This is a genomic window from Leifsonia sp. NPDC058194, from assembly GCF_042883605.1.
Classification (GTDB): Bacteria; Actinomycetota; Actinomycetes; order Actinomycetales; family Microbacteriaceae; genus Leifsonia.
The window spans coordinates 56,169-113,839 of sequence record NZ_JBHVVL010000004.1; the positions used below are offsets into that span (position 1 = coordinate 56,169).

Annotated in this window: 44 protein-coding genes (2 of these 44 cut by a window edge); 16 read left to right on the plus strand and 28 right to left on the minus strand. The window is 71.8% G+C overall.

The window, feature by feature from the left end:
- On the plus strand, nt 1-841 hold the 3' portion of the coding sequence (locus ACFVU2_RS15200; protein WP_387875894.1) for a cation diffusion facilitator family transporter. The gene continues 191 nt to the left of window position 1, outside the view; only the last 841 of its 1,032 coding nucleotides appear in the window; its start codon lies off the left edge, out of view; it ends in the stop codon at nt 839-841.
- Nucleotides 842-881: 40 nt separating this feature from the next.
- Here the strand turns inward: ACFVU2_RS15200 and ACFVU2_RS15205 are convergent, their stop codons facing one another.
- Nucleotides 882-1,346 (minus strand): GyrI-like domain-containing protein, encoded by a 465-nt coding sequence (locus ACFVU2_RS15205; protein ID WP_387875896.1) that lies wholly within the window; start codon nt 1,344-1,346, stop codon nt 882-884.
- 218 nt (nt 1,347-1,564) lie between these two features.
- On the opposite strand from ACFVU2_RS15205, the gene ACFVU2_RS15210 reads away from it, so the two are divergent.
- From ACFVU2_RS15210 to ACFVU2_RS15220, 3 genes are all read left to right on the plus strand, one after another.
- Nucleotides 1,565-7,750: an OmpL47-type beta-barrel domain-containing protein gene (locus ACFVU2_RS15210; RefSeq protein WP_387875898.1), complete on the plus strand. Its 6,186-nt coding sequence runs from the start codon at nt 1,565-1,567 to the stop codon at nt 7,748-7,750.
- 99 nt (nt 7,751-7,849) lie between these two features.
- The gene (locus ACFVU2_RS15215; RefSeq protein ID WP_387875900.1) at nt 7,850-11,593 is read left to right on the plus strand and encodes an OmpL47-type beta-barrel domain-containing protein; all 3,744 of its coding nucleotides are present in this window, start codon (nt 7,850-7,852) and stop codon (nt 11,591-11,593) included.
- 110 nt (nt 11,594-11,703) lie between these two features.
- Nucleotides 11,704-12,378 carry a hypothetical protein gene (locus ACFVU2_RS15220; RefSeq protein WP_387875902.1) on the plus strand — a complete coding sequence of 225 codons (675 nt, stop codon included), beginning with the start codon at nt 11,704-11,706 and terminating at the stop codon, nt 12,376-12,378.
- Nucleotides 12,379-12,397: 19 nt separating this feature from the next.
- Here ACFVU2_RS15220 and ACFVU2_RS15225 read toward each other — a convergent pair whose 3' ends face one another.
- From ACFVU2_RS15225 to ACFVU2_RS15240, 4 genes are all read right to left on the minus strand, one after another.
- Complete coding sequence (locus tag ACFVU2_RS15225; protein WP_387875904.1) at nt 12,398-13,462, minus strand: LacI family DNA-binding transcriptional regulator; 1,065 nt, start codon at nt 13,460-13,462, stop codon at nt 12,398-12,400.
- A 67-nt stretch (nt 13,463-13,529) separates the two neighbouring features.
- Nucleotides 13,530-13,841 (minus strand): hypothetical protein, encoded by a 312-nt coding sequence (locus ACFVU2_RS15230; protein WP_387875906.1) that lies wholly within the window; start codon nt 13,839-13,841, stop codon nt 13,530-13,532.
- On the minus strand, nt 13,838-14,152 hold the full coding sequence (locus ACFVU2_RS15235; protein WP_387875908.1) for an AbrB/MazE/SpoVT family DNA-binding domain-containing protein: 315 nt from the start codon (nt 14,150-14,152) through the stop codon (nt 13,838-13,840). Before ACFVU2_RS15235 ends, ACFVU2_RS15230 begins: the two co-directional genes overlap by 4 nt.
- Nucleotides 14,153-14,226: 74 nt before the next feature.
- Nucleotides 14,227-14,901, minus strand: coding sequence for a BMP family ABC transporter substrate-binding protein (locus ACFVU2_RS15240; RefSeq protein WP_387875910.1), 675 nt, complete (start codon nt 14,899-14,901; stop codon nt 14,227-14,229).
- Nucleotides 14,902-15,067: 166 nt separating this feature from the next.
- Between ACFVU2_RS15240 and ACFVU2_RS15245 the strand changes: the two genes are divergently transcribed.
- From ACFVU2_RS15245 to ACFVU2_RS15255, 3 genes are all read left to right on the plus strand, one after another.
- Nucleotides 15,068-16,372, plus strand: a complete 1,305-nt coding sequence (locus ACFVU2_RS15245) for a HupE/UreJ family protein (RefSeq protein ID WP_387875913.1) — start codon at nt 15,068-15,070, stop codon at nt 16,370-16,372.
- A gap of 121 nt (nt 16,373-16,493) precedes the next feature.
- On the plus strand, nt 16,494-18,323 hold the full coding sequence (locus ACFVU2_RS15250) for a fibronectin type III domain-containing protein (RefSeq protein ID WP_387875916.1): 1,830 nt from the start codon (nt 16,494-16,496) through the stop codon (nt 18,321-18,323).
- A gap of 117 nt (nt 18,324-18,440) precedes the next feature.
- Complete coding sequence (locus ACFVU2_RS15255) at nt 18,441-19,493, plus strand: WxL protein peptidoglycan domain-containing protein (RefSeq protein WP_387875918.1); 1,053 nt, start codon at nt 18,441-18,443, stop codon at nt 19,491-19,493.
- Between the two features lie 84 nt (nt 19,494-19,577).
- Here the strand turns inward: ACFVU2_RS15255 and ACFVU2_RS15260 are convergent, their stop codons facing one another.
- The gene (locus ACFVU2_RS15260) at nt 19,578-21,107 is read right to left on the minus strand and encodes an MFS transporter (RefSeq protein ID WP_387875921.1); all 1,530 of its coding nucleotides are present in this window, start codon (nt 21,105-21,107) and stop codon (nt 19,578-19,580) included.
- A 71-nt stretch (nt 21,108-21,178) separates the two neighbouring features.
- Between ACFVU2_RS15260 and ACFVU2_RS15265 the strand changes: the two genes are divergently transcribed.
- Complete coding sequence (locus tag ACFVU2_RS15265) at nt 21,179-21,808, plus strand: TetR/AcrR family transcriptional regulator (protein ID WP_387875924.1); 630 nt, start codon at nt 21,179-21,181, stop codon at nt 21,806-21,808.
- Here ACFVU2_RS15265 and ACFVU2_RS15270 read toward each other — a convergent pair.
- The 6 genes from ACFVU2_RS15270 to ACFVU2_RS15295 form a co-directional block, all read right to left on the minus strand.
- A complete protein-coding gene (locus ACFVU2_RS15270) occupies nt 21,783-22,262 on the minus strand; it encodes a hypothetical protein (RefSeq protein WP_387875925.1) in 480 nt (159 codons plus the stop codon). The genes ACFVU2_RS15265 and ACFVU2_RS15270 overlap by 26 nt on opposite strands.
- Nucleotides 22,259-23,605 carry a signal peptidase I gene (locus ACFVU2_RS15275; RefSeq protein ID WP_387875928.1) on the minus strand — a complete coding sequence of 449 codons (1,347 nt, stop codon included), beginning with the start codon at nt 23,603-23,605 and terminating at the stop codon, nt 22,259-22,261. Before ACFVU2_RS15275 ends, ACFVU2_RS15270 begins: the two co-directional genes overlap by 4 nt.
- A gap of 25 nt (nt 23,606-23,630) precedes the next feature.
- Nucleotides 23,631-24,269: a SipW-dependent-type signal peptide-containing protein gene (locus tag ACFVU2_RS15280; RefSeq protein WP_387875930.1), complete on the minus strand. Its 639-nt coding sequence runs from the start codon at nt 24,267-24,269 to the stop codon at nt 23,631-23,633.
- A 4-nt stretch (nt 24,270-24,273) separates the two neighbouring features.
- Nucleotides 24,274-24,882 (minus strand): SipW-dependent-type signal peptide-containing protein, encoded by a 609-nt coding sequence (locus ACFVU2_RS15285; RefSeq protein ID WP_387875933.1) that lies wholly within the window; start codon nt 24,880-24,882, stop codon nt 24,274-24,276.
- A 27-nt stretch (nt 24,883-24,909) separates the two neighbouring features.
- Entirely contained in the window at nt 24,910-31,101 is a 6,192-nt protein-coding gene (locus ACFVU2_RS15290) for an IPT/TIG domain-containing protein (protein ID WP_387875934.1), read from the minus strand.
- 116 nt (nt 31,102-31,217) lie between these two features.
- Nucleotides 31,218-33,716, minus strand: a complete 2,499-nt coding sequence (locus ACFVU2_RS15295) for a LuxR C-terminal-related transcriptional regulator (RefSeq protein WP_387875936.1) — start codon at nt 33,714-33,716, stop codon at nt 31,218-31,220.
- 224 nt (nt 33,717-33,940) lie between these two features.
- Here ACFVU2_RS15295 and ACFVU2_RS15300 point away from each other — a divergent pair, with 224 nt between their 5' ends.
- From ACFVU2_RS15300 to ACFVU2_RS15315, 4 genes are all read left to right on the plus strand, one after another.
- Nucleotides 33,941-34,777, plus strand: coding sequence for a siderophore-interacting protein (locus tag ACFVU2_RS15300; protein WP_387875937.1), 837 nt, complete (start codon nt 33,941-33,943; stop codon nt 34,775-34,777).
- A gap of 318 nt (nt 34,778-35,095) precedes the next feature.
- A complete protein-coding gene (locus tag ACFVU2_RS15305; protein ID WP_387875939.1) occupies nt 35,096-35,830 on the plus strand; it encodes a cohesin domain-containing protein in 735 nt (244 codons plus the stop codon).
- A gap of 35 nt (nt 35,831-35,865) precedes the next feature.
- Nucleotides 35,866-37,722: an amidase family protein gene (locus tag ACFVU2_RS15310; RefSeq protein WP_387875941.1), complete on the plus strand. Its 1,857-nt coding sequence runs from the start codon at nt 35,866-35,868 to the stop codon at nt 37,720-37,722.
- A 137-nt stretch (nt 37,723-37,859) separates the two neighbouring features.
- Nucleotides 37,860-38,333, plus strand: a complete 474-nt coding sequence (locus ACFVU2_RS15315; RefSeq protein WP_387875943.1) for a hypothetical protein — start codon at nt 37,860-37,862, stop codon at nt 38,331-38,333.
- 11 nt (nt 38,334-38,344) lie between these two features.
- Here ACFVU2_RS15315 and ACFVU2_RS15320 read toward each other — a convergent pair whose 3' ends face one another.
- Nucleotides 38,345-38,833, minus strand: a complete 489-nt coding sequence (locus tag ACFVU2_RS15320) for a DUF805 domain-containing protein (RefSeq protein ID WP_387875945.1) — start codon at nt 38,831-38,833, stop codon at nt 38,345-38,347.
- 214 nt (nt 38,834-39,047) lie between these two features.
- Here ACFVU2_RS15320 and ACFVU2_RS15325 point away from each other — a divergent pair, with 214 nt between their 5' ends.
- On the plus strand, nt 39,048-39,617 hold the full coding sequence (locus tag ACFVU2_RS15325; RefSeq protein WP_387875947.1) for a ScbR family autoregulator-binding transcription factor: 570 nt from the start codon (nt 39,048-39,050) through the stop codon (nt 39,615-39,617).
- A gap of 27 nt (nt 39,618-39,644) precedes the next feature.
- Here ACFVU2_RS15325 and ACFVU2_RS15330 read toward each other — a convergent pair whose 3' ends face one another.
- The 3 genes from ACFVU2_RS15330 to ACFVU2_RS15340 form a co-directional block, all read right to left on the minus strand.
- Nucleotides 39,645-40,967 carry an MFS transporter gene (locus tag ACFVU2_RS15330; protein ID WP_387875949.1) on the minus strand — a complete coding sequence of 441 codons (1,323 nt, stop codon included), beginning with the start codon at nt 40,965-40,967 and terminating at the stop codon, nt 39,645-39,647.
- A complete protein-coding gene (locus ACFVU2_RS15335; protein ID WP_387875951.1) occupies nt 40,964-41,473 on the minus strand; it encodes a MarR family winged helix-turn-helix transcriptional regulator in 510 nt (169 codons plus the stop codon). Before ACFVU2_RS15335 ends, ACFVU2_RS15330 begins: the two co-directional genes overlap by 4 nt.
- Nucleotides 41,474-41,536: 63 nt before the next feature.
- Nucleotides 41,537-42,412, minus strand: a complete 876-nt coding sequence (locus ACFVU2_RS15340) for a LysR substrate-binding domain-containing protein (RefSeq protein ID WP_387875953.1) — start codon at nt 42,410-42,412, stop codon at nt 41,537-41,539.
- A gap of 224 nt (nt 42,413-42,636) precedes the next feature.
- On the opposite strand from ACFVU2_RS15340, the gene ACFVU2_RS15345 reads away from it, so the two are divergent.
- Complete coding sequence (locus ACFVU2_RS15345; RefSeq protein WP_387875956.1) at nt 42,637-47,430, plus strand: ExeM/NucH family extracellular endonuclease; 4,794 nt, start codon at nt 42,637-42,639, stop codon at nt 47,428-47,430.
- Nucleotides 47,431-47,562: 132 nt separating this feature from the next.
- Here ACFVU2_RS15345 and ACFVU2_RS15350 read toward each other — a convergent pair whose 3' ends face one another.
- The 10 genes from ACFVU2_RS15350 to ACFVU2_RS15395 form a co-directional block, all read right to left on the minus strand.
- A complete protein-coding gene (locus ACFVU2_RS15350) occupies nt 47,563-47,850 on the minus strand; it encodes a DUF2470 domain-containing protein (RefSeq protein ID WP_387875959.1) in 288 nt (95 codons plus the stop codon).
- A gap of 28 nt (nt 47,851-47,878) precedes the next feature.
- Nucleotides 47,879-48,826 (minus strand): NAD(P)-dependent alcohol dehydrogenase, encoded by a 948-nt coding sequence (locus ACFVU2_RS15355; RefSeq protein WP_387875961.1) that lies wholly within the window; start codon nt 48,824-48,826, stop codon nt 47,879-47,881.
- 13 nt (nt 48,827-48,839) lie between these two features.
- On the minus strand, nt 48,840-49,058 hold the full coding sequence (locus ACFVU2_RS15360) for a helix-turn-helix transcriptional regulator (protein ID WP_387875962.1): 219 nt from the start codon (nt 49,056-49,058) through the stop codon (nt 48,840-48,842).
- On the minus strand, nt 49,052-49,462 hold the full coding sequence (locus ACFVU2_RS15365; protein WP_387875965.1) for a hypothetical protein: 411 nt from the start codon (nt 49,460-49,462) through the stop codon (nt 49,052-49,054). The genes ACFVU2_RS15360 and ACFVU2_RS15365 overlap by 7 nt, the downstream gene beginning before the upstream one ends.
- 176 nt (nt 49,463-49,638) lie before the next feature.
- Entirely contained in the window at nt 49,639-49,953 is a 315-nt protein-coding gene (locus ACFVU2_RS15370) for a CHY zinc finger protein (protein WP_387875966.1), read from the minus strand.
- Nucleotides 49,950-50,546 carry an energy-coupling factor transporter transmembrane component T gene (locus ACFVU2_RS15375; protein WP_387875969.1) on the minus strand — a complete coding sequence of 199 codons (597 nt, stop codon included), beginning with the start codon at nt 50,544-50,546 and terminating at the stop codon, nt 49,950-49,952. Before ACFVU2_RS15375 ends, ACFVU2_RS15370 begins: the two co-directional genes overlap by 4 nt.
- A 7-nt stretch (nt 50,547-50,553) precedes the next feature.
- On the minus strand, nt 50,554-51,243 hold the full coding sequence (locus tag ACFVU2_RS15380; protein WP_387875971.1) for an energy-coupling factor ABC transporter ATP-binding protein: 690 nt from the start codon (nt 51,241-51,243) through the stop codon (nt 50,554-50,556).
- Nucleotides 51,240-52,370 carry a thiolase family protein gene (locus ACFVU2_RS15385; RefSeq protein WP_387875974.1) on the minus strand — a complete coding sequence of 377 codons (1,131 nt, stop codon included), beginning with the start codon at nt 52,368-52,370 and terminating at the stop codon, nt 51,240-51,242. The genes ACFVU2_RS15380 and ACFVU2_RS15385 overlap by 4 nt, the downstream gene beginning before the upstream one ends.
- Complete coding sequence (locus ACFVU2_RS15390) at nt 52,363-53,508, minus strand: class I adenylate-forming enzyme family protein (RefSeq protein ID WP_387875976.1); 1,146 nt, start codon at nt 53,506-53,508, stop codon at nt 52,363-52,365. Before ACFVU2_RS15390 ends, ACFVU2_RS15385 begins: the two co-directional genes overlap by 8 nt.
- Nucleotides 53,505-54,188, minus strand: coding sequence for a biotin transporter BioY (locus tag ACFVU2_RS15395; protein WP_387875978.1), 684 nt, complete (start codon nt 54,186-54,188; stop codon nt 53,505-53,507). Before ACFVU2_RS15395 ends, ACFVU2_RS15390 begins: the two co-directional genes overlap by 4 nt.
- A gap of 56 nt (nt 54,189-54,244) precedes the next feature.
- On the opposite strand from ACFVU2_RS15395, the gene ACFVU2_RS15400 reads away from it, so the two are divergent.
- Nucleotides 54,245-54,922, plus strand: coding sequence for a TetR/AcrR family transcriptional regulator C-terminal domain-containing protein (locus ACFVU2_RS15400; protein WP_387875981.1), 678 nt, complete (start codon nt 54,245-54,247; stop codon nt 54,920-54,922).
- Here ACFVU2_RS15400 and ACFVU2_RS15405 read toward each other — a convergent pair.
- On the minus strand, nt 54,903-55,280 hold the full coding sequence (locus ACFVU2_RS15405; protein WP_387875983.1) for a DUF3566 domain-containing protein: 378 nt from the start codon (nt 55,278-55,280) through the stop codon (nt 54,903-54,905). The two genes, ACFVU2_RS15400 and ACFVU2_RS15405, sit on opposite strands and share 20 nt — an antisense overlap.
- Before the next feature lie 184 nt (nt 55,281-55,464).
- On the opposite strand from ACFVU2_RS15405, the gene poxB reads away from it, so the two are divergent.
- A complete protein-coding gene (gene poxB / locus ACFVU2_RS15410) occupies nt 55,465-57,198 on the plus strand; it encodes a ubiquinone-dependent pyruvate dehydrogenase (protein WP_387875986.1) in 1,734 nt (577 codons plus the stop codon).
- Nucleotides 57,199-57,297: 99 nt separating this feature from the next.
- On the opposite strand, the gene ACFVU2_RS15415 is transcribed toward poxB, so the two are convergent.
- Nucleotides 57,298-57,671: the 3' portion of an LCP family protein gene (locus tag ACFVU2_RS15415; RefSeq protein ID WP_387875988.1), read on the minus strand. It continues 1,387 nt past the right edge of the window; the window shows 374 of its 1,761 coding nt (coding positions 1,388-1,761); the start codon falls outside the window, past its right edge — the gene reads right to left on this strand; its stop codon occupies nt 57,298-57,300.

Here is a 57,671-nt window from a genome sequence, read left to right on the forward strand (position 1 = left end):
CAGCCTCTTCCTGCTGCTCGGCACGACGGTCCTCCAGCTCGTCGTGGTGCTCATCAGCGGTTCGGTCGCACTCCTGGCCGACACGGTGCACAACTTCTCCGACGCCCTCACGGCCATCCCGCTCTGGGTCGCGTTCGTGCTGGGGAGGCGTGCGCCGACCCGTCGGTACACGTTCGGCTTCGGGCGCGCCGAGGATCTGGCCGGGCTCTTCATCATCGTCGTCGTCGCCGCGTCGGCCGTGATCGCCGCCTGGCAGTCGGTCGAGCGCTTCTTCAGTCCCCAGCCGTTGCACAACCTGGGATGGGTGATCGCGGCCGGCGTCATCGGATTCCTCGGCAACGAGGCGGTCGCGATCTACCGGATCCGGGTCGGCCAGCGCATCGGCTCGGCCGCGCTCGTCGCGGATGGGGTCCACGCGCGCATCGACGGCTTCACCTCCCTGGCCGTGGTGGTCGGGGCGATCGGAGTGCTGCTCGGATTCCCGCTCGCCGACCCGATCGTCGGCCTCCTGATCTCCGCTGCGATCGTCGTCCTGCTCGCGGGAACGGTCCGCAGCATCGGCCGGCGGCTCATGGACGGCATCGAACCCGAGCTCGCGCATCGTCTCGAGCACGCCATCGACGGGACGCCGGGTGTCGACGCCTCCGCGTCGCCCCGCTTGCGCTGGACGGGCCACCGGCTCCACGGCGCGGTGACGATCGCCGTCGGGGACGTGTCGCTGCCGCAGGCGCGGGCGATCGCCGACGATGCGCTGCGAAAGGCCCGAGCCGCATTGCCCCACCTCGACGATCTCGATGTCGTCGCGGTCCCGGAGCTGCCGTCCGCCCCGACCGGGCGGTGAAGCGGGATGGGAGGCCGCCCGGCGCGAGGAATCGGACCCGTCAGGCGGTCGGCACCCGCGTACCGGCGACGAAGACCGTCGCCGTGCCGTCCGGCCGGTGGACCTCGACATCGACGGTGAAGGTGCGGCGCAGCGTCCCGTCGGCGGACTGCTGCCAGACCGACCCCCAGGCCCCGATGAGGGCGGACGGCATCTCGCCGGCGGCCTCGAAGGCGACCCGGGCCTCCCCATCGACCGCCACCACGACCAGCCCGACGGGCACCTCGCGGGGATCGTCGATGCCGACGCCCACGACCTGGGTGTACGCGCCGTCCTGATCGGACTCGTAGTCGCAGAGCACGGCGTAGAGTTCGTCTCCGCGACGGCCGGGGAGCGCGAGGAGGCCGGCGTCGGCCCCCGTCCGCTGCCACACGCCGGGGATGAGACCCCCATCGGTCGCCTCGGCGGCATTGTTCGTGCGGATGGCGTGGCCCGCGACGAAGGCGGGAAGCGGTGAGGACGTCACATCGATCAGCCTAGGGCCGCCCGGTCGCCCGTACACCCCTCCCTCACGTTCGCGTTTAGCTCCAGCGAAAGAGGTTTCGAAAGTCTATCGAGCCCGGAAAGGCCTGAATCGGTGGATCGAGTGATCCATTTCCGAAACTTTCCGAAAAGCATTGCGTCGATGTTCGACGGCCCGCTAGCCTCCCAGAGAATCCGTTCCCCTCTGGAGAGGTCTGTGCAGTGACGCACCCACCTAAGCGTTCCCCTATCCGCGGCCTCGTCGCCGCCTCGACCGCCCTCGCGCTCTCGGTGGCCGGCCTGCTGTCGGCTCCCGCCGCCCAGGCCGCCAACAGCGACCTGGGCTACCCGACCTTCACCGGGTCGGCCAATCCCATGCCCGACACCGGGGTGACCTACGACCCGCACAACGAGCTCGGCGCGATCTTCGACGCCGACGTCGCAGCGGGAGCCGGCAGCTCGCCGTCCACCGACTTCTGGTTCGACAAGATCCTCGCGCGCACCGGCACGAGCGGATCCTTCGGCGACAACAACCAATGGCTCTTCTCACGCGGACGCGCCGCATTCATGAAGGAGCACGACCCCGCCGTGCTCGGCTTCGGCGGACAGGTCGCCTACTGGGAGACGATCGACAACCGCGGTGCGTACGCCATCACGGTGAACGTCGGCGGAAACCCGGTGACGCTCACCGAGAAGACGGCGCAGCGCAAGCAGACGCCGAGCTACTGGCGAAGCGTCTTCGGCACGAGCGACTCGTCGCTGACGGTGACCGAGACGAAGTTCATCACCGACGCCAACGTCGCCGTGACCGAGGTGGAGCTCAGCAGCACGGGCGGCGCGAAGAACGTCACGCTCACCGCGGCCTCCCCGTACGCGACGACCGCCGACGGCGGGGAGCTCACCGGCGTGGTCAGCGCCTTCAACAACCTCACCACGATCTACCCGCGCTTCTCGGGTGACGGGTTCGCCCCCACCGCGGATGGCAAGCTCAGCGCGACCGTCGCCGTTCCGGCCGGCGGCAGCGCCACCACCAAGGTGCAGCTCGGCTTCGTGACCCCGGAGATCGCGCAGTCGCGCCCCGACTACGACGCGTACCGGGCGGCCACCCCGCAGGCGGCGTACACAACACACGTCACCGCGTACAACAAGTGGTGGGCCGACAACGTGCCCTACCTCGACACCCCCGAGGACAACATCGACAAGACGCTGTTCTACCGCTGGTGGCTGATGAGGTTCAACTACCTCGACGCCAACATGCCGGGCAACACGTTCCAGTTCCCGACCTCCGTGGAGGGCGCTCTCGGCTACAACAACGCCATCGTGCTCACCGCCGGCATGTTCCTCGACGACCTCAAGTACCTCCGCGACCCGGCCTACTCGTACGGCACCTGGGTGTCGGCGGGCGAGACCGCGAAGAGCGCGAAGTACGTCGACAACCCCGGCGACCCGGCCAACTGGTCGAACAGCTACACGCAGTACATCTCGGAGGCCGCCTGGCGCTCCTACGAACTGCACGGCGGCCCGACCCCGATCGCCGAGAACCTCGGCACCTACGCCGCCAACGACGTCACCGGGCTCATCGCGGCGTACGACACGAACAAGGACGGCCTGATCGACTACAACTGGGCCGCCATGACGGGCAACGACGCGGACGCGGTGTCGTTCGACGAGCGCCCCGGCGCCTCCATGGACCGCACCGAGAACGCGTACCTCTACTCCAACGCGCTCGCCGCGGCCAACGCCTTCCGTCAGGCCGGCGACACGGCGAACGCGACCAAGATGGACACGTTCGCCGCGAACATCAAGGCCAAGGTCCTCGAGCTGCTGTGGGATCCGAACGACAAGCTGTTCAAGCACCGCTTCACCAGCGACGGCAAGCTGGCGAAGTGGAAGGAGACCAACAACTACTACCCGTTCACCGTCGGCCTCGTGCCCAAGCCGGGCGACGCCGACTACACGCAGGACTACACGGCGGCCCTCCGGCTCTTCGCCGATGACGCGCAGTACCCGATCTTCCCGTTCTTCACCGCCAACCAGGCGGACAAGAAGGAGGCGGCCGCGGCCGGCTTCCCGGGCAGCAACAACTTCTCCGTCATCAACTCGACCGTCCTGTTCCGGATGTTCTCGTCCGTGCTGCGCGACTACCCGACCGATGCCATCACGGCCGAGTCGTACAAGAAGCTCCTCTACTGGAACGCCTGGGCGCACTACCAGAACGGCGGCGACAACCGCCTGCCCGACCAGAACGAGTTCTGGGCGGACGGCTCGGCCGACCCGCAGAACATCGGCTACCGGTCGTGGATCCACCACACGATCCTGGGTGCGACGAACTTCACGATGATCGAGGACACCATGGGCCTCCGTCAGCGCGACGACGCGAAGATCGAACTCGACCCGATCGACATCCAGTGGGACCACTTCACCGCGAACAACATCCGGTACCGCGACAAGGACCTGACCATCACGTGGGACCAGCCCGGTGGCACGCGCCACTACGGTTCGGCGGTCCCCGAGGGGTACTCGGTGTTCCTCGACGGCAAGCTGGCCTTCACGGTCGACAAGCTCTCGCACGTCGTCTACGACCCGACCACCGGGAAGGTCACCGTCCCCAGCGGCGTGAACGTGCTCACCGCGAACACGGACTCGGTCAAGGCTCCGGCCGAGGTGGCGTTCGCCGCCACCGACCGCGTCGTGGACCTGTTCGCCAAGGCCGGCGCCAACATCGACCCGGCCAGCAAGAGCAACGTCAACCTCGCTGCGGGCGCCGCGGTCACCGCGTCGTTCTCGGCCACCGGCCGGGGTCCGGCGGGCGCCGTCGACGGCACGACCATCAACGAGCCCTTCTGGGGCACGGCCGGATCGCCGAACGCGTCCGACTGGATCGAGCTCGACCTCGGCTCGCAGAAGGCGATCGACGACGCGCGCGTGTACTTCTACCAGTCGTCGTCGTCCGCCACGGTCGCGGGATACTCCGAGCCGCAGTCGTTCACCGTGCAGTACCTCGACGGCGCGACGTGGAAACCAGTGCCCGCGCAGGCGCGTTCGCCCCAGTACCCGCAGGCGAACTACAACGACATCCAGTTCCCGTCCATCACCGCCCAGAAGATCCGCGTGCAGGTGAACCACGCCTCCGGCGCCAAGACCGGCGTCAAGGAGGTGCAGCTGTACGACACCGGCATCGCAGCCCCGCCCTCGACCAACGCGGCGCCGTTCGTGGACGCGTACCGTCAGCAGGGCGCCGTGATCCCCGGCCAGGCGACACTGGTCGGCACGGTCAAGGACGACGGCCTCCCCGGCACCGGGGTGACCTCGGCCTGGTCGGTCGTCAGCGCTCCGGAGGGTGGCCAGGCGATCTTCGAGAACCCGGCCGCCGCCACCACCAAGGTGCGGTTCACCGCGGCGGGCGACTATGTGCTGCGGCTCACGGCGAGCGACGGCGAGAAGTCGGCGTCCAAGGATCTGACGGTCACCGGCGACGTCGCCTCCGGCGGCGTCAACATCGCCCCGTCGGCCAAGCCGACGGCCTCGGCCACGGCCAGCTGGAACAACGTCAACGCCGTCAACGACGGCGACGTGCTCTACTCCGGCGGCGCGCAGACGCAGCTCTGGGGCACCTGGTCGGGCAACCGTCCGGCGACCCAGTGGCTGCAGTACGACTGGACCAGCCCGGTCCGCGTCGACAAGGCCTCGGTGGCCTTCTGGTACGACACCGCCTCGACGACGGCGGGCGACGGCGTCGCCGTGCCGAAGTCGTGGAAGGTGCAGTACTGGGACGGCTCCGCGTGGGTCGACGTGCCGAATCCCGACGCCTATCCGGTGAAGCGGGACGCCACCAACACGGTGAACTTCGACCCGGTGACGACGACGAAGCTGCGCGCGACCTTCACGGCCGTGTCGAACGGCTCGACCAACGCGGCGCTCGGCGTCAGCGAGTGGGAGGTGTACGCGGAGGCCCCGGTCTCGATCGATCCGATCGATGCGCGCACCAGCGTCGGCACCCTGCCGGCCCTGCCCGCCACGGTGCAGGCCGTCTACTCCGACGGTTCGCGCCAGGCGCTCCCGGTCAGCTGGTCGCCGGTGACGGCAGACCAGGTCGCGGCCGAGGGCAGCTTCCCCGTCGCGGGCATCGTCGACGGCTCGCCGATCCCGGCGACGGCGACGGTATGGGTCCGCGCCACCCCGCCCGGCCAGATCACGACCGTCAACCCGGTCGCGGTCAGCACGCGGGCCGGAGTGAAGCCCGTGCTCCCGGGCACCGTCACCGTCCAGTACAACGACGGCTCGAAGCAGAGCGGCATCGCGGTGACCTGGCCGGTCATCGACGCGTCGCAGTACGCGGCGGCGGGCACCTTCACGGTGTCCGGCACCGTCGCGGGCTCGCCGCAGGACGCCGTCGCGACGGTCACCGTCACCGCGGCTCCGACTGACGACAAGACCAAGCCGACGGTCGTCATCGCCACCGACCCGGCGGCTCCGGCCTCCGGCTGGTACACGGGCCCGGTCTCCGTCGCGGTCACCGCGAAGGACGACACCGACCCGAGCCCGACGGTGGAGGCGAACGTCGACGCCGCCGGGTGGAAGCCCTACACCGCTGCGATCGCCGTCTCGGGCGACGGCACGCACACGGTGCAGGCGCGGGCGACCGACGCCGCGGGCAACGTCTCGATCGTCGCCTCGGCGACTCTCAAGATCGACACCGCGGCGCCGGCCGTCACTCCGGTCGCGAACGCATCGGAGCGGACGGTCAAGGCCACGGCGAGCGATGCCGGATCCGGCGTGAAGGGCGTCGAGTACCGGGTCGGCGACACCGGCGCGTGGCAGCCGTACACCCGCACCGTCGTCGTCGGGCTGGACGCCGTGAGCGTCTCCGTCCGTGCGACCGACGTCGCGGGCAACGTCTCGGCCGAGGCGAAGGTCGACCTGCCGAAGGACGACGGCACGGCGCATCGCAACCTCGCGCTGACGGCCACGCCGACCGCCTCCTACACGGCCGCCTGGAACGCGGTCGGCGGGCTCAACGACGACGTCACTCCGACGAAGTCGGGCGACGTCACGCCGAGCGACAACGCCAACGTGTGGGGCGCGTGGCCGCAGGTCACCGCTCAGTGGGTCCAGTACGACTGGAGCGCTCCCGTCACCGTCGGGGAGGCCCGTGCCTACTTCGTGTCCAACATGGATGCGAACGGCATCGGCATCGACCTCCCGAAGGCGTGGAACCTGCAGTACTGGGACGAGACGGCGGGCGCCTGGGCGGACGTCGTCGACGCCTCCTCCTACGGTGCGAAGGCCGACCAGTTCAACGTCGTCACCTTCACGCCGGTCACCACGACCAAGCTGCGGATGAACCTCACCCCGGTGGGCACGACCGAGAGCAACGGGAGCGTCGGCGTCAAGGAGCTGCAGGTGTGGGAGGCGACCGCCGAGGTCCCCGACACGCAGGCCCCGGTGGTCACGACGGGCGTCGCCCCCGCGACTCCGGTCTCCGGCTGGCACACGGGCGACGTCACGGTCACCGCGACCGCGCTGGACGACCACGACGGCGCCCCGGCGCTCGAGTACCGTGTCGGCGACGGTGCGTGGGCGGCCTACACCGCGCCCGTCGTGGTGAAGACGGACGGCGTCTCCACCGTGTCGTTCCGTGCGAAGGACGCAGCGGGCAACCAGTCCGAGCCGGTCTCCGTCGAGGTCAAGCGCGACACGGATGGGCCGCAGGTCACGGCGAAGGCCGACGCGACAGCCCGCACGGCGACCCTCTCGGCGACGGATGCCGCCTCCGGTGTCGCCTCGATCGAGTACCGCCTCGACGGGGGAGCGTGGACGCCCTACACGGCGGCCATCGCGTTCGGCGCCTCCGCGGTGACGATCGACTACCGCGCGACCGACATCGCCGGCAACGTGAGCACGGTGGGCACGACCGCGGTCGGGGCCGCCCCGACCACACCGCCGACCACCCCGCCGACGGACGGGCCGGGCACCGGCACGGTCACCGGCAAGGAGGTCGTCCACCTCGGCTCGACACGCGTGGCACCGGGCGGTCAGCTGGCCGTCACCGTCACCGGCGGGGCCGCGGGAGCGGTGTTCCAGGTGGAGCTGCACTCCGACCCGATCGTGCTCGGCACGCTGACGATCGGACAGGACGGCACCGGGACCGCGCTGTTCACCATCCCGGCGTACGTGCCCTCGGGAACCCACGAGGTGTGGGTCACTCTGAATGGCACCACCTACCGGGCGACGGTGATCGTCGCGGCGCCCGGCGCCACGGTGGACGAGGCACTCGCCTCGACCGGCAGCACGACCGACCCGACGGCGCCCGGCGCTCTCGGTGCGGCCGCCATCCTGCTCGGTGTGCTGGCCCTGGCCGCGACGGTGATCATCCGCCGCCGCCGTCTCGGAGCCGACCGGCACTGAGCGCAGCAGGGGAGGTGCGGTCCGGCGACGGCCCGCACCTCCCCTCGCCCTGCCTCCCGCGGTCGCGGCGGGCACCACGGAACGCAAGGAGGCCTCCCGTTGAACCGCCGTCTCACCGCCGCTGCGCTCGTCGTCGCACTGGCCGGCTCCGCACTCGTCGCGCTGGCCGGGGTCTCGCCCGCCGCCGCCGTCACGAAGAATCCCATCCTGGGCGACGGGAGCTCCTACTCCGCCGACCCCGCCACGTTGGTGGACGGCGACACCCTCTACATCTACGCGGGCCGCGATGAGGCCGGCCCGACGCAGAACGATTTCGTGATGAACGAATGGCAGGCGTTCTCGACGACCGACCCGGACGCCGGCGCCTGGCAGCACTATCCGAGCCTGATGCGCCCCGAAGACGTGTTCGCCTGGGCGACGCCCGGCCGGGCCTACGCCGGGCAGGTCGTCATCGGAGCCGACGGACGCTACTACTGGTACGTCCCGGTCGCGCAGAAGACTCCCGGCTCGGCCGACGCGTTCGCGATCGGCGTGGCCGTCTCCGACACCGCGCTGGGGCCGTGGACCGACTACGTCGGGGCGCCGATCGCGTCGCAGGCGTTGCTCGGCAACGACATACAGAACATCGACCCGACCGTCTTCACCGACGACGACGGACGGGTGTACATGTACTGGGGCACATTCGGGCAGCTCCGCGCCATCGAGCTGAAGCCCGACATGAAGACCCTCGTGGGCGCGCCGAAGACGATCGCGGGTCTGCCGGGGTTCTTCGAGGCGCCCTGGCTGTTCAAGCGCGGCGCCACCTACTACCTGGCGTACGCCGGCAACAACGTGGGCTCGACCTGCACCCCCGCGGTCTATCACGCGTGCATCGAGTACGCGACGAGCTCCAGCCCGCTGGGCCCGTGGACGTTCGGGGGCACGGTGCTGCCGCCGGTGTCCTCGACCACCAGCCACCCGGCGATCACCGAGTTCAAGGGCCGGTGGTACATCGTCTACCACACGGCCGATGCGGCAGGCGGGAACCACTTCCGCCGCTCCGTCGCCATCGACGAGGTCACCTGGGACGACTCCGTCAGCCCGGCGCGGATGAACCTCGTGACGCCGACGCCGGTGAAGGGGGCCGACCTCACACCGCGCGCGAACGTCGCCCCCTGGGCCGCCGCGAGCTCGTCGAACCAGCCCGTCCCGTCGCAGTACTGGATCAAGGCCCTGAACGACGAGATCGTCCGCCCGAACCCCCTGCCGCCGGACATGTGGGGCAACTGGACCGGCACCCGTCCGGCCTCCGAATGGGTCCAGTACACCTGGCCGCAGCCCGTGACGGTGAGCAGCGCGGAGATCAAGTTCTGGCGTGACACCGCTCCGGGCACCGGCAACGGAGTCTCCGACCCTGCGTCATGGCTGCTGCAGTACTGGGACGATGCGAGCTCGTCCTGGCTGCCCGTCGTGCACCCGAGCGGGTACGCGACCGGCACGGCGCAGCTGCAGAAGACGACGTTCGACGCCGTCACGACGACCAGGATGCGCGCCGTGATCAACGCCGCCCCGGGCACGGCGACGCCGACGACCTACTCGGGCGTCGCCGTCGAGGAGTGGAAGGTGAACGCCGTCCAGCCCACGGGATACGCACCGATCGCCGTGAGCGCGACCGTGGGTCAGCTGCCGACGCTTCCCGCCTCGGTGACCTTCGTGCTGCCCGGCGGCGGGTCGACCAGCTCGCCCGTGACCTGGGACGCGATCGATGCGGTGGAGGTGTCGCGGCCCGGTTCCTTCACGGTGACCGGGTTCGCCCCCGGCTACGCGGCCGGCCGGGTGAGCGCCCAGGTGACCGTGGTCGGCGACGGTCCGACCGGCCCGGACACGGCGGCGCCGACCGTCGCGCTCACGGTCACCGGCGACGGCGGCACGGACGGCTGGTACCGTTCGGCGGCGACCGTGCGTGCCTCCGCAATCGACGACGTCGACCTGCGGACCCGCATCGAGGTGCAGATCGGCGACGGCGCGTGGACGGCGACGGACAACGTCCGCTTCGTCGACGTGCCGATCGCCGCGGAGGGGACGACCGCACTGCGGGCTCGAGCGACCGACGCCGCAGGCAACGTCTCGGCGGTGGCCTCCACCTCCGTGCGGATCGATGCGACGCCGCCGGTCGTGACACCCGCCCTGAACGTGGCGGCACGCACCGTCGCGCTGTCGGCGTCGGACGCCGGCTCGGGAGTGGCTTCGGTCGAGTACTCGCTCGAGAACCGCGTCTCGTGGAAGCCCTATACGGCTCCGGTGCCGCTCGACCGCGGCGCGCACGTCGTGAACTACCGCGCGACGGATGCGGCGGGCAACGTCTCGGGCATCGGTTCCGTCACCCTCCCGGCCGACGACGCCACGCCGCTCAGCGGGAACATCGCACCGCTCGCGACCGCGACCGCGTCGTACAGTTCGCCGTGGACCTCCGTCGGCGCGATCAACGACGGCTCCGACACCGCGGCGAACTGGGGCACCTGGCCCGAGGTCGGCCGGCAATGGGTGCAGCTCCAGTGGAAGCGCATCGTCACGATCGACCAGATCGGCGCCCTGTTCTTCGCCGACTCGGCGGACTCCGCCAACGGCGGTGTCATCCCCCCGAAGTCCTGGACGGTGCAGTACTACGACCTCGCGACCGGCGCCTGGGTCGACGTGGACGCGGACGCCGCCGCGTACATGCGTGTGCGCGACGCTTACAACACGGTCGGCTTCACCGCGGTCTCGACCGACCGCGTGCGGCTCGTGATGGATGCGTGGGGAACGGCCTCCGCCGGCGGGTCGTCGGGCCTGTGGGAAGTGTCGGCCCGTGCGGCCGAACCGCCCGCGGACACGGTTGCGCCGACCGTCGACGTGCAGGTCGCGCCGTCGGCGCCCGCGTCCGGCTGGTACGCGACGCCGGTCGTCCTCACCGCGTCCGCGGCGGACGACCGCGATGCCTCGCCGTCGATCGAGAAGATGGTCGCGGGTTCGGACGCGGCCGCCGGGTGGACCGCCTACGACGGACCGGTCACCGTGAGCGCCGACGGCGTCGCGACGGTCTCGTTCCGTGCGACCGATGCGGCCGGGAACGTGTCCGCGACCTCCTCCTCCACGGTGCGGGTGGACCGGACCGCGCCGGTGACGACGGCCACGGTGTCCTCATCGGCCGACGGATCGGCGACCGCCGCGTTCACCGCGGTGGACGCGTCCAGCGGCGTCGCCCGCACCGAGTACGCCGACGGCGGCGACTGGGCGGCCGTTCCGGCCGGCGGGGTCGTCGTGACCGGGCCGGGCATCCACACGCTCGCCTACCGGTCGGTGGACGTGGCAGGCAACGTGGAGGCGCAGCGCACCATCGCCGTCGACATCCCGGTCGCGGCCGGGCCGGCCGTGACCGCCGGGAGCATGACCGCCATAGCGGGAGGGTCGCTCGCGCTGAGCGGCACCGGTTTCGCTCCGCGCTCGGAGGTCGTCGTGGCCATCCACTCCGACCCGATCGAGCTGGCACGCGCCACGACGGACGCCGCCGGCGCGTTCGCCGTCACCGTGGTGATCCCCGCCGACCTCGCCCCGGGGGCGCATACGATCACCGCGGACGGCGCCGGCCTGCACGCCGAGTTCGCGCTCACCGTGGCTCCGGCCGTCGTCGTCGGCGACGGAGGCGGTGTCGGGGGCGGCACCGGTGGCCCGGTCGCGGCAGCAGCGGCCGGCGACCCGGCCGCCCTGGCCCGGACCGGCGTCGACGCGACGGTGCCGATCGGCCTCGCCCTGCTGCTTCTCGTCGCGGGTGCGGCCCTGCGGCTGCGACGGGCAGGCTCGGGAAGGAGCACCGGCCGAACGTAATCGCCCCGGTGCGCCGACGCACGAGGCGCCTCGACCGGGGCTTACATGTGAAATGCTATCAGGAAGTTCCGCTCGGCGCAGTCTCTTGTGTCGCTCCCCTGAGGTATTCGATGTTCATTCTGGGCACGTCCGTCCCCTTCGCTCTTCCACACCTCGTGGGTCCGGAACGGTTCGCCGTCTACGTCGACGACTCGGAGCGGTCGGAGGCTTCCGCGTGGCGGCTCTACTGCTGGAACATCGAGGCCTCCGCCGCGGTGCTCGGCGCTTACGCGGCGCTCGAGGTCGGCGTGCGCAACGCGATGCATACCCAGCTGGGCGCGATGCACGGCAGGCCCGACTGGTGGCACGCGGCGGGATTGCGCTCCAACGAGCGGACTCATCTCGAGGAGGTGACAGTTCATCTCGACCGTCGAAAAGGCGCAGGCGGGTGGGGCACCGGACACGTTGTGGCGGAGTTGAGATCTGCCTTCTGGGAAGGCCTCCTCGTGAACCGATATCACGCTTCTCTCTGGGAGCGTGGGCTGCGACGTGCCTTCCCGCACTTCGACGGTCGACGCGGCGAGTTGCGCGCCCGTTTGGAGCGGCTTCGGCTTCTGCGGAATCGGGCCGCGCACCACGAGCCGATATATGCACGCGACCTCCAGGTGGATCATCGAGTCATGTGCGAGATCGCTGGATACGTCGATCCCGGACTCCGCGTGTGGATCGCTTCGCACTCCCGACTTCCTCGGGTTGTCGAGAGTCGGGCACGCACCCTTGCAGGCCATCGGCCGACCCGCTTCTAGAACGTGCGATCGCTGCTTGCTACACCGCGCCCAGCGTCGATCCGCGCACCACGAGGCGGCAGGCGACCGTGTGGGTGCCGCCCGCCGGGCGTCCCTCGATCGCCTCGCCGAGAAGGCGGGCGGCGGTGCGGCCGAGCTCCTGGAGGTTGGAGTCGACCGTGGTGAGCTGCGGGCGCGACTGGGTGGCCAGCAGCTCCCAGTTGTCGTGGCCGATCACCGAGATGTCGTTCGGCACGTGCCGGCCGAGCTCGCGGAGGGCGTCGAGCGCGCCGCGGGCGACCTGATCGGACCCGCACACGATGCCGTCGATCTCGGGGAACCGGGCGAGCAGCGAGCGTGCGCCCGCGCGCCCCCAGATCTCGCTCCACGCGCCGTAGAGGGCGTCGCCGCCCAGCAGGTCCATTCCGTGGGCACGGAGCGCCTCGCGTGCGCCGGCCACCCGTTCGCCCGCCGCGGTGAAGGACGGGTCCCCCGAGAGGTACGCGATGCGGGTGCGGCCGCACGCGACCAGGTGCTCGACGGCCATCCGCCCGGCGCTGACGTTGTCGTTGACGACGGACATGTCGCGCGGGTCGCGGGACGGCGCGTACGCGTAGACGACCGGCACCGGGAGGTCGCCCAGGGACGCCCGTGGGTTCGTCGTGTCGCCGACGACGATCAGGCCGTCGACGCGGCGGGAGAGCAGGGCGCGGATGTGGTGCTGTTCGCGGATCGCGTCCCCGCGCGCGTCGCACAGGAACACCGACATGCTGCCGGCGCCGAACGCGTCCTCCGCGCCCATCAGCACCGGGATGGAGAAGCGGCCCTCGAGGTCGTTCGTGAGCAGCCCGACGGTGCCGGTGCGCCCCGCGAGCAGCCCCTGCGCGAGCGAGTTGGGGGTGAACTTCAGGCGTGCAGCGGCCTCCTGGACCCGCTCCCGGGTCTCTTTGCGCACGTCCGCGCGACCGTTCAACGCCTTGGAGACGGTCGGGATGGAGACGCCCGCCAGGGCGGCGATCTCCTTCAGGGTGGCCGGGCGGCCGGAGCGGCGGTCGGCATCTGCCTTGTACGCGTCGCCACCGGAGGGTGCGGAGTCGTCGAGCATCGCCCTCCCCGTCGCACGGATCCGTTCTGAGCAATGATAAGTCGCCGCGGGTACGCCCGGCCTCACCTCACGGCTTGCGATACACGCTGTGGTCGCCCACGCGCCGCCAGCGGCAGTGGAGTTCGCCATCGACGGTGACGAGCTCGAAGGTGGCGCGGCCGTCGGGAGAGGCGAAAGACCACGTCATCTCGTAGATCCCGGGAGCCCCGCGCATCGACTTCACTCGGAGAGCCGCGGGCCATCCACCGGCGGGGTTCGCTGCGAATGCGTCGCACGCGGGAGCGAAGCTCGTCCGGATCACGTCGCGGAACGTGTTCTGGTGCTCGGTCTTGAGACGCTTGAAATCGGTGTCGAACGAGGGGGTCCGCTGAAACTTCACTGAGCGGGGTGCTCTTCGCGGGCGAGCTGGTCGAGGGAGGCGAGGAAGTCGTCGGTCGACGCATCGGTGCTGATCGCTCCGGCAGCGACGTGCTCGTCGACCTCGCGCTCGCGCTGCTGCCAGCGATCCGTCCAGAACCACGCCTGGTCGGCGGGCACGGGAACCGTGGGCCGCAGTTCGATCACGCCGTCTTCACGTTCGGTGATCTCCATCTGGACACCGGCGCCGTCCAGACCGCGGCGACGACGCAGTTCAGCAGGAAGGGCGACGAGGCCGCGCCCCTGCATGGCAACGAATCCATGGAAGGTCATGCTGTCCATTTTACGGCAAAGCGGCAAAGCGGAAGAGATGTTTTGCTGAAATGCAGTAATACTGTCGCTGTTGGTCACCCCAAGTGGAGGACGATCCCCGTCAGCCCGTGCAGCACGCTCGCGACTCCGGCCGAGACGGCGTCGGCCGCGCGGGCCGGGGTGACGGACGACGGGACGCGGTCGTCGTCGGTGCTGATGCCCGTCCCGCGGAAGCTGGCGCCCTGCCAGACGACCGAGGTGGCGTTGCCGGTCGGCTCGGGGAGCTCGGCGCCCACCACGAGGAACTGCTGGTGGAGGCTCTGCGCCGTGATCAGGGAGAAGACGTCGACCACTCCGGCACCGGCCCCGACGATGAGGTCCGGGGACTTCTCGATCGCGCGCAGCAACTGCGTCTGCACCTCGTCGTCGCCGGTCGCCGTCAAGGTGGTCAAGACGACGTCGCGTCGGCCGGCCCACTGGGTCACCCCGCTCGCGAGGGTCTTCGTCGCGGCGTCGTCCCCCGCGGTGATCAGGACGACCTCGTAGCCCGCAGGGGGCTCCACGCCGTTCCACGATCCGGGCTTCGGGTCGATCGTCGCCTCGGGCGTCGGCGTCGTCACGCTGCCGAGGAACCCGGCACCCAGCGGATGCAACGACGCATCGCCCGTGCCGACGGGAGCCGGGGCGGCCGTCGCGCACCCCGAGAGCGTCAGGCCGGCGGCGACGCTCAATGCCGTGACGAGCAGGGGGAGGGGGCGGGACCTGGGCACGCTCCGACGCTCCCCGACCCGCGGGGCGACCCGATGACCCCGCAGCGCCGGGACGGTGAACGGGAGGGAAACAGTCGGTCGCGCACGGCGTCCGCGCGATCATCGCGTTCCTCGCCGTTCCCGTCCCCGTCCCATCGCGTTCACCCGCCTCGGACACGTTGACGGGGTGATCCGCAGCCACCTCCGCCACCAGACAGCCGCCCGTCCCGCCCGTCCCCGCCGCCCACGAGGCCGTTCCGGCGCGCTCGCCATCGCGCTCGCGGCGCTCGCCGCAGCCGTCGCGGGCGTGCTGCTGCCGGCCACGGCGGCCGGCGCGCACGGCTTCTCGTCGGTGGTCTATGTGGACGCGACGGCGGCCCCGGCGGGCGCCGACGGCACGGTGCGCACCACGCTCGACCTCGAGTACGACCTGCTCGTCGTCTCCGCTGCCGAGAAGCAGAAGGACCAGAGCCTGTTCGAGCAGGGCATGGACCTCTTCCAGACCGGGGAGGAGGCCACCGCGATGAACGACCACGCCGACACCGTTGTCGCGTACGTCACCGATCGGTTCACGGTCAGCGCGGGCGGCGAGCCGTGCACGGCCTCCCGCGTCGGCGACATCGCCGTGCACGAGCGCGACTCGGTGCCGTACGCCACGCTCGTGCTCGACCACTCGTGCGGCGAGGGCGGGCACACCGCGGGCCACGAGCTGCGAAGCGGGCTGTTCCCCGACTCCGAGGACTACGTCAAGGACACCAAGACGATCGTCACGTACGACCTCGACGGCAAGGACGGCAGTGCCGCGCTCGACGCCGCGCACCCGACGTTCTCGACCGAGCAGACCGGCGGCGAACGGTTCGGGGAGTTCTTCCTGCTGGGGGCCGAGCACCTCCTCGGCGGCATCGACCACATCCTGTTCCTGCTCGCGCTCATCGTCGGGTCCCGGAGGCTGCGCGACGTCGTGCTCGCCGCGACGACGTTCACGGTCGCGCACTCGATCACCTTCTTGCTCGCCGCCCTGGGCTTCGTCACGGTGCCCGCGGCGGTCGTCGAACCGGTCATCGCGCTCTCGATCGCCGTCGTCGCCGCCTGGTACCTGTGGTCGGTGCGGCGCCGGGTGACGATGACGCCGGCCGAGCTCGCGCTCGACCTGCGTCCGACGCCCACCGGTCCGCTCGGGCTCGACCGCGCCGACTGGCTGCGCCTCGGCGTGGTCTTCCTGTTCGGCCTCGTCCACGGTCTCGGCTTCGCCAGCGCGCTGGGCATCGACGAGCCGTGGTCGTGGACGCTGCTGTGGTCGCTCCTGATCTTCAACGTCGGGATCGAGGCGGTGCAGCTCGGGATCATCGCCGTGGTCTTCCCCCTGCTCGTGCTGCTCCGCAAGCGCGCCCCGCGCGTCGGTCTCTGGGTCGGCATCGCGGTCGCCGCGGTGGTGACCGCGGTCGCCCTGTTCTGGTTCGTCGGGCGGGTCCTGGGCCTCGAATGGGGGTGACCTTCCGCTGGCGTCCATTCGTTGAACTCTGTGAATTCACTCACAATTCACGAGTGGCCACGACGGTGGGACCCGCACCCGCGCATCCGCGGGCACCTCACCAAGAAAGGCATCGGACTCCATGTCGAGTGACGACACCAGACGGGCCGCCAAGCCCGGTCACCGCACCACCACACGCCTCGCCGCCGCAGCGGTCTGCTTCGGCGTGATGCTCGGAGGCGGCGCTCTCGCCGCCCCCGCCGCCTTCGCCGCCTCCGCCAACCAGACGGACATCGTCCTGGGCGTGGGCTCGAACGAATCGCAGCGCAACTTCTCCTGGTACTCCGCGGCCGACGTGGCCCAGGTCGTCCAGGTCGGCTACGCGTCCGACGTCGTCGGCGGTGCGTTCCCGCAGGTCGTGAAGAGCATCCCGGCGACGGGCGGCCTCACCACCAGCAACGAGTACAACCGCTTCGCCACCGTGACCGGCCTCAAGGAGAACACCTCCTACGTGTACCGCGTCGGAACCGAGGGCGACTGGTCGGCGACGTACACGTTCCGCACCCAGAAGTTCAGCGGCGACTTCAACTTCCTGTTCTTCGGCGACCCGCAGATCGGCTCGTCGGGCAACGTCCCGAACGACTCGGCCGGCTGGGTCGACACGCTGAACGTCGCCACCTCCGCCTACCCGAACGCCGAGCTCCTCTTCTCGGCCGGCGACCAGGTCGAGACGGCGAACAACGAGACCCAGTACGAGGCGTTCCTGCAGTCGGACAAGCTGCGCCAGATCCCCTTCGTCGCCACCAACGGAAACCACGACGTGGGCTCCAAGGCGTACGAGCAGCACTTCAACACCCCGAACGTCGACCGCACCGCCGGCGCCAACACGGGCTCCGGCTCGGGCGGCGACTACTGGTTCATCTACAAGGACACGCTGTTCCTCGACATCAACTCGAACAGCCGTGACGCCTCCCACATCGCATGGATGCAGAAGGTCGTCGCCGAGCAGGGCGCGAAGGCGAAGTGGAAGGTGCTCGCCTTCCACCACTCGATCTACTCGCCCGGCCCGCACGCGACCGACAGCGACGTGCTCGACCGCCGCAACGTGCTCCCGACCGCCATCTCGGACCTCGGCATCGACCTCGTCCTGCAGGGCCACGACCACAGCTACGCCCGCAGCTACCTCATCCACAACGGTGAGAAGGCGAACGCGGACGAGCAGGCCGGCGCCGACCAGGTCGTCGCCGGTCCCGGCGGCGTGCTCTACGTGACGGCCAACTCGGCGTCCGGGTCGAAGTACTACGACCTGCAGAACAAGGGCTTCTGGTGGCTCTCGGTCCAGAACCAGGAGAAGGTCCGCAACTACAGCGCGATCGGCATCACCAGCAGCGCCATCACGGTGAAGACGCTCCGCAGCCAGGCCAACGGCACGGACAAGCCGGTGAACAGCATCGTCGACCAGGTCACCCTGACCCGCGAGGCGAAGCCCGACACCGACTCGCAGCAGCTGCAGGTCACCGTCCCGCAGGCCGCTCCGGGCGAGTTCGTCTGGAACGTCGATGGCACCAACGGCCTCGTCAACCTCGGCCAGGCCGTCGAGGCGGGCGACCACTACGCCGCTGTCGGCTCGATCAACCCGATCCGCGTGACCGACACCCGCACCGCCGGCCCGCAGTGGTCGCTCTCGGCCCAGGTGAGCGACTTCACCTCCGGCGCCAAGTCCTTCTCGGGCAAGTACCTCGGCTGGACGCCGTCGGTCACCGAGGCGGGCGGCGACGCCAAGGCCGGCGACCGCGTGCAGTCCGGCTTCACCGGTGGGGACGGTCTCTCGAAGTCGTCCGCCCTCGGTTCCGCCGCCGCCGGTCACGCCAAGGGCTCGGCCAAGCTCGGCGCCGCTCTGGATCTCAACATCCCGGTCGACGTCACTGACGGCACCTACCAGGCGACCCTGACGCTCACGGCGCTCAGCTAGCCACTGCTCCACCGCCCGGGGCGGGTGCGCGTCAGCACCCGCCCCGGGCTCCCCACGCACTCTTCGATCCCCACACCCAGGATGGCCATGAAAGTTCGATCCCCTCGCATCGCGCCGATGCGATCCCTCGCCCGGCTGCTGCCGGCGCTCCTCGTCGCCGCGGCGCTCGCCGTCGGCGGTGCCGCCGCCCCTGCCGTCGCCGCCGGCGAGGGCGACGTGACCTGGGGCGTGCGCACGGCTGCCAACGACAACGGCGCCGACCGTCAGAACTTCGCCTACCGCATCGAGCCCGGCAAACAGATCTCGGACGCCCTCGTCGTGAGCAACCACGCCGCCACCCCGCTCGAGCTCGACGTGTACGCCGCCGACGGCTTCACGACGACCAGCGGCCAGCTCGACCTGGTCACACAGGACACGGACTCCGTCGCCGTCGGCGCCTGGACCTCCCTCCAGAGCGGACGGGTGACCATCGCGCCGGGCACCTCCGTGGAGGTGCCGTTCACGGTGAGCGTGCCGGCGGACGCCACCCCGGGCGACTACGCCGGTGGGCTCCTGACCTCACTGCCGCACACGACCCAGGAGGACGGCATCAGCGTCGACCGTCGCCTGGGCATCCGCATGCACGTGCGCGTCGACGGAGAGCTGGCCCCGGCGATCGCCGTCGAGAAGATGCACGTCGATTACTCCGGCACCTTCAACCCGTTCGGCTCCGGATCGGCGACCGTCTCGTACACCGTCCACAACACCGGCAACGTGCGGCTCTCGGCCGGTCAGACGGTGACGCTGGCCGGGCCGTTCGGCTGGTTCCCGGTCGACACCGGCGAGGTCGCCGCGGTGCCGGAGCTGCTCCCGGGCGAGTCCTGGACGGTCGCGGTCCCGGTCGACGGCGTCGTCCCCGCCTTCTGGCTGACCGCCAAGGCGGCGCTCAGCCCGAAGCTGCCCACGGTCACCGGGTCGACTCCGGGAGTCGACGGCGTCGCGGCCGAAGCGGGCGCCCTGGCGGTGCCCTGGTCCCTCGTGGTGCTCGTCCTGCTGATCGCGGCAGCCGTCGTGGCCGCCGTGATCGTGCTGCGCCGCCGCCGGAAGGTCGCCGCGGCACGCGAGGACGAGCGCGTGAAGAAGGCGGTCGAGGAGGCGCTGCGCGAGGCGGAGGCCGAACCGGTCGCCTGAGACCAGCCGCAGACACCCGTCCGTCGCAGCAGAACGCCGTCCTCACCTCGGCGGGGACGGCGTTCTGCATGCAGCGAGGACTCGCTAGTGCGCGACCACCGGCTCGGGAGCGCCCGCCGGATCGGCCGCGCCGGCGGGAGCGGCGGCCGGCGCGAGCGCCGCACGTCGCCGGTAGAGGAAGGCCGTCAGGACGGCTCCGAAGGCGAAGAAGCCCGCGCCCCACCAGTACGCCGTGGCGTAGCTGTGCACGGCCGCCTCGGCCGCGACCGCTGCCGACGGAGGCAGGTGCGAGGCCACGTAGTCGGTGGCCGCCGTCGCTGCGAGGGTGTTGAGCAGCGCGGTCCCGATGGAACCGCCGACCTGCTGGCTGGTGTTGACCATCGCGGAGGCGACTCCGGCGAACCGGCGGTCGACGCCCAGCGTCGCCGTCTGGATCGCCGCGGGCATGATCGAGCCCATCCCGAGGCCGAGGATCATCAGCGGCGGCAGGAGGTCGGCCGCGTAGTTCGCGGTGACGCCGAGGTGGGTCAGGTAGACCATGCCGGTCGCCGCGATCGTCATGCCGATCGGGACCATGACCTTCGGCCCGAAGCGCGGCACGAAGACGTTGGTCGAGAACTGCGCCGCGGTGACCAGCATCACGATCATCGGCAGGAACGCGAGCCCGGTCTGGATCGGCGTGAACTTCAGGGTGGCCTGCAGGTAGTACGTGACGAACAGGAAGATCCCGAACATCCCGGCACCCGCGATGAGGATGGCGCTGTAGGACGCCCCGCGGTTGCGGTTGATCACGATCGAGAGCGGCAGCAGGGGGTGCGTCGCCCGGCGCTGCCAGAGCACGAAGGCGATCAGCAGCACGCCGGCCGCCGTGAGGAAGCCCCAAGAGAGCGGCGAGTCCCAGCCGTCGGACTCGGCGTTGGAGAATCCGTAGACCAGGGAGAACAGCGCACCGGAGACCAGGACGGTGCCGGGCACGTCGAGCTTCGGCCGGGGGCCAGTGCGGACGATGGAGGTGACGAAGACGGAGGCGCCGATCACCGCGACGATCGCGATCGCGACGTTGATGTAGAGGTTCCAGCGCCAGTCGAACTGCTCGGTCAGGACGCCGCCGAGCAGGAGGCCGACCGCGCCTCCCGCGCCGGCGATCGCGCCGAAGATGCCGAACGCGCGCGCCCGCTCCTTCGGGACGGTGAACGTGGTGGTCAGCACGGCCAGCGCGGTCGGGGCGAGCAGAGCGCCGAACGCGCCCTGCAGGGCGCGCGCGCCCACGAGCATCCCGAACGTTCCGGCGGCGCCGCCGAGGGCGGAGGCGCCGGCGAATCCGATGAGGCCGATGATGAAGGCCCGCTTGCGGCCGATGAGGTCGGAGAGGCGGCCGCCGAAGAGCAGCAGGCTGCCGAAGGCGAGGGAGTAGGCGGTGACGATCCACTGACGGTCGGCGTTCGAGAAGCCGAGGTCGGCCTGCGCGGAGGGCAGGGCGATGTTCACGACGGTCGAGTCGAGCACGACCATGAGCTGCGCGAGGGCGACGGTGACGAGCGTCCACCAGCGGCGCGAGGAGGGCGCTGCCGCGTCGGGTGCGGCGCTCGAGGGGGAGGGGGTGGTCTGCGACATGAGCGCCAGCATATACGAAACGAACCAGTTCCGGATCTATTCTGTTCAGAAATTCATCTACACTGGAGGAGATGGACATCCAAGCACCCGCCCCCGCGACGAAGCTCGGGCGCAAACGGGACCACACCCGGGACCCCGAGATCCTCGACGCCGCCCTGGCGGTGCTCGCCGAGACCGGGTACGACCGCATGACGATCGACATGGTCGCCGCTCGCGCCAAGGCCGGCAAGGCGACCGTCTACCGGCGCTGGGCGTCCAAGGCCGATCTCGTCATCGACGCGGTCGCCTGCATGAAGAAGGACGACATCGACTTCGATGCGCTGCCCGACACGGGCACGCTGCGGGGGGATCTCGTGGCGATGATGAAGCCGCACACGATCGTCGACGCCGAGAAGAAGCTGCAGGTCATGGCCGGCCTGGTCTCCATGCTGGCGAAGAATCCGGAGCTCACCGACGCCGTCAACGCCGCGATCGTCGAACCGCGCGTCTCCGTCAATCGGCTGTTCCTGCGTCGCGCGATCGAGCGCGGCGAGATCCCGGCCGACGCCGACATCGAGAAGCTCGCGCTCATCGCTCCGGCGATGGCGTCCTACCGCACGCTCATCCTGCGCAAGCCGGTCGACCGGGAGTTCCTGCTCTCGGTCATGGACGACATCCTGCTGCCCGCGGTGGGGATCAGGCGCACGTCCACGCCACGATGAGGCTGAGGGCGCCGAGCACCGTCGTGATGGTCCGCGATTGGAGTGAGACCGGCGACGTCCAGGTGCCGTAGTTCGCGGTCACGGTGACGGTGCTGGTCCCCAGCAGGGTGAGCGTGGCACCGGTGACGTTCCCTGTCGTCGCGGGCGCGGCCACGGTCGTGCTCCCGGAGCCGGCCGTCCCCGTCCAGGTGATCGTGTAGCTCTGCGGCGGGAGGGCGTTGCCGCCGGTCGGCGCCGCCGTCCACGTGATCGGGATGTTCGCGGCGAGGAGGCCGCCCGCGGAGCCGCACGCGACCGTGGGCACCGCGCCGAGCACCCCGGCGTTCATCGTGCCCGTGACGTAGACCGAACGCGACCATCCCGCGCGGGCGGGGGAGCCGCCGGAGACTCCGAGGACGCCGGCCGCGAGCAGGACCAGGACGGCGGCGGCGACGGAGCGCAGTGCCCCCCTCATGGCGTGCCGCCCCGCTCGAGGCGATGGCGACGGGCTCCCGCCGTCCCGGCGATGGCCGCACCGGCGACCACGGCGCCGCCCGCGAGCAGCGGTGCCAGGAGCGGCGGCGCGGATCCGGTGGCCGCGAGGGCCACGGGCGGAGCGGCCGCGCGCGCGTCGTCGGCCGAGGTCCAGGCCCAGACCTCGAGATCGGCGGAACCGGTGGACGCCCCCGGCTGCAGGGTGACCTCGACGGCGAGCCAGCGCTGCTCGCCCGACGGCATCCCGCCGATGGCGGCGACACCGGCGGGTGCGGGGGGAAGGGCGGTGGTGGCACCCCTGCCGGTGAGGAGCGTGGGGAGCGGCGTGGCGGCCACGAGGGTCTGGGCGGAGCCCGCGCAGGTGCCGCCCACCCAGCGCACCGGACAGGAGAGCACGGCGACATCGAGTGCGGCCGTCAGGGGACCGGTCGAAGCGAGGCCGAGCCCGACGGTCGCCGGTGCAGGCGTCGCCGCGGCGACCCCGACCTCCCACCGGACGGGCACGCCGGGCCGGAGCTCGGCGAACGCCGCCGGGTCGGCGATCGAGGTCAGGGTGAGGTACCGGCTCGACGACACCGACTCGTCGGCGCGCGCGGGAGCAGGCGCCGCGACGGCGGGCACCGCCGCCCCGCCCGCCACGGCGAGCAGCAGGAGCGCGCCGCCGGGTCCGCCTGCGCGTCGGCCGGATCGGCGTGCGCGACGGCGCTGCCCGCCCTCCCGGTCCTCCCGGCGCGACGTGCGGTCTCCGTCGCGCGGCCAGAACGCCCAGGCGACGAGCACGGTGGCCGCCAGGGTGGCCCCGCCGAGGAACAGCGGGTTCGAGAAGAACGCGATCACCTGGGCGCCGCCGGGGACGCTGGTCAGCACCAGCCGCACGTGGGTCACGTCGTATGGGGCAGGGTCGTTCTCGGCGTTCGCGTCGCCGCGCAGGACGAGCTCCGTGCGGCCGCCCGCGAGCGGTTGGGCCGAGACGACGCGGTGCGTGATCGGGAGGGCTCCGGGCCGGTCGACCGTGACCACGTCGCCGACGCGCGCCTCGGACGCGGGGATCTCGCGCACGATCGCCACCGCCCCGGCCGGAATGGTCGGGCTCATGGATCCCGTGCTGAACAGGATGAGCGTGATGTGGAAGACGGCCGCGGCGACGGCTCCGACGATGCAGAGCGCTCCCGCGACGGAGGCGAGGGTGAGCAGCACGTCGCCGGCCCGGGAGGCGGCGCGTCCCGCGGTGCGCCGTTGCGCGGTGGCCGTCGTGGCGGCGGCGTGGGCGATCGGAGGCTCGGTGTGCCGCGCCTCGAGGCCGCTCTGCTCCCGGATGCTCACCGTCCCTCCTTCCCTGCCCGGCGTGTCAATTCGATGTGGTGACGAACTGCCAGGTGGCCGTCGCCGTCTTGCCTTGAAGGCTGTTGGGCGCTCCCGTCGGCAGGGTCACCTCGAAGCAGAACCCGGTGGCGGCTCCCGGCGCCGAACTGGTCGCGGCGGCCAGGGAGTTCGTGACGCCGGTCTCCTGCCCTGCTGTCAATGCACGCGTCGTGCCCGCTGCACCGACGACGAACACCGGCGTGCCCGTGAAGGCGGCCGCGTTGCAGGTCGCGGTCGTCCGCACGACCCGGTAGACGAGCGCCGCGCCGAGCGTGGCCGCATCCGTCCCGCCGAGCACGGCGCCGTTCAGGACGGCGGTGCCGGCGACCGAATTGGCGGTGGTCTGGATGAGCACGGGGAAGTACGACGAGACGCCCGGTGCGAACGGTCCGCCGACGGTGACCGTCGCCCCGGGGGAGACCGAGTTGTCGGCGTACGCGCCGCCGTTCACGCTCGACTGGGTGTTGAACACGGACGACTGGAAGGAGCCGGTGGCGTATTCCTGGTCGGTCCAACTGGCGAGGGTCACGGCCGCGCCCACCCCGAGCACGAGTCCCGAGGCGAGCACCGCCCGCAGCCGGGGGGCCCGAACTCCCCGGCTGCGGTACGGCTGCCCCTCCCGCATGGGATTACTGGCTCGCCGCCTGGAACTGCCAGGTGGCGGTGCCGGTCTGCCCCTGTGCGAGGCCCGCTCCGCCGGTGACCTTGAAGCACAGGAAGACCGGCGCCCCCGCCGCGCCTCCCGTGCCCTGGGTCAGGGGGAACGTGGTGGATCCGGGCACCGTGGTGAGGGCCGTCCCTGCGGGGACGAGGTCGGTGCCCGTCGTGCTCGCCGTGCAGCCGAACGTCGTCGTCTGCAGCAGCTCGTAGGTGAGGTTGGTCACGGTCCCCGTCGTCGCCGCGCTCGAGACGGTCACGACGGCGGGGTTGGTGGTGTTCGCGGCCAGCTCGACCGCGAACGGCGCGGCGGTGACCGCCCCCGGCGAGAGCGTCGCGGCGTTGACCGTGAACCCGAGCGTCGCGGGCGAGCCCGCCGTCGCGTGATCCGTGTAGGTCGTGCCGTCGATGCTGCCGACGAGGTTGAAGGTGCCCGCGGTGAACGTCCCCCGGGCGAACTCGGAGTCGTTCCAGGCGGCGAGCGTCACGGCGGCGCCGGCGCCGAGCACGAGCCCGGCGGCCAGCACGGCCTTCAGCTTGCGGCCCCGCCTGGGTGCGGGCGCCACGTGTGTCTCGGTCATCGACTTCTCCTTTCTCAGGCCGGGCCGTCAGGCTCGGCGGGTGCGTCGAATCAGGAAGCCGGCGCCGCAGGCGATCAGCAGCAGGGCGATGCCGCCCAGGAGGCTGAAGCCGCCGGCGTCGGAGCCGGTGTCGGCGAGGCCGCCGCCGGTGGTCGCGGCCGGGTCGTCGTAGCGGAAGCCGCCGGCGAGGGTGTCGGAGCCGCACTGCGCGGACCCGGTGACGGTCACGGTGACGGTGCCCGTCCCCGCGGGGGTGACGGCCGCGATGGTGGTGTCGTTCACGACGGTGAACGACGTCGCCGGCTTCGAACCGAAGAGCACGGCCGTGGCGCCGGTGAAGCAGCTGCCGGTGATGGTCACCGTCGTGCCGCCGCCCTGCGGGCCGTGGCCCGGGTCGACCGTCCCGATCGTCGTGCCGGTCTGGTAGGTGAAGGTCGCGGCCGGCGTGGGGCCGACCGGGGTCGTCACCACGATCGGCACGGCACCCACCGCGTGAGGCGGCGTCACGATGGTGATCGTGCCGTCGTCCACCACGGTGAAGGGCACCTCCGCCCCGTCGACCGTCACGCTCGTCGCCCCGGTGAACCCGGCCCCGGAGATCGTGACGGGCGTGCCGCCGGCCGTCGGGCCGTGGTCCGGCGCGATGCCGCTGATCGTCGGCGCGCCCTCGACCGGCGTGAATGTGAAGAGCGCCGGCTCGGAGTCCCCGTTCGGGCTCTCGATCACCAGGTCGTAGGTTCCCGGCAGGTGGGCCGGGGTCGTGACGGTGATCGTCGTGTCGTTCACCACGGTGAAGTCGGTCCCCGGGGTCCCTGCGGCGAACGGGGCCGCCAGGCTCGCGACCGAGGCGAGGGGCGGGGTGCGGAGCACGTCGCCGAACACGACCGCCGTCGAGCCGGTGAACCCGGTGCCCGTGATCGTCACGTGCGTCCCTCCGGTCTGCGGCCCGATGTCCGGGACGATGGAGCCGATGACCGGCGGTACGGCGAGGTACGTGAAGTCGCCCGGCTGCGAGTCGCCGTTCGGATGCTGCACGACCACCTCCGCGGTCCCTGGTGTCCCGGGCGGCGTCGTGACCGTGATCGTGGTGTCGTTCACGACCGTGAAGCCGGTGCCGTCGACGCCTCCGAAGGTGACCCCGGTGGCGCCGGTGAACCCGGTCCCGGTGATGGTGACGACGGTGCCTCCGGTCGCCGGGCCGCTGCTCGGGGCGATCGAGGTGATCGCCGGGACGGCCAGGTAGGTGAAGTCACCGGGGTCCGAGTCGCCCGCCGGGCTCTGCACCACGACCCCGACCGTTCCCGGCGTGCCCGCCGGGGTGGTGACCGTGATCGTGGTGTCGTTCACGACCGTGAAGGCCGTGCCCGCGGTTCCGCCGAACGTCACTCCCGTGGCGCCGGTGAACCCGGTGCCCGTGATGGTGACGGCGGTGCCGCCGGTCTGCGGGCCGCTGTCGGGGGCGACCGAGGTGATCGCCGGAGCGGCGAGGAAGGTGAACGTGCCCGGTGCCGAGTCGGCCGTCGGGTGCTGCACCACGACATCCACCGCACCGGGCGTGTGCGCCGGGGTGGTGACGGTGATGGTGGTGTCGTTCACGACGGTGAACGCCGTTCCGGCGGTGCCGCCGAAGGTCGCTCCCGTCGCCCCCGTGAACCCGGTGCCCGTGATGGTCACGGCCGTGCCGCCCGCCTCGGGGCCGCTCGTCGGGGTGAGGGAGGCGATGGCCGGCACGGCGACGAAGGTGAAGTCGCCGGGCTGGGAGTCGCCGTTCGGGTGCTGGACGATCACGTTCACCGCTCCCGGGGCGTGTGCCGGGGTCGTCGCGGTGATGGTGGTGTCGTTCACGACGGTGAAGGCCGTGCCCGGCGTGCCGCCGAACGTGACACCCGTGGCCCCGGTGAACCCGGTGCCCGTGATGGTCACCGCCGTGCCTCCCGTCTCCGGACCGTCGGCCGGCGCCACCGAGGTGATGGCCGGGACGGCGTCGAAGGTGAAGTCGCCGGGTTCGGAGGGACCGACCGGCGTGGTCACGACGACGCCCACGGCGCCCGGCGCGTGCGCCGGGGTGGTCGCAGTGATCGTCGTGTCGTCCACCACGGTGACGCCGGTGGCGGGAGTGCCGCCGAAGGTCACCGCGGTGGCGCCGGTGAACCCGGTGCCGGTGATGGTGACGGCGGTGCCGCCGGTCTCCGGGCCGTTGGCCGGGGAGACCCCGGTGATGGACGGCAGCGCCACGTAGGTGAACGTCGCCGGGGCGGAGTCGCCGACGGGCGCCTGCACGATCACATCCACCGGTCCCGCCGCGTGAGCGGGGCTGGCGACGGTGATGGTGGTGTCGTTCGTCACGCTGAAGCCCACACCCGGGAGGCCGTCGAAGGTGACCCCGGTGGCTCCCGTGAAGCCGGTGCCCGTGATGGTGACGGGGGTGCCGCCGGTCACCGGGCCGCTGGCCGGGGCCAGCGATCCGATCGCCGGGAGGGCGACGAAGGTGAACGTCCCCGGGCCCGAGGCGCCGTTGGGGCTCTGCACGACCACGTCGGTCGCGCCGGGCGCGTGCGCCGGGCTGGTGACGGTGATGGTCGTGTCGTTCACCACCGTGAAGCCCGTTCCCGCGGTGCCGTCGAACGTGGCTCCCGTCGCACCGGTGAACCCGGTGCCGGTGATGGTGACGGCCGTGCCACCGGTCTCCGGCCCGCTGGTCGGCGAGAGGGAGAGGATGGCCGGCGCCGGCAGGAAGGTGAAGTCACCGGGCTGCGAGTCGCCGTTCGGGTGCTGCACGATCACGTCGACCGCCCCCGGCACGTGCGCCGGGCTGGTGACGGTGATGGTGGTGTCGTCCACGACGGTGAAGGCGGTGCCCGCCGTGCCGCCGAACGTCACTCCGGTCGCTCCCGTGAAGCCGGTTCCGGTGACGGTGACGGCTGTTCCGCCCGCCGCCGGTCCGCTGGTCGGTGCGAGTGAGGCAATGGCCGGCAGCTGCAGGAAGGTGAAGGCACCGGGCTGCGAGTCGCCGTTCGGGTGCTGCACGATGACATCGACGGCACCGGGCGCGTGCGCCGGGGTCGTGACGGTGATCGTCGTGTCGTTCACGACGGTGAACGCGGTGCCTGCGTCGCCGCCGAAGGTCGCCCCGGTCGCTCCCGTGAACCCGGTGCCCGTGATGGTGACGGCCGTTCCTCCGGTCTCGGGTCCGCTGGTCGGTGCGAGCGAGGTGATGGCCGGCAGCTGCAGGAAGGTGAAGTCACCGGGCTGCGAATCGCCGTTCGGGTGCTGCACCACGACGTCCACGCCACCGGGCGCGTGCGCCGGGGTCGTGACGGTGATCGTCGTGTCGTTCACGACGGTGAACGCGGTGCCCGCGTCGCCGCCGAACGTCGCGCCGGTCGCTCCGGTGAACCCGGTGCCCGTGATGGTCACGGCCGTGCCACCGATCTCCGGTCCGGAGGCCGGAGCGACGGAGGAGATGGCCGGGATCGGGTCGAACGTGAAGGCGCCGGGGGCCGAGTCGCCGTCCGTGCCCTGCACGACCACATCGACGGCGCCCGGCGTGTGAGCGGGAGTCGTGACCGTGATGGTGTTCGCGTCCACGACGGTGAACGCCGTGCCCGCGGTGCCTCCGAAGGTCACTCCGGTCGCGTCCGCGAACCCGCTGCCGGTGATGGTGACGGCCGTGCCGCCGGTCTCCGGTCCGTGATCGGGTGCGACCGTGCCGATGGTCGGCGGACCGACCACCGGGTCGAAGGTGAAGTCGCCCGGTGCCGAGGGGCCGGCCGGGGTCGTGACGATCACGTCGACCGTCCCGGGGGCGTGCCCCGGGGTCGTGACCGTGATGGTCGTGTCGTTCACGACGGTCACGCCGGCGCCGGGAGTGCCTCCGAAGGTGACGCCCGTGGCGCCGGTGAAGCCGGTGCCGGTGATGGTGACGGCCGTGCCTCCGCTCTCCGGCCCGTTGCCGGGCGCGACGCCGGTGATCACCGGGAGGGGCAGATAGGTGAAGGTGCCCGGTGCGGAGTTCCCGATCGGGTGCTGGACCACGACGTTCACCGGGCCCTGCGCGTGTGCGGGGCTGGCGACGGTGATCGTGGTGTCACCGGTGACGCTGAAGCCGACGCCGGGCGTCCCGTCGAAGGTCACCCCGGTCGCTCCGGTGAAGCCGGTGCCGGTGATGGTGACGGGGGTGCCGCCGGTCACCGGGCCGCTCGGCGGAGCGATCGAGGAGATCGCGGGCAGGGCGACGAAGGTGAAGGTACCCGGCGCGGAGTTCCCGTTGGGGCTCTGGATGACGACGTCCGCGGCGCCAGGCGCGTGCGCCGGGGTCGTCGTGGTGATCGTGGTGTCGTTCACGACCGTGAACGCGGTGCCCGCGGTCCCGCCGAAGGTCGCGCCGGTCGCTCCGGTGAAGCCGGTGCCGGTGATGGTGACGGCCGTTCCTCCGGTCTCCGGCCCGCTGGTCGGGGAGAGGGAGCTGACGGTCGGTGCGGCGAGGAAGGTGAAGGTGCCCGGCCCGGAGCTGCCGTTGGGGCCGTTCACGACCACGTTCGTCGCCCCGGCGGCGTGCGCCGGGGTGGTGACGGTGATGGTGGTGTCGTTCACGACCGTGAACCCGGTGCCCGCGGTCCCGCCGAAGGTGACTCCCGTGGTGCCGGTGAAGCCCGATCCCGTGATGGTCACCGCGGTCCCGCCGGTCGCCGGCCCGCTGGTCGGGGTGAGCGAGCCGATGACCGGCGGGACGGCGAGCGCGTTCGGTCCGACGGACGCGGACGACAGGTTGAGGGTCAGCGCCTGCGTGCCGGGGAGCACGGAGGCGCGCAACGCCGTCTCGGTGAAGACGCCGCCGCTGGTGGACTGGTTGTTCACGGTGAGTCCGACGACCTGGCTCAGCACCGGGTTCAGAGCCGGGACGAGCGTGCCGGCGACCGGGGCGAGGACCGCCGGCCCGAGGGCGGTGATCGCGGTGCCGATCGCGTTCAGCGGGGTCAGCAGCGCGGAGAGGACCGTGGTGAGCGGGATGCCGACGGCGATGCCCGCGACGCTGATGCCACTCGTGTTGCCGGCGAGCAGTTGTCCGATCGTCTCGTTCACGGTGACGACGGGAAGCCCGAGCACCGAGGCGGACAGGTTGATCGCGAGTGCGTTGGTCGTGCTGGTCAGGACGGTCTGGATCTGGGTGATCAGGCCGCCGACGATGCCGGTGACCCGGTTTCCGATCTCGCTGATGACGGCGGCGCTCAGGACGTTGGTGTTGGGCGCCTGGCCTTCGAGCCCGGTGATCTGCGAGAGATCGACCGTGACCGTCCCGGTGCCCAGATTGATGGTCACTCCGGGGTACGCCGGGTTCGTGATGTCGCCGGCGAGCAGCGGTGCGACCGCGCCCTGGAGGTTGGAGGCCGTGACCGTCGCCGTCGTGTTGAGCACGCCCGGGATGTTGAGGATGCTCAGCGCGCTCGCCAGGGTGCCGTTCGCCCCTGCGAGACCGTTGACCAGGTTCTGCACCGTGGTGACCTGGCTGTTGATCGCGCCGGTCAGTCCCGCGACGGTCGCGCTGTGGAAGCTGAGTCCTGCGCCTGCGATCGAGTAGGCGCCGGTCGGAGCCGCGGGCGCGGCCTGCGCCGCGCGGGCGCCGGTCACGCCGAGGGAGAGGTCGAGCTGGGCGAGCTCGTTCAGCGTCGCCGTCGGGAGGCCGAGCGACGAGACCGCCTGCGCGAGGTTGACGTGCAGCGGGCCCGGGGCGATCCCGGGCTTGGGAGTGATGCCGGTGCCGACGTCGCCGGCGGCGGAGGTGAGGCCGGAGGCGCCCACCGACGAGCCGCTCTGCAGCGCGGACGCGTACTGCGAGACGACTCCCGCGCCGCCGAGGTCCAGGGGGATCTGGATGCCGCCGGGTGCCGCGATGTTCACGACGCCGAGGACGCCGACGTTCAGGTTGTTCGCGTTGGTCTGATCCGCGCTCCCGGTGCTGGCGGCCGTCTCGCCGCCCAGGGATGCGACGAGACCGGCGTTCAGGCCGATGAGGGTTCCGCTGAGATACTGGCCGGTCGCGTTCGAGGTGTCGCCGAGAGCGGCCTGGGCGGGGATCGCCCAGAGGCCGGCACCGGCGAGGGTCAGTGCGACGGTCGCGCCGGCCGCGGCGGTGCCGAGCAGCCTGCGGCGCCCTCCGCCCCCTCTTCTCCTTTCGTGCGCTCTGCGTGCTCCATTGCCGACGTCGAGACCCGATACCACGATGCTTACCCCCAGCGAGATTGAGAGACCTTCCTCGGACTCTCGCTGGCGGGAGCAGGGGTCTCAATCGCCCGGAACGGGTGATCTCGGGGTACAGTGCGGCGGTGCCGCGACGCTCAGAGCAGGCCGATCGCGCGGGCGTTCTCGACGGCGTGGGCGCGGTCGCGCGCGTCGAGCTTGGAGTAGATCGAGCGCAGGTGCGTCTTCACCGTGTTGGCGCTGACACTGTGCTTCGCCGCGATCTGCCCGATGCTCTGGTGCAGCGGGAGCTCGCGGAGCAGCTCCCGCTCCTTCGCCGTGAGCGGCGGCGAGCTCTCGAGCGCGTCGCCGCGGGACCCGAACGTGTCGGCGACGGCGACGATCGAGCGCGCGAAGTCCTCGCGTGCGCCGAAACCGCCCAGGCGGTCGGTCACGAGCCGGGCGAACGCGCCCCCGCGCGCGAGGAACGGGCGCCGGGCGTCCATTCGCGCGCCCGCGTCCAGCGCCTCCATGAGATGCGACTGCACCAGGTCGCCGCGGCCCCGCTCGTCCGCGTGCGCCGCGAGCAGGAGCCAGCCGAACACGATGCTGCTCCCGTGCCACGCGGTCGCGCCGGTGCGCAGCAGGATCTCCAGGGTGCCGTCGTCGGCATCCTGGGTCACGGTGCCCTCGCGGGCGATCGAGCCGCCGAGGGCTGCCTCGAGCGATCGCGCCCCGAGCATCGCCTCCAGGACCTCCACCAGCTGACGGACGTCGGCCCGGCCGCGGTAGTGCATCGTCAGGTCGAGGAACCGGAACGAGCCGACCGCGATGGTGCGCGGGTTGCGGCGCAGAGCCACCGTGAAGAGGTGCTCCATCTCTTCGAAGATGGCGCGCGTGTCCTCTTCCTCGTCGAGCCGGAAGAGGAGGTGGAGGGCGCGCGGGCCGATCACGTCGCCGGTGTCGAGTCCGCGCCAGCGCGCCTGGACGATGTCGGCGACGTGCGCCGAGCGGAAGGGCTCGCACGACTGGTACGCGGCAGCCGCCGAGCGCAGCAGCGCGCTCGCGGCGACGATGCTGTCGGTGCGCGGTTCGGCGCCCGCGAGCCCGGCCAGGCGGCGCTCCAGCATGTGGACCATCGGCCAGGAGCGCTGGGCGGCTGCGGCGCCGGCGGCGAGTTCCAGGCCCAGCATCTGCAGCCACGGCAGCCCCGTCTCCTCCGCGCTCGCGGCCGCGCCCTCGGCGATCGCGAGCGCCTCGGCCGGCCGCCCCGATCGCAGGAGCAGGGAGGCGCGCGCCGCCTCCGCGAAGATGCGGGCGTCGAGCACCGCCAGCGGTCCGCCCTCCCCGGACGGCCGCCGCAGGGAGAGGCGCACGGCGTTGTCGATCCGGGTGAGCGAACGGTCGCGGTCCGCCTGTCCTTCGCCGTCGGCGCGCAGACCCAGGATGCTCGCGAGCACCAGTTCGCATTCCGGCGATCGCGCCGCCTCCTCTTCCGCGAGGGCGACGAAATGGTCGATCCGGACCGAGTCGAGTCGGGTCGGAGAGGTGACGAGGGCGGCGAGCAGGCCTGTGGTGCCGGACATGACGCCGCGGTCCTCGAGTGCGGAGAGCGCCTCGCGGACGGGCGTGGTGTCGCCCGAGAACACCATGCCCAGCCCGTGGCGGCGGAGGATCTCCTCGACGAGATCGGTCGACCGGGACGCGACGGCGTGGGCGAGCCCTTCGTGCACGTCGCCGCCCTCGAGGTACCAGTGCGCCGCCGTGCGTCGCAGCTCGTCGAGCCGGCGCGCGTCCCGGCGGTTCAGTTCGGTGAGGAGCGTGCGGCGCAGGGTCTCGTCGAAGCGGTAGTCGTTGCCCTCCTCGCCGCCGTCGGTCCTCTGCAGCAGGTCGTTGCCGTCGCGCATCCTCTCGACGACGCTCCCGGCGTCGGGATGCCCGGTGAGCTCGGCCGCGAGGCCGACGCTGAACGAGGGGACCGCGGCGAGGGCGAGGAGCATGTCGGCGTCGGCGGGGTCGAGCGTGGCGAGGAGGGCCGTGACGAAGTACTCGTCCGGGCCGCTGGGGGAGTGCGCCAGCCGCCGGACGGCGTCGCCCGGATCGGCCATCCGCGCGAGTGCGGCGACGGCGAGCGTGAGGGTGAGAGCCCGCCCGCCGGTGCGGTCGAGGAGCTCGAAGACGTCCTGCGGAGCGAGGAGCACACCGGCCGCGCGCAGCAGCTCGTCGGTCTCGCGTTGACCGAACGCCAGGTCGGACACCCCGACCATGATCAGCGCGCGCTCGGGCGCGAGGGCGTCGAGGGCGACCGGCTGCGCGCGCCCGCTCAGCACGATGGCGCTGCGTGCGGATGCGACCGCCTCCTGCAGCAGCTCGCGATCGCTGTGCGTGCTGATGCGCTCGATGCCGTCGATGACGGTCGTCGTGCCCGCACGCTGCTCCCGGATCGCGTCGAGCCGATCCCGCCAGTCGTTCCGTCGCGGCCCGACGGTGCGCGACGACGCGTCGCCGACCTCGAGCAGGACGCGCTCTCCCGGTTCGAGGCCGCACCAAGCACGCAGCAGGGAGGTCTTGCCGGTGCCGCCGGACGCCACGATCGAGACGACCGCCCCGCGCCCCTCGCCGTCGTCGAGGACGCGCCGGAGACTCCGGCGATCCACCACAGAGGCTCCGCTAGGCGTCATTGCGTTCCCGAATCCGATCATCCGCATCCCCCGACGAAAGGCGTCATGCAAACAGACCACGTGGTTCGGATGGTAGGCGCGCTGAGCGGATGAAGCCATCACCCCGTCCGGGTGATACGACAAGTACACCCTTAGTTGTATTAGGTTAGCCTTACCTAAATCGGTACCCTTTTCCGTGACCCGTCTTGGAGGGACAGCCCATGGCTCGCACCAATATGCAATCCACACGCGTCAAGCCCGAGCGCTCGGAATTGCTGGTGCTGCACGTCCTCCGACGGGAACGGATCTCGACCGGGTTCGTCCGCATCACGCTCGGCGGCGGCGACATCGCGGGCTTCGCGCCCCTCGGCTTCGACCAGTGGTTCCGGCTCTTCCTCCCGGTCGGAGGAGGGGAGGGGGCGCTCAGCCGACTTCCAGCCAAGCTCGACACCTTCGCGTACGCGCGCTATCTGACGATGTCGAAAGCCGTGCGTCCGGTGCTGCGCAACTACTCCGTCCGCGCGTACCGCCCCGACGGGGCCGACGGGCCGGAACTCGACGTGGACTTCGTGCTCCACGGCTCCGCCGTCGATGGCACGAGCGGCCCGGCGGCCAGCTGGGCCGAGACGTGCGCGATCGGCGACGCGGTCGCCATCATCGACGAGGGCATCTCGTTCGCGCCCGCGGCAGGCGTCCGTCACGTGCGCCTCGTCGCCGACGAGACCGGTGTGCCTGCGGCCGCCAACATCCTCGCCTCGCTCGACCCCGACGTCCGCGGGACCGCGTTCCTCGAGATCCCCCACTCCGACGACGCCCAGCAGCTGACCGGACCGGCCGGCGTCGACGTGCAGTGGGTCGTCCGCGACGACCACCATGCCGTCCCCGGAGTGCTCGCGGGGACCCGCGCGCGGCTTCTGCCGCCCCCGGTCGAGCGCTTCTACGGGTGGGCGGTGGGCGAGTCCGCCCTCGCCATCGCGATGCGCCGGCACTGGGTCGCCGCCGGAGTCGCGAAAGGCGACATCCTCTTCTGCGGCTACTGGAAGTCCGCGCGCCGGTAGCGTCGTCCCCGCTCCTCCCGCCCCCACATTTGGCCCATATGTCGCGAATGCCCGCCGCTTTCTCGACATTTGGGCCAAATCTGTGGGGTCCCACCCTGTGTAACGTCTCAGAAACACGATCGCGGCCTGCGTGAAACAGCGGGTCCGTAACGTCGCTCCTGTCGATGGAGCCGCTACCTCAGCCGCTGGCCCACCCCCGGAGCCGGCCCTGGACCGTTCGCAGTCGTGCACCCTCGGCGCCTCGAGTCTCCCCTTCCTCCCCGCTGACGGCGGACGCATCGGCGTCCCCTTTCGCCCCCAGAGGAAGGCACCACCCGAATGCATCACGATCCCAGGCGACTCGTGCGCCTCCTCGCCGTCACCGCGGCATCCCTGGCAGGCCTCGGCCTCGCGATCGGCGCCGCTGCGCCGGCCACGGCCGCGCCCGCCGTCGCGACGGTCTCGGTCTCGTCGCCCACGGCCGCCACCGCGGGCGACACCTTCGACGTGACGGTGACGCTCGCCGGTGCGAGCGACGTCTACGGCTACGAATCCGTCCTCGCCTTCGACCCCGCGGTGGTCGCGTACGTCGATGGAAGCGCGGTCACGACGGCCGGCGGCTTCGACACCGTGCGCACCGGGTCCGGCACCGTCGATCTCGCCTACACACGACTCGGCACCTCGCCGGCGCTCTCGGGCGACATCAGCTACACCCTGACGTTCACCGCGACCGCGGCCGGATCCACGGCGTTCACCGTGAGCTCCCTGTCGCTGGTCGACGCGGCATCCGCTGTCACCGCCTCGACCGACGCCGCCACCAGCCCGGTCGTCGCCGTCGCTCCCGCCGCGGTGACCTCCCCGACTCCGACGCCCACTCCGACCCCGAGCACGGGCGTCGCCGGCTCGGGAGGTGGCGGGACCGGCAGCACCTCGGCCTCCACCTCGGCCGACGACCTCGCCTCCACCGGCTCCAACGCCGTCCCGTACGTGATCGCCGGCCTCGCGCTGCTGGCCGTCGGCTCGGCCGCCGTGCTGCTCACCGTCCGCCGCCGCCGCGCGGGAGACCTCCGATGACCGCCCGCCGCTCGAACCCGAGGAGCACCTCCGTCATGCAGACCCGATCCACCGGCCGTCGCGTCGCGACCGCCACGGGCGCCGCCGCCGCGCTAGCCGCACTGATCGCCACCGGCACGGTCGTCGCCCCGGCCGCCGCCGCCCCCGCTCCCGCCGCCCCTGCCGCCGCGACCGGCGCCTTCCTCGCCCCCTATTACACAGCCCACGACCTGACCGGGGACGAACAGGTCACGACGGCGGACCTCGACGTGCTCGCCACGCACCTCGGCGAGACGTCCGCGTCGGCGGGCTGGTCCGCGGCGGCGGACATCGACGGCGACGGCACCGTCACCGTGAAGGACCTCACCGCGCTCTCGCAGCGCATGATCTACGACGACGGTCCCTTCCAGCTGGTGGAGGCCTCCGCCCTCGACATGCAGGCCGCCATGAACGCCGGCGTCACCACCTCGGTGAAGATCACGCAGGAGTACCTCGACCGGATCGCCGCCCTCGACCGCACCGTCGTCGACACGGGCACCGGCGGCCGCGCGCTCAACTCGATCATCTCGAAGAACCCGCAGGCGCTCACCATCGCCGCCCAGGCCGATGCGACGCGTGCCCAGAAGGGGATGACCAGCATGGTGCTGGGCGTCCCGATCGCGGTGAAGGACAACTACGACACGGTCGACATGCCCACCACCGGCGGCTGCGGCTGCTGGGACGGCAACCAGACCAGCGACGACGCGACGATGGTGAAGGGCCTGCGCTCGGCCGGCGCCGTCATCCTCGCGAAGGCGAGCCTGGACGAGTTCGCGTACGGCTTCGTGTCGGAGTTCTCGTCGTTCCAGGATGCGGGCAAGACCCTCCTCGTGGCCAGCCCGCTCAACACCACCAAGACCGCCGGAGGCTCCAGCGGCGGAACGGGTGCGGCGATCGCCGCCAACCTCGCGGGCATCGGCTTCGGCACCGACACGGGAGGCTCCATCCGCGTCCCGTCGACGTACAACTCGCTCGTCGGCATCCGCCCGACCGTCGGCCTGACCAGCCGCGACGGGATCATCCCGCTCGCGCTCAGCCAGGACACCGGCGGCCCGATCGCCCGCAGCGTCACCGATGCGGCCGTCGCCCTCGACGCCGTGACCGGTGTCGACGCGGCCGACCCGATCACCGCGGAGCAGACCGGCAAGGTGCCGACGTCGTACACGGCGGCCCTCGACCCGGAGGCGCTGAAGGGCAAGCGGATCGGCATCGTCACCTCGATGATCGGCACCAACGCGACCGTCACCCGCCTGTGGGCGAACGCGAAGGCGACGCTCCAGGCCCAGGGTGCGACCGTCGTCGAGCTGAGCACGGTCCCGACCGCGTTCACCGCGACCCTGAACGAGGGCAGCGGCAGCACGAACGAGTTCAAGCACGACCTGAACGTCTACATCCAGAACCACCTGGCGCCGACCGTGACCGCCCGATCGATCGCCGACATCCTGGCCACCGGCCGCAACGTCACGTCGCGCAACAGCATCTACACCTCGCGGAACAACGTGACGGATGCCCAGTACCAGGCCTGGGCGGGCCCGACCGGCTCGCACACGACGGCCATCGCGACCGGCACGGCCACGGTGACCCAGCTCATGAACGACAACGGGCTCGACTCGCTGGTGTACCCGAGCGGCTCGCCGTACAACACCATCAGCACGAACATGCGCCTCAGCCCGAACACCGGGATGCCGGCGATCACCGTGCCGATGGGTCAGGCCATCGCCACCGACGGCACCAACCCGATCGTCGGCGCCAACGTCAACCTCGAGTTCCTCGGGCGCGACTACGACGAGAGCGGCATCATCGGTCTGGCCTATGCCTTCGAGCAGGCGACCCACGCCCGCGCGACGGCACCGCTCTACGGCCCGCTGAAGTAGCGACCGCTCACCGCCTGCACCATGTGGCCCAAATGTCGGGATTCGCTCGCGCTTTCCCGACATTTGGGCCGAATCTCGTGCTGTGGAATCGCGAAGGCGCGCGTAGCGTTCCCGGTGAGAGACAGCAGGAGGCCACGATGGGCAGCACGACCACCGAGCGCGGCGCGTTCTACGACGGCATCGCAGCGGAGTTCCGTCAGCACTACACGCGCGGCCCGCGATTCGTCGCGGTCACCGGCGTCCCGGAGGCGGATGCCGCGGCAGGGGCGGATGCGCTCGCCGACGCCCTGCGCGCCGCGGGGGAGACCGTCGAGCGCGTGAGCGCCGCGCCCGGCACCGACGCGGACGCGTTCCGTGCGGAGGTCGTCGCGCCGTTCCGGCAGCGGGAGGGCGTCCTCGTCGTCGACGGACCGGACCTGCTCACACCCGTCTTCCGCGGGTTCTGGAACTTCTCGCTCTGGGTCGAGCACGACCCCGAGCGCAGCGCGGACTGGTCGTTCGTGGCCACCGGACGCAAGGATCCGCTCGGGGCGCCGCGCGAGGTCGCGTCCGTCCTGCTGGACGACGCGGACCCCGCACGGCCCCGGAGGCTGTTCGCCGATTCCTGCTAGGCGCGGAGCGGCTACGGGCGCGGACGGTCGAAGCGCGCGCCTTCGGGCTTCGAGGGCAGCAGCGTGAAGACGAGCACCACGATGCTGCCGAACGGGATGAACGACAGGAAGAAGAACGGACCGGCGAAGTTCGCGTCGTGCAGCCGGCGCCAGATCAGGGCCAGGTGCGGGATGATCGTGCCGAGGAACCAGAGGACGATGAGGATCCCGGCGACCGCGAAGAGCGGACCCGGCGTCGTGGTCCCGTCGGCGTTGGTGGTCGCGCCCGCGTAGCCGAGCGCGAGGCCGAGCCCTTCGAGGACGACGCCGACGATGAACACGAACAGCACCCACCACCAGTACTCGCTGCGGCTCGCGCGACCGGTGAAGTCGGCGTACTTCGTGAAGGAGCGCTTGATGGCGGCGCCGAACGACGCTCCGTAGAGCGGCGCCCAGAGGGGCACGGCCTGTCCGGTCGCCGGGGCGGGAGGTGCGGGAGGTGCGGGCTGTTCGTAGCTCATGACGGTTTCCTCTCAGGGTGCAGCGCACAGGAGGATGTCGGCATCCCCCGCCGCGCGCCCGGCGGGTCGGTGTCGGGCGCGCATAGTCAACCGCATTCCGGGCACAGGAGGCGGGATGTGTGACGCGGCGTGTCCGGCGCGGCCCTCTGTCCCGGGCGGTACAGTTGCCGCCGGGGGACGCTGCACGTCTCATCGACCGGAGGACCCCCGCCTCATGCCACGACAGGAACGCGCCGAGCGCAGCCGTGCCGAGATCCTCGATGCCGCCGCCGACGAGTTCGACGCCCACGGATACGCCGGCGCCCGGCTCGATCGCATCATCGAGCGCACCCAGCTGACCAAGGGCGCCGTCTACTTCCACTTCCGCTCCAAGCACGATCTCGCCGAGGCGCTCGTCGCCGAGAAGTACGGCAATTGGCCCGCCGCCGCCCAGGAGGTCGAGGAGGCAGGGCTCACCGGTGTCGCTGCCGCGCGCGAGCTGAGCCGCCGCGTGGCCGTGGTGTTCGCGACCGACGCGCACGTCCGTGCGGCCATGAAGCTCACCCAGACGATCCTGCCGCCGGCTCCCGAGGACGATCCGTACGTCCGCTGGGTGGCGCTGATCGGCCGATACCTCGACGAGGCCGTGCGGGCAGGCGAGTTGCCGCCCGGGTCCGACCCGGAGGCCCTCGCGACCGTCGCGGTGCAGGCCTTCTTCGGCGCCTACATGATCGCGGACGAGCGCGGGCGCTTGGACGGCCTGGTGGAGGACGCGTCCCGTCTCTGGGACGTCATCGCCGGCTGAGGTGCCATTGCCTCCCGGTGCGCCGCGTCAGGTGCCCGCTCCGGGGAGCAGACCCGCTTCTCGGTCGACCTCGGTGAGATCCGGCTGGACCCGCACGTCCGGCATCCGGTAGGTGCGCAGCGGCCGGTTGACGGCGCCGACGACGAGCACGGCCGCGGTCGCGGTGAGGCCGCCGATGGCGAGGGCGATCGGGGCGCCCACCAGTCCGCCGAGCATGCCGCCGCGGAAGTTGCCGATCTGCGGGCACGCGACGCCGATCACGTGCTCGACCGCGGAGACCCGCCCCCGGAACCCGTCCGGCGTCTCCAATTGGACCAGCGCTCCGCGGGTGACGACGGAGACGGTGTCGGCCGCCCCGGCCACGGCCAGGCAGGCGAGGGCGAGCCAGAGCGGCCCGGCCAGCCCGAAGCCGGCGAGGGCGACGCCCCACACCGCGGCGGCGGCGAGCTGGAGCAGTCCCGATCGCCGCGCGCGCGTCACGGTCCCCGAGAGCGCCCCGGCGACGATCCCGCCGACCGCGATCGCGGAGAGGAACAGCCCGAGCGTGCGCGGGTCGCCCCCGAAGCGTTCCTCGTTGACGAGGGGGAAGAGCGCGATCGGCATGGCGAGCACGGTCGCCGCGAGGTCGACGGCGAACGCGCCCCAGAGGGTCGGGCGGCGCAGGACGTACGTCCACGCGCCCCGTTCCGCCCGCGGACCGCGGCGCGCTCCCCTCGCCGCGGCGGTGGACCCGGCCGCAGGCGTGAGCTGAGGCGGGAGCGCGGGGAGGGCGAGGAGGCACAGCAGCGAGACACCGATCGCGATCGCCTCCGCGGCGTAGGCCACCGGGAGGGACCATGCGACGAGGAGGCCGCCGATCGCGGGCCCGGCGAGCATCGACCCTTGAAAGGCGAGGTTCTGCAGCGCGAGCCCGGCCGCGACCTCGCCGGCGGGGAGAAGCCGGGGCGGGAGGGTCCGGCGTGCGGGGGCGCCGAACGCCCCGGCGGCGGACTGCACGGCGATCAGGGCCAGCAGGAGGGGGACGGAGTCGAGCCCGAGCGCGGCCTGCGCGGTCAGCGCCAGAGCGGCGACGGCCTGGCCCGCGGTGCTGAGGCGCACGATCGCGCGCCGGTCGAGGCGGTCGGCGAGGCTGCCGCCCAGCGGACCGAAGGCGAGCATCGCGACGCCGCTGGCGAGACCCAGCGTTCCGGTCCACACCGGGCTCTTCGTCAGCTCCCACACCTGGGCCAGTGCGGCGACGGAGGCGATCTGGCTCCCGAGGCCGGCGAGGGAGGTGCCCGCCCAGAGTGCGAGGAACGGCCGGCTCGAGCGCAGCGGACGCAGGTCGGTGATATGTGCGCGCAGGCTCACGCGCGCACCGGCGGCTCCGGCTCGACGAGATGGGCGTCGAGCCGGTCCGCCATCGAGCGGGCATCGATGGCGCGCTCCAGCTGCGCCACCACGGAGGAGAGGGTCACGGCGGTCTCGTCGTCGAGCTCGGCGATGGCCGCGTCGGTCGCGCGCCACTCGGCTTCCAGCAGCGGGACGATCTCCCGGCCGCGGTCGGTGAGGCTGATCACCCGCGTGCGCGCGTCGGGGCCGGGCGCGGTCGTCACGAAGCCGGCCTGGCGCATCCCGGCGACCGTCTGACTCACGGCGGAGTGGGTTCGCTCGAGGGAGGCGGCCAGCTCGCGGATCGTCAGCGGCCCCTCGTGGGCGAGGCGCATCATCGGCCGGGCGAAGCGGGAGCGCATCCCGGTCACGCCGCGGCGGGCGTAGAGGCCGTCGATGTCGTCGTCGAGCCGGCGGAGTAGGGCGAACAGCGCATCCCAGCGTGCGGGGATGCGCGTCGGGTCGCCGGAGGAAGAATTCGTCACAGTGCTGTTATAACAGTGCTGTTGTATTTAAGCAAAGAACGATCGAGCCCCCCGCCGCGACGATCACTCCAGCGGACCGAGCTCCTCACGCACGAACCGCGCGAACTGCGCGGCCGCCGCCGACTCCGAGCGTGTGCGGTTGCGGGCGAGCCCGATGACGCGGGTCGCCTCGTCGGTGAGCGGCACGGGAACGATCCCCGGCTCGGCGGGGGTGTCCGGGATGAGCGCGACGCCCACCCCGTCGCGCACGAGCGCGCGCAGCGTCGCGAGCTCGGTCACCTCGATCACCGGGGTCATCACGACCCCGTGCGCCGAGAAGTAGGCGTCGGCGATGTGGCGGAGTCCCGAGCCCGGGCGCAGGGAGACGAGCTCGTAGGGCGCGAGGTCGTCGACGGTCACGTGCTCCCGTCCGGCGAGGGGGTGGCCGGCCGGGACCCCGAGCACCAGCCGCTCGGCCGAGAGCGGGTGCCAGTCGATCTCCGGGTCGCGCGGGTCGGGGCTGAGGAAGGCCACGTCGGCCGACCCCTCCCGCAGCGCATCGAGGACCGTGTCGGCCGTCCCGCCGCGCAGCACGAACCGGATGTCGGGGAAAAGCGCCCGGTACTCGCTGACCACGCGCGGGATGAGCCATCCGCCGAACGACGAGACGTACGCGATCGAGACGATCCCCGCGGCCGGATCGCGCAGGGCGGCGATGCGGGCCCGCGCGTTCTCCAACTCCATCTCGGCGCGCGCCGCGTGCGCGAGCAGGATCTCGCCGTACTGGTTGAGCTCGAGGTGGCCGCGCCGGCGATCCAGCAGCTCCACGCCGGCCTCGGCCTCCAGCTTCGCCAGCGAGCGCGAGAGGGTCGACTGCGACACCCCGAGGGACTGCGCTGCGAGCGCCAGATGCCCCTCGGTGGCCAGCGCCCGGAAGTGGGCGATCTCGTCGATCCGCATGTGACCCATCATGGCGCACGACCGCTCCGGCAGGCTGGTTCCGACCGCTGGAGATGGCACCCATGCACGGGTGGTCGATCAGGACCACCCCCGAAGACTGCTCAAATGAGCGGTCTACCCCCGAACGAGTTTTCTGTACGTTCACACAAGAGACAGAGTCCCGACGATCGCGATTCCTACTCTGACCGTCGGATCCATCCCACTTCCACCGACCAGGGAGAACAATGTCAATCAGGAATGGCAGGGTGTGGCGCGCCGCCACGGCCGCGATCGTCGGAGCCGGGCTCGCAGCCGGCGCCCTCGTCGCGACGCCGGCGTTCGCCAGCACGGACGGCACCGGTGTCGTCATCAACGAGGCCTATCTGTCCGGCGGCAGCGCCGGCGCGGCCTACTCGAACAAGTTCGTCGAGCTCTACAACCCGGGCGACGCGCCCGTCAGCCTCAGCGGATGGAGCGTGCAGTACCGCTCCGCGACCAGCACCGGCGCAGCCAACGGCGTCGTCCCGCTGACCGGCACGATCGGGGCGAAGGCGTACTACCTCGTCGCGGGCGGCTCGAACGGCACGAACGGCGCGGCCCTGCCGACGCCCGATGTCGCCAGCAACGGCCTGAACCCGAGCGGCACCACCGGCACCCTCATCCTGTCCAGCTCCGCCACCGCGCTGACCCTGCCCGCCGGCTCGGTCACCGGTGCGGCCGGCGTCGTGGACCTCCTCGGCTACGGCACGTCGAACACGTTCGAGAAGGCGAAAGCTCCCGCGCCGACCGCCAACACCGACGTCAAGTCGCTGAACCGCACCTCGTTCACCGACACGGACGACAACAGCGCCGACTTCACCCTGAGCGCGACCATCACCCCGCAGAACTCGGCCTCGACCCCGGGAGGCGGCACGACCGACCCGGGCGAGGGGACCGACCCCGGCACGGGAACCGACCCCGGTCCGCCCGGCGACGCGATCGCCATCTCGGACATCCAGGGAACCGGTGACACCAGCCCGAAGGCGGGCCAGACCGTCACCACCGTCGGCGTCGTCACCGCACAGTACGCGACCGGCGGCTTCAACGGGTTCTACATCCAGACCCCCGGCACCGGCGGCGCCGTCGACCTCGCCACCCACACCGCCTCCGACGCCGTCTTCGTCTACGGCTCCTCGTACGCCGCCGCGGTCGCCGCGGGCGACTACGTGCAGGTGACCGGCGCCGTCAGCGAGTTCAACGGCCTCACCGAGATCACCGCCTCGAAGGTGGACAAGCTCGACAAGAGCACCGTCACCGCCCCGGCCCCGGCCACCGTCGCGCTCCCGGCCACCGACGCCCAGCGCGAGAGCCTCGAGGGCATGCTGATCGCACCGCAGGGCGCGTTCGCGGTCACCGACACCTACTCCACCAACCAGTACGGCGAGATCGGCCTCGCTGCCGGCGACACCCCGCTGCTGCAGCCGACCGACGTCGCGAGTCCCGGGACCGCCGAGTACTCCGCCGCCGTCGCCGATGTGAAGGCCCGCGGGGTCATCCTCGACGACGGAGCCTCCACCAACTTCCTCAGCGCGGCCAACAAGTCCAAGCCGCTGCCGTACGTGTCGCTGACGAACCCCGTCCGCGTGGGCGCCCCGGTCACCTTCACGACCCCGGTGATCCTCGACTACCGCAACGACGCCTGGAAGTTCCAGCCGACGGCGGAGCTGACCCCGGCCACCGCCGCGACCGTCCAGCCGGCGACCTTCGCGAACACCCGCACCGCCGCCCCGGAGAACGTCGGCGGCGACCTCAAGCTCGCCACCTTCAACGTGCTGAACTACTTCACCACGACGGGCGACCAGCTGAGCGGCTGCACGTTCTACACCGACCGCGACGGCAACAAGATCACCGTCAACAGCGGATGCGACGCCCGTGGCGCCGCCGACGCCGCCAACCTCAAGCGCCAGCAGGACAAGATCGTCGCCGCGATCAACGGCCTGACCGCCGACGTCGTCTCCCTCGAGGAGATCGAGAACTCGGCGCGCTTCGGCCAGGACCGCGACGACGCCCTCAAGATCCTCGTCGCCGCGCTCAACACAGCGGCGGGCAGCGAGGTCTGGGCGTACGTGAAGTCGCCGTCGACCGTGCCGTCCTCCGAGGACGTCATCCGCACCGCCTTCATCTACAAGAAGGCCGTCGCGGAGCCGGTCGGCGCCTCCCGCATCCTGGACGACGCCGCGTTCTCGAACGCACGCCAGCCGCTCGCGCAGGCCTTCAAGAAGGTCGGCGCGAAGGACGCGAACGCGTTCATCGCCATCGTGAACCACTTCAAGTCGAAGGGATCCGGCACGGGCGCGGACGCCGACCAGGGCGACGGCCAGGGCGCGTCCAACGCGTCCCGCGTGAAGCAGGCGAAGGCACTCGTCGCGTTCGCCGATGAGCGCAAGGCCACCCTCGGCCTCGACAAGGTGCTCCTGATCGGCGACTTCAACGCGTACCTGCAGGAGGACCCGATCAAGGTCCTCACCGATGCGGGCTATGTCGACCAGGTGAGCACCCGCACGAGCAAGCACACCTACTCGTTCGGCGGCACGGTCGGCTCCCTCGACCACGTGTTCGCTTCGCCCGCGGCCAACGCCGCGATCACGGGCGCGGACGTGTGGAACATCAACTCGGGCGAGTCCATCGCGCTGGAGTACAGCCGGTACAACTACAACGTCACGAACTTCTACGCCGCCGACCCGTACCGGTCGAGCGACCACGACCCGATCGTGGTGGGCCTCGGCCTCGCGGCGAAGCCGGTGACACTCAACCTGCTGAACATCAACGACTTCCACGGGCGCATCGACGCCAACACCGTGAAGTTCGCCGGCACGATCGAGAAGCTGCGCGCGGAGGGCGGGGAGGACAACACCCTCTTCCTCTCGGACGGCGACAACATCGGCGCCTCCCTGTTCGCCTCGGCCTCGGCCGGCGACATCCCGACCATCGACGTGCTGAACGCGCTGGGCCTCAAGACCAGCGCCGTGGGCAACCACGAGTTCGACAAGGGCTTCTCCGACCTGACCGGTCGCGTGCAGGATGCGGCGGACTTCAGCTACCTCGGCGCCAACGTCTACAAGAAGGGCACCAAGAACCCGGCTCTGCCCGAGTACGCGGTGTTCGACGTGAACGGCGTGAAGGTGGGCGTCATCGGCGCGGTCACCCAGGAGACCCCGACCCTCGTCTCGCCGGGCGGCATCTCGACGCTCGACTTCGGCGACCCGGTGGAGGCGGTCAACCGCGTCGCCGGCGAGCTCACCGACGGCGACCCGTCGAACGGCGAGGCCGACGTGATCGTGGCCGAGTACCACGAGGGTGCCGGAGCGGGGACGCCGGATGGCGCGACGCTCGAACAGGAGGTCGCCGCGGGCGGCGCGTTCGCCGACATCGTCACCAAGACGAGCGCGAAGGTCTCGGCCATCTTCACCGGCCACACGCACAAGCAGTACGCGTGGGACGCCCCGGTCCCGGGAGTCGAGGGCGCGACGCGTCCCGTCGTCCAGACCGGCAGCTACGGCGAGAACATCGGCCAGGTGACCCTCACGGTCGACCCGGAGACCGACACGGTCACCGCCCACACCCTCCGCAACGTCGCCCGCACCACGGACGCCGACGCGGACCTCGTGGCGGCGTACCCGCGGGTCGCGCAGGTCAAGACGATCGTCGACAAGGCCCTCGCCGACGCGGCGGTCATCGGCAACCAGAAGATCGGCTCCGTCACGAAGGACATCACGACGGCGTACGCCGGCGGCCTCCGCGACGACCGCGCGAGCGAGTCCACGCTGGGCAACCTCGTCGCCGACTCGCTGCTGTCGACCCTCTCGCCCGCGGAGCTCGGCGGCGCCGAGATCGGTGTGGTGAACCCGGGCGGCTTGCGCGCCGAGCTGCTGTACGGAACCGACGGCTCCATCACCTACGCGCAGGCGAACGCCGTGCTGCCGTTCGTGAACAACCTCTGGACGACGACCCTCACGGGCGCGCAGTTCAAGCAGGCGCTGGAGCAGCAGTGGCAGACGAACGCCGACGGCACCGTGCCGAGCCGGCCGTTCCTCAACCTCGGACTGTCGAAGAACGTCAGCTACACGTACGACGCGAGCCGTGCGGCGGGCGACCGGGTCACGAGCATCCTCGTGAACGGGAAGCCCATCGACCCGGCGAAGCCGTACCGGATCGGCTCGTTCTCGTTCCTTGTCCAGGGCGGTGACAACTTCCGTGCCTTCGCGGCCGGGACGGACACCAAGGACTCCGGTCTCATCGACCGGGACGCCTGGATCAGCTACCTGCAGAACAACAGCCCGGTGTCGCCGAGCTTCGCCCGCCGCGGCGTGGCCGTCAGCGGCACGCCGGCCGATACCCTGCAGCGCGGCCAGCAGGTGACGCTCACCGTCTCGAAGCTGAATCTGACCTCCCTCGGCAGCCCGGCGAACACCTCGCTGAAGCTCTCGTGGACGGGCAGCGGCACCGACCTCGGCAGCGTCCCGGTCGATGCCAACGGCACCGCGACGGTCGCGTTCACCGTCCCCGCCGACGCCGCGGGCGCCAGCACGCTCGTGCTGACCGCTCCCGACTCCGGCACCACCGTCACGGTGGCGCTGAAGGTCGCGGACAAGCCGGTGGAGAACCCGAAGCCGACGAAGGACCCGAAGGCCGCCAAGGAGTCGGCCCTCACCAAGGCCCTGTTCGGCAAGATCAGCCTCGACAAGACCAGCTACAAGGCGGGCGACGCGGTCCAGGTGACCGTCGGCAAGCAGCTCGCCGGCCAGTGGGTCTCGGTCTGGGTGTACTCCACGCCGAAGAACATCTCGGCGGGCTGGGTGAAGGTGCCGGCCGACGGCGTCCTGAAGCTGACCCTCCCGGCCAAGCTGGACAAGGGAGACCACAAGCTCTCCGTCCAGAACGCCTCGGACGGCGTGGTCGGCTGGAGCGCCTTCCAGGTGAAGTCGACGGGCGGCTGGTTCGACTGGATCTGCGACCTCGGCTGGCTGTGGAACTGGTTCCACAAGCTGTTCGGCTGGTGACCTGCAGGATCACCTGATCAGCTGATCACCCCGTGAACGAGCGGAGGGGATCCTCACCCGAATCGGTGGGAATCCCCTCCGCTCCTCGCGTTTGCGGAGTCGGTGCGTGCGGATCCCCTCCCGTGCCGACGCTCAGCCGAGCCGGCGGACCGCCTCGTCGTGCAGTGCGACGACCTCCCGGCGCACCTCGGGCCGCTCCGTGATCGGGCCACCGGGCCACGGCACGTGCAGCTCGGCGGTCGTGCCGTCGGCGAGCTCGGCCAGCCAGTCGCCGCCCTCGCCGTCGAAGCCGGTCATCGTGGCGGAGACCGCTTCGGGCCGGCCGACGGCACGCACGATCAGGAGGTTGTCGCCGGTGTGGTCGGAGTTCATGTGGCCGAGCACGTCCGCGAGGGCGGCGTCGTCGAAGGTGTGCGGCATCCCGTCAGCCTAGCCAGCGCGCCGGGGCTCAGACGGTGACGACCACCTTGCCCCGCGCCCGGCCGGCCCCGACCTGCGCGATGGCGGCTCCTGCTTCCTCGAGCGGGTAGGTCGCATCGAGCACGGGACGCAGGGAGCCGTCCGCGACCAGCGAGGCGACCTCGGCGAGGTCGGCCGCGGTGTCGCGCGAGAGCAGGCCGACCAGCCGCTGCCGGGCGAACGCGTTGCGCATCGCCGCCGCGGCCACGCGATCCGTTCCGCCGAGGATCCGGCCGCCCGTCCCGCCGACGAGCACGAGCGCACCCGTCGGAGCGAGGATGCGGCGCAGCGCCGCGAGCGGACGATCGCCCGCGGTGTCGACGATGGCATCCCACAGCCGCGGGAGGGCGAGCACATCGGTCGTGGCGTAGTCGATCGTCTCGTTCGCACCGAGCTCGCGCACGAACGCCGCCTTCGGTGCGCTGCACACCCCCGTGACGTGCGCTCCTGCCGCGACGGCCAGCTGCACGACGTAGTGCCCCACCCCTCCGGCCGCTCCCAGCACCAGGATGCCGTCGCCCGGTCGCGGGGCCGCTGCGCGCACCGCCTGCAGCGCCGTCACCGCGGAGACGGGGAGGGCCGCGGCCTCGTCGAACGTCAGAGCCGGCGGCATCGCCACCAGGGACGACCGGTCGACCGCGACGAACTCGGCGAGCGCGCCCGGTGCGACGCCGAAGACGCGTTCCCCGGTCTCCACGATCTCGCCCGCGAAGGCGAGCCCCCGCACCCGCGCCTTCGGGCCGCGGAACCCCATCCCGATCACGCGCATCAGAAGCGGCTCGCCGGTCGTCAGATGCCAGGTGCCCGCGTCGATACCGGCGGCGCGTACCCGCACCAGCGCCTGGTCGGGCCGGGCGACCGGCACCGGGATGCGGGTCACACCGAGGGCTTCGGGGGGTCCGTAGGTGTCCTGCACCACGGCACGCATGGTCTCCATCACGATCTCCTCGTCAGGCGTCGGGGTACTGGAACACGTCGTCGAGCGGGACCCCGAAGACCCGGGCGATCTGGAAGGCGAGTTCGAGCGAGGGCGAGTAGCGGCCCTGTTCGATGGCGATGACGGTCTGCCGGGTGACGCCGATGCGCTCGGCGAGAGCGGCCTGTGTCATCTCGTCCGCTTCGAAGCGGAGCGTGCGGATGCGGTTGGTCACGCGTGTGGGCTTCACCATGACGGCAGCCCGGTGCGGTAGGCGACGAGGGAGGCGATGGAGCCGACCACCGCGGAGAGCACGAACCCGAGGTAGACGGCGTTCGCGATCCAGAACCACGGCGTCTCGATCAGTGCGAGCAGGAGGGCCGCGACGGCTCCCAGGATCACGAAGGCCTGCCCGACGCGCTCGCCGAACGCCAGGACCTGCCGGTCGCGCTGATCGCGCTCGCGCGACCCGCGGGGAAAGATCATCGACAGGACGATGCGGGCCAGGATGTTGGCCGCGATCGCCCCGCCCACCGTCCAGAGCAGGAGCGCCGCGTACGGCTCGATGCCGAGCGCCGCCAGCAGCACCAGATACACCGCGTAGCCGAGCACGGCCGTGCTCAGGAACACCCACGCGTTCTTTTCGTCGAACGACATCATCCACCTCGCATGTCAAGAAAACCAGACATCGACAAAGTAAAACACTCTCGACTCCATGTCAAGAATAATTAACACACCGCGCCTCCGAGTCACCGGGTCGTCGAGACGGCGATACCTGCACGGGAAACGCCCGAGGCGGCGAACTGTCCGCCGCCTCGCCGAGAGCCGACGCGTCAGTCGAAGTACAGGTGGCGGTGGAGCTTGCAGCCGGGGTTGAACGCGGCGCCGCACGCGGGGCACGCGTCCGCGCCGAGGTAGTCCGCGATGGCGAGCTCCTCCCCGCACACTCCGCAGAGCACGGCGCGCTCCGCTCCGGCGTCGGCCGGCCACGTGCGCGCGGGATGGTCGGCCGCCTCCGCGTGACACAGATGGCACGGGTAGTACTCGCCGCAGCAGGCGAAGCGGATGGCGATCACGTCGAGCGCGGTCCGGTAGTGGATGCACCGGGTCTGGTCGTCGACCGTCGGCCCGAGCACGCGGGGCCTCATCGCACGCCTCGCGCGGTCAGCGCGTCGCCGAGCTGGTCGGCGTGCTTGAGCGCCACCACCAGGAACGGCACGGCGAAGAGCCGGAGGCTCGCGCGCCCGCCGCGCGCGCGTTGCGCCTCCCGGACGTCGTGGGCGAGGCGCGCCAGCACCGGGATGGTGCTCAGCGTCACCGTCAGCAGCAGGGCCGCGCGCTGCGGGTCGAGGCGGAGGCGCTCGAGCGGCCCGAGCCCGCGCTCGATGGCGTCGAGCAGGGCGGTGACCCGCGTCGTCAGGACGAGCAGCGCGGCCAACACCACCGCGGCCGTGACGCGCGCGGTATTGGCGACGGCCGGTTCCGTCCCGAGGAAGATCAGCTGGCCGCCCAGGGTGACGACCACCACCCAGCGCACCGCGACCACCTGCCGGCCGAGCTCACGCAGGCCGAGCCCCGAGACGAGGTAGGCGATCACGCACACGGTCGCGGCGGCCGCAGCCGTCCACCACACCGAAGGCAGGAGCGACACGGCCAGCACCAGCACGAGCAGCAGCACCGTCTTGGGGCCCGCGGGCATCCGGTGCAGGAGGCCGTCGCCCGGCCGGTAGAGGGTCACCATCCCGGCCTCACCATCGCAGGCTGGCTTCGTACTCCGCGACGATCTCGGCGGGCGAGCCGACACCGGCGACCCGTCCCCCGGCGAAGAGCACGGCGGTGTCGCAGCGCTCGGCGAGCGCGAGGTCGTGGGTGACGAGCACGAGCCGATGGCCGTGCTCCTCGGCGAACAGGTGGTCGGCGACGCGGCGGGCGTTGCGGGCGTCGAGGTACGCGGTCGGCTCGTCGGCGATCACCAGCTCCGGCTCCCGGATGAACGCGCCGCACAGCGCCAGCAGCTGCTTCTGCCCGCCGGACAGGTCGTGGGACGGATGCTGTGCGAGCGCCGTCAGCCCGAATCGCTCGAGTGCGTGGGCGACCCGTTCGGCGGCCTCGGCGCGCGACGGCTTCTCGGCACGGAGTGAGAAGGCGACGTCTTCGGCGACGGTCGGGAGCACGATCTGCGCGTCGGGGTTGCTGAAGACGACCGCGACCCGCCGCCGCAGCTCGGCCGCCTGCCGCACCGGGTCGAGTCCCAGCACCCGCACCGTGCCGGAGGAGGCCGGCGTCAGCGCGCCCAGCAGCCGCGCGAAGGTCGACTTGCCGGAGCCGTTCTCGCCGACGACGGCGACGGTGCGCGCGTCGAGGTCAAGGTCCACGCCGTGCAGGATGTCGGTGTCGCCGAGCCGCACCGAGACGGCGTCGAGGTGGATGGCGCTCACCGGACCACCTCCAGCACGGCGGCGACGCCGAGTCCTCCGCCGACAGAGGCTGCGGCGACCCCGATCGTCCCGGCCGGGGCGCCCGCCCGGACGAGTCGGCTGAACAGACGGACGACGCTCACCGCACCGCTGGCGCCCCACGGGTGCCCGAGGGCGAGCGCGCCGCCGTCGGCGCAGACCCGCGAGTCGTCGTCGGCGATCCCGAGCCGGTCGAGCACCGCGAGGCTCTGGGCGGCGAACGCCTCCACGATCTCGAAGGCGGCGACGTCCTGCACGCGGAGGCCGGCGAGCTCGAGCGCGGCGAGCACGGCCGGCGCTGCCCCCACCCCGGGGAGGGCCGGGTCGCATCCGACGATCGCGTGCGCGCGGACGGCGAGGCCCGGGAGGCCGTCCGTCTCGGAGCCCGGAACGACGACGACCGCCGCGGCACCGTCTCCGATGCGCGTCGAGGTGCCCGCGGTGAGGGTGCCGCCGGGGAAGAGGGCGGGCATCCGGTTCAGGAGGCGCTCGGCGCCCCCGATCGCGTCGTCGGCGGTCATCCCGGCGAGGGGGACGATCTCGCCGGTGAACCGTCCGGCGATCAGCGCGGCCCGGGCACGGGCGTGGCTGCGTGCGGCGTGCGCGTCCTGCCGGAGGCGCGGAATGCCGTCGTGACGGGCGAGGTCCTCGGCGGCCCGGGTCATGTCGGGGTCCGGCCAGCCGGCGGGCGCGAAGGCGGCGCGGTCGTAGGCGATGCCGTTCACCGATCGGAGGGGGGCGGTCGACGCGCTCTCGACTCCTCCGGCCACGCGGGGGCGGGAGTCTCCGGCGCGGATGGCGGTCGCCGCGTCGATGATGGCGGCCAGGCCGCTTCCGCACTGGCGGTCGATGGTCGCGCCGGGCACGCTCGCGCCCAGTCCGGCCGCGAGGGCGGAGACGCGCGCCGGGTTGCCTCCCGGCCCCATGCAGTTGCCGAGGATCACGTCGGCGACGGCGGGCGCGCGCCCGGCCGCATCCTCCAGGCCCGCATCCTCCAGGGCTGCCCGGATGACCGGTGCCGCGAGCTCCTCCACGCGCAGGGCGGCGAGGGCGCGGCCGCGGGTGCCGATGGGGGTGCGGCGTGCGGCGACGATCACGGGGTCAGCCAAGTGCGGGCACCTCCCCGGCGACGGCGCGCCGCGCGGCCTCGGCGCGCGCGGGCTTGCCCGAGGCGGTGCGGGGCAGGGCGGCGCTGAACCAGCGGCGCGGCCGGTGAGCGGGCGCGAGGCCTTCGTCGGCCGCCGTCCGCAGCGCGGCCAGGCTCGGCGCACCGCCGTCCTCGGGCTCGATCACCGCGGCGACGAGCGCGCCCACCCGTTCGCGCGGGAGGGCGAACACGACCGCGTCGCGCACGCCGGGCACGGCGCGCAGCACGGCCTCCACCTCTTCGGGAACGACCGTGGCCGATGCGCTCAGGATGGCGTCGTCGGCCCGGCCGAGCAGCCGCAGCCGCCCGTCGGCCAGCTCGGCGCGGTCGCCGACGGAGGCCCACTCGCCTGCGCGGCGTAGCGGTCCGGCCGATTGGCCTCCCGGCGTCGCCTCGAGGTAGCCGAGGGCGGTGTACGGCGACCGCACCCACAGTTCGCCGCCGCGCACCTCCAGGTCGACGCCAGGAAAGGCGCGGAGCCCGTCGCCCGTGTCGAGGGCGACGAAGGAGAGTTCGGCGGCGCCGTAGTAGGCGGCGACGCGGATGCCGGCCGCCTCCGCGCGGGTGCGCAGTGCAGGATCCAGGTGCGAGCCGCCGACGAGCGCTGCACGCAGGCGCGGAGGTGCGCCAGCGTCGAGCAGCGCGCGCAGGGCGAGCGGTGTGCCGTGGAAGCAGGTCGCGGGTTCCGCGTCCGCGGCCGTGAGCACATGCTCTCGGGGCAGGATCGGGCGCGGGCCGCCCGCGAGGGCGTGGGCGAGCGAGAACAGGGTCAGCGACGACGCCGGCGGGGCGGGGAGCGCGACCGCGTCGTGGGGACCCGCGTCGAGCAGCTGTGCGACGGCGTCGAACGAGTCGGCCCAGGAGGCCGCGGACCGCTGCACGATCCGGGGCGTCCCGCTGCTGCCGGAGGTGAGCGTCGCCCAGGCGGTGTCCGGATGCGGCACGAGGCGCCCGGCGGCGGCCACGAGCGCCTCCCACTGCGCCTCCGGAGCACGGTCGTCCCCGACGAGCGGCACTCCGCCCGCCGCGCGCACGGCGCGCACCCGGTCGGGCAGGGTGCGCGCCGGGCCGCGGAGCGGGACGATCCGGCCGGCCGTCACGGCGCCGGCGTGCCCACGGAGACGGGCTCGACGACGACCGGACGGGCCGGTGACCGCCAGGTGCGGCGGAAGGCCCGCGGGTACGTCCGCACGAGCGTCGTGACGACGAGCGTCGCGAGCACCGCCTTCACGAGGTCGCCGGGCAGGAAGACCAGGCTGGTGAGGGCGGTCTCGCCGAGTGGCAGGCGGGTGACCAGGCTCTGCACCGGGATGCCGACGGCGTAGATCACGACGATGCCGCCCACGATCATCCCGAGCAGCGTCCGCCACCACACCGGCTTGCGGCCGGCGGCGTGGACGATCAGGCCGATGACGAGCGCGCCGACGATCCAGCCGAGCGCATAGCCCGCCGACGGGCCGAGGAAGACGCCGATGCCGCCGCGACCGCCGGCGAGCAGGGGGAGACCCGCTGCGACGAGGGCGAGCAGCACGGCCATCGAGAGGGCGCCCAGCCACGGGCCCAGGATGGCGCCGGCCAGCATCACGCCGAGCGTCTGCGCGGTGATGGGCACGCCTCCGAAGAACGTGAACCCGCCGGGGAGGCCGAGCACGGCGACGATGGCGGCGAAGACCGCCACGCGGGCGAGGTCGGTCGCGTCGACCCGGCGGCGCGCGATGGCGCGGTCGGCACGGTTGCCGCGGTCATCGCCTGCGGGAGCGGGAGCGGGGGCGTTGGTCATGGTCGGATCCTCACCTGAACACTGTTCACCTGAACAGCGTTCACTATAGTGGGATCGTGGCAGGGATCGAAAGCGGACGCAGACACACTCGCGACGACGTCGCGCGCACCGCGCTGCGCATCCTCGACGACCACGGCCTGCCCGACCTCACGATGCGCCGCCTCGCCGCAGCGCTCGACGTACAGGCGAGCGCCCTCTACTGGCACTTCCCGAACAAGCAGTCGCTCCTGGCCGAGCTCGCCGACCGCATCGTCGCAGGCCCTGAGCGCGTCACAGGCCCTGAGCGCGTCGCAGGCCCTGAAGGCGTCGCCGATCCCGTGGCGGGCTCGGGAGAGTGGACGGATGCCGTGCGAGCGGAAGCGCTCGCCCTTCGCGATGCGCTGCTCGCTTATCGCGACGGCGCCGAGGTCGTCGCCAGCACCCTTGCGCTGGGGCTGGGATCCCGCACGGCCCTCGACCGGTTGACCGCCGCCGTCGCCCTCGGCGGATTCGACGAGCCCACGGCGCGGCGCGGCGCGACCGCCCTCCTGCACTTCGTGCTCGGCCACGTCTCGCACGAGCAGCAGCGCCTGCAGTACGACAGCATCGGCGTTCTCGCCGACCCGGCCGATCCTGCGGACGCGGGAGCCCGCGCGGGTGACGCGTCCGCGGCGGACTTCGCGTTCGGTGCCGACGTGTTCGTCGGCGGTCTCGAGCGCTTGCGGTCGGGCGAGGTCAGTCCCCTCCGAACGTGACCTTCCAGCCGCCCACCACGTTGGTCGCGAGGTTGAAGAGCGCGGCGAAGATCGCGCCGAGCGCCGACACGACGATCAGCTCGAGCAGCGCGACGACGAGGGTGAAGGTCATGAAGTTCGGGAACGTGATCCCGGCGACCAACTGCGCACCCTGCGAGCCGGCGACACTCTCGAGGAAGGTGCGCGCGGCGCCGACGGCGCCGAACTTGTCCAGGGCGGCCCAGAGCAGGAGGGCGATGAGCACCGTGATGGCCGCCACGATCAGGCTGACCAGGAACGACATCTTCAGAGCCGACCAGAAGTCGATGTAGACGAGGCGCATGACGGCTCGCTTCGACTGCTTCTTGCGTGCCGACATCCCCGGACACCTCCCCGAACAACTGTCGCCCCGCCGCGCGGGACGTTCCCCAGGGGCCAGTCTATCCGTCCGGCGGACGCGTCCCCGTCGGCGCTCCGGCCACCCCGACAGGTCGGCCCTCGTCAACCCGCCGGGCGCGGGCGTAGCGTGAGGGCATCGCCCGTTGACCGTGAGGAGCACCGCCATGCCGACCGTCGCCGACACCATCGTGGAGATCATCCGGGACGCGGGGGTGAAGCGCGTCTACGGCATCCCGGGCGACTCCCTCAACGGGTTCACCGACGCGCTCCGGCGCGACGGCGAGGTGACGTGGGAGCACGTGCGGCACGAGGAGGCGGCGGCGTTCGCGGCGGCCGCCGAGGCCGCCCTCACCGGCGAGCTCGCCGTGTGCGCCGGCAGCTGCGGGCCCGGCAACCTGCACTTGATCAACGGGCTGTTCGACGCCAATCGCAGCCGGGTGCCCGTGCTCGCGATCGCCGCGCAGATCCCCGGTCCCGAGATCGGGAGCACCTACTTCCAGGAGACCCACCCGCAGGATATGTTCCGCGAGGCGGCGGTCTACACCGAGCTGGTCTCCGTCCCGGAGCAGTTGCCGCGCGTGCTCGAGATCGCGATGCGCACCGCCATCGAGCGGCGCGGTGTCGCCGTGGTCGTCGTGCCGGGGGAGATCTTCCTGAAAGAGAGCGCGGGGCGCCGGAAGTCGGCGCCCATCCTGTACTCGCCGCGGGTCACCCGGCCTGCCGACAGCGAGCTGCGGGCCGCCGCCGACATCCTGAACGGTGCGAAGAAGGTGACGATCCTCGCCGGTGCGGGCGTCGAGGGCGGCCATCCCGAGCTCCTCCGTCTCGCAGGCGCGCTGAAGGCCCCCGTCGTCCACGCGCTGCGCGGCAAGGAGTTCATCGAGTACGACAACCCCTACGACGTCGGCATGACCGGGTTGCTCGGGTTCTCGTCCGGCTATCGCGCCATGGAGTCGTGCGACGTGCTGCTCATGCTCGGCACCGACTTCCCCTACCAGCAGTTCTATCCGTCGAAGGCGACGATCATCCAGGTCGATCTCCGTGGCGAGAATCTCGGACGCCGCACCCCTGTGGACCTGGGGCTCGTCGGGAGCGTCAAGGATACGGCGGAGGCCCTCCTGCCGCTCCTGAAGGAGCGCACCGACACCAAGCACCTCGACTCCTCGACGGCCCACTACGCCAAGGCACGCAAGAGCCTCGACGAGCTGGCGGTCAACGACCGCAATCGCACGCCGATCCACCCGCAGTACGTCGCCCGGCTCATCAGCGAGCTGGCGACCGACGACGCCGTCTTCATCCCCGACGTCGGCTCGCCCGTCGTGTGGGCGGCCCGCTACCTCCGGATGAACGGCAAGCGCAGGCTCATCGGTTCGTTCTCCCACGGCTCGATGGCCAACGCCCTCCCGCATGCGATCGGCGCGCAGGCCGCGTTCCCCGACCGCCAGGTGGTCGCTCTCGCGGGCGACGGCGGGCTCGCGATGCTCCTCGGCGAGCTGCTGACCCTGCGACAGAACAAGCTGCCCGTCAAGATCGTCGTCTTCAACAACTCCTCGCTGAACTTCGTCGAGGTGGAGATGAAGGCGGCCGGCTTCGTCAACTTCGGAACCGGCCTCGACAACCCCGACTTCGCCCAGGTGGCGCAGGCGATCGGTCTGCACGGGCAGCGGGTGGAGAAGCCGGACGAGCTGGAGAGCGCGCTGCGCACGGCGTTCGCGCACGACGGGCCGGCCCTGATCGACGTCGTCACCGCGCGTCAGGAGCTCAGCATCCCGCCGGCGATCACCGCCGAGCAGGTCAAGGGCTTCACCCTCTACGCGCTGCGCACGATCATGTCCGGCCGCGGCGACGAGCTCGTCGACCTCGCCGACACGAACATCTTCCGGCGTCTCTTCGACTGACGCCGCGCGGACGACTGCGCTCGCCTGGTACTTCTGCGGCGCGGCGAACCGCCGCAGAAGTACCGCCACGCAGCAGTCGCCCGCGAGCAGCGCCCGGCTTCAGTTGATGCAGACCGTGTCGCTGTAGCTGGTCGCGGGTCCGGACGGGGTCGGCGTAGAGGCGGGCGCCGAGCCGGAACCGGACGAGCCGGAGCCGGAGCCGGACGACGATCCGCCGGAGGCGCCGCTCGCGCCGGGCATGATGCCGTCGTCGCCGAGCACCACGGTCACGCCCGAGACGCTGCTCGTCTGCTGCACGGCCGCGCCGGGGAGCAGAGCCGCCACGGCCTTCGCCTGCGCCTCCTGGCCGGAGGGGTACTGGATGGTGGTCGTCGCCGTCGTGTCCGCGTCGCCCGGGGTCCCGGTCTTGAAGCCGGCGGCGGCGAACGCCTGGGTGGCGGTCGTGGCCGCACCGTTCTGGCTGCCGCCGTTCA

Coding starts and splice junctions, on each gene's coding strand:
- ACFVU2_RS15310 (WP_387875941.1), top strand. CDS start 35,866: ATGCAGACCCGATCCACCGGCCGTCGCGTCGCGACCGCCACGGGCGCC.
- ACFVU2_RS15405 (WP_387875983.1), bottom strand. CDS start 55,280: ATGTCGGCACGCAAGAAGCAGTCGAAGCGAGCCGTCATGCGCCTCGTC.
- ACFVU2_RS15255 (WP_387875918.1), top strand. CDS start 18,441: ATGCGATCCCTCGCCCGGCTGCTGCCGGCGCTCCTCGTCGCCGCGGCG.
- ACFVU2_RS15350 (WP_387875959.1), bottom strand. CDS start 47,850: ATGCCGCACACCTTCGACGACGCCGCCCTCGCGGACGTGCTCGGCCAC.
- ACFVU2_RS15360 (WP_387875962.1), bottom strand. CDS start 49,058: ATGGTGAAGCCCACACGCGTGACCAACCGCATCCGCACGCTCCGCTTC.
- ACFVU2_RS15345 (WP_387875956.1), top strand. CDS start 42,637: ATGTCAATCAGGAATGGCAGGGTGTGGCGCGCCGCCACGGCCGCGATC.
- ACFVU2_RS15315 (WP_387875943.1), top strand. CDS start 37,860: ATGGGCAGCACGACCACCGAGCGCGGCGCGTTCTACGACGGCATCGCA.
- ACFVU2_RS15375 (WP_387875969.1), bottom strand. CDS start 50,546: ATGGTGACCCTCTACCGGCCGGGCGACGGCCTCCTGCACCGGATGCCC.
- ACFVU2_RS15270 (WP_387875925.1), bottom strand. CDS start 22,262: ATGAGGGGGGCACTGCGCTCCGTCGCCGCCGCCGTCCTGGTCCTGCTC.
- ACFVU2_RS15340 (WP_387875953.1), bottom strand. CDS start 42,412: ATGCGGATCGACGAGATCGCCCACTTCCGGGCGCTGGCCACCGAGGGG.
- poxB (WP_387875986.1), top strand. CDS start 55,465: ATGCCGACCGTCGCCGACACCATCGTGGAGATCATCCGGGACGCGGGG.
- ACFVU2_RS15265 (WP_387875924.1), top strand. CDS start 21,179: ATGGACATCCAAGCACCCGCCCCCGCGACGAAGCTCGGGCGCAAACGG.
- ACFVU2_RS15300 (WP_387875937.1), top strand. CDS start 33,941: ATGGCTCGCACCAATATGCAATCCACACGCGTCAAGCCCGAGCGCTCG.
- ACFVU2_RS15220 (WP_387875902.1), top strand. CDS start 11,704: ATGTTCATTCTGGGCACGTCCGTCCCCTTCGCTCTTCCACACCTCGTG.
- ACFVU2_RS15250 (WP_387875916.1), top strand. CDS start 16,494: ATGTCGAGTGACGACACCAGACGGGCCGCCAAGCCCGGTCACCGCACC.
- ACFVU2_RS15225 (WP_387875904.1), bottom strand. CDS start 13,462: ATGCTCGACGACTCCGCACCCTCCGGTGGCGACGCGTACAAGGCAGAT.
- ACFVU2_RS15370 (WP_387875966.1), bottom strand. CDS start 49,953: ATGAGGCCCCGCGTGCTCGGGCCGACGGTCGACGACCAGACCCGGTGC.
- ACFVU2_RS15305 (WP_387875939.1), top strand. CDS start 35,096: ATGCATCACGATCCCAGGCGACTCGTGCGCCTCCTCGCCGTCACCGCG.
- ACFVU2_RS15260 (WP_387875921.1), bottom strand. CDS start 21,107: ATGTCGCAGACCACCCCCTCCCCCTCGAGCGCCGCACCCGACGCGGCA.
- ACFVU2_RS15235 (WP_387875908.1), bottom strand. CDS start 14,152: ATGACCTTCCATGGATTCGTTGCCATGCAGGGGCGCGGCCTCGTCGCC.
- ACFVU2_RS15280 (WP_387875930.1), bottom strand. CDS start 24,269: ATGCGGGAGGGGCAGCCGTACCGCAGCCGGGGAGTTCGGGCCCCCCGG.
- ACFVU2_RS15355 (WP_387875961.1), bottom strand. CDS start 48,826: ATGGAGACCATGCGTGCCGTGGTGCAGGACACCTACGGACCCCCCGAA.
- ACFVU2_RS15285 (WP_387875933.1), bottom strand. CDS start 24,882: ATGACCGAGACACACGTGGCGCCCGCACCCAGGCGGGGCCGCAAGCTG.
- ACFVU2_RS15325 (WP_387875947.1), top strand. CDS start 39,048: ATGCCACGACAGGAACGCGCCGAGCGCAGCCGTGCCGAGATCCTCGAT.
- ACFVU2_RS15365 (WP_387875965.1), bottom strand. CDS start 49,462: ATGTCGTTCGACGAAAAGAACGCGTGGGTGTTCCTGAGCACGGCCGTG.
- ACFVU2_RS15395 (WP_387875978.1), bottom strand. CDS start 54,188: ATGACCAACGCCCCCGCTCCCGCTCCCGCAGGCGATGACCGCGGCAAC.
- ACFVU2_RS15320 (WP_387875945.1), bottom strand. CDS start 38,833: ATGAGCTACGAACAGCCCGCACCTCCCGCACCTCCCGCCCCGGCGACC.